This window comes from Catenisphaera adipataccumulans (assembly GCF_014202755.1).
GTDB classification, from domain to species: domain Bacteria; phylum Bacillota_I; class Bacilli_A; order Erysipelotrichales; family Erysipelotrichaceae; genus Catenisphaera; species Catenisphaera adipataccumulans.
Genome location: NZ_JACHHK010000001.1, coordinates 115343 through 170813 on the forward strand (window position 1 = coordinate 115343; position 55471 = coordinate 170813).

Annotated in this window: 70 protein-coding genes (2 of these 70 cut by a window edge); 22 read left to right on the forward strand and 48 right to left on the reverse strand. The window is 47.2% G+C overall.

Translation table 11 applies throughout. The features are described from left to right. The 3 genes in view from HNQ47_RS00590 to HNQ47_RS00600 are tightly spaced (at most 11 nt apart) and all read right to left on the reverse strand, a layout consistent with a single transcriptional unit that may run on beyond the window. Positions 1-25: the start of a DUF434 domain-containing protein gene (locus tag HNQ47_RS00590; protein WP_183326531.1), read on the reverse strand. 668 nt of this gene lie to the left of the window's left edge; only the first 25 of its 693 coding nucleotides appear in the window; the start codon lies at positions 23-25; its stop codon lies beyond the left edge, outside the window. Beyond that, on the reverse strand, positions 22-483 hold the full coding sequence (locus tag HNQ47_RS00595; protein WP_183326533.1) for an HD domain-containing protein: 462 nt from the start codon (positions 481-483) through the stop codon (positions 22-24). The genes HNQ47_RS00590 and HNQ47_RS00595 overlap by 4 nt, the downstream gene beginning before the upstream one ends. Before the next feature lie 11 nt (positions 484-494). Next, positions 495-968: a pyridoxamine 5'-phosphate oxidase family protein gene (locus HNQ47_RS00600; protein WP_183326535.1), complete on the reverse strand. Its 474-nt coding sequence runs from the start codon at positions 966-968 to the stop codon at positions 495-497. Positions 969-1178: 210 nt separating this feature from the next. Here HNQ47_RS00600 and HNQ47_RS10150 point away from each other — a divergent pair, with 210 nt between their 5' ends. Together HNQ47_RS10150 and HNQ47_RS00610 are read left to right on the forward strand one after the other, a co-directional pair. Further along, positions 1179-3092, forward strand: coding sequence for an acyl-CoA dehydrogenase family protein (locus HNQ47_RS10150; RefSeq protein WP_183326537.1), 1914 nt, complete (start codon positions 1179-1181; stop codon positions 3090-3092). 14 nt (positions 3093-3106) lie between these two features. Then, positions 3107-4321 carry an FprA family A-type flavoprotein gene (locus tag HNQ47_RS00610; RefSeq protein ID WP_183326539.1) on the forward strand — a complete coding sequence of 405 codons (1215 nt, stop codon included), beginning with the start codon at positions 3107-3109 and terminating at the stop codon, positions 4319-4321. A 28-nt stretch (positions 4322-4349) separates the two neighbouring features. Here HNQ47_RS00610 and HNQ47_RS00615 read toward each other — a convergent pair whose 3' ends face one another. From HNQ47_RS00615 to HNQ47_RS00650, 8 genes are all read right to left on the reverse strand, one after another. After that, complete coding sequence (locus HNQ47_RS00615; RefSeq protein WP_183326542.1) at positions 4350-5489, reverse strand: CaiB/BaiF CoA transferase family protein; 1140 nt, start codon at positions 5487-5489, stop codon at positions 4350-4352. An 11-nt stretch (positions 5490-5500) separates the two neighbouring features. Then, positions 5501-5683: a helix-turn-helix transcriptional regulator gene (locus HNQ47_RS00620; RefSeq protein ID WP_221247936.1), complete on the reverse strand. Its 183-nt coding sequence runs from the start codon at positions 5681-5683 to the stop codon at positions 5501-5503. An 11-nt stretch (positions 5684-5694) separates the two neighbouring features. After that, positions 5695-6222, reverse strand: a complete 528-nt coding sequence (locus HNQ47_RS00625; RefSeq protein WP_183326546.1) for a hypothetical protein — start codon at positions 6220-6222, stop codon at positions 5695-5697. A gap of 120 nt (positions 6223-6342) precedes the next feature. Further along, positions 6343-6843 carry a GNAT family N-acetyltransferase gene (locus HNQ47_RS00630; protein WP_183326547.1) on the reverse strand — a complete coding sequence of 167 codons (501 nt, stop codon included), beginning with the start codon at positions 6841-6843 and terminating at the stop codon, positions 6343-6345. Between the two features lie 16 nt (positions 6844-6859). Beyond that, positions 6860-8086, reverse strand: coding sequence for a cytosine deaminase (codA, locus tag HNQ47_RS00635; RefSeq protein ID WP_183326549.1), 1227 nt, complete (start codon positions 8084-8086; stop codon positions 6860-6862). Between the two features lie 3 nt (positions 8087-8089). Next, positions 8090-9337 (reverse strand): cytosine permease, encoded by a 1248-nt coding sequence (gene codB / locus HNQ47_RS00640; protein WP_183326551.1) that lies wholly within the window; start codon positions 9335-9337, stop codon positions 8090-8092. A gap of 113 nt (positions 9338-9450) precedes the next feature. Continuing rightward, positions 9451-10470, reverse strand: coding sequence for a 3'-5' exonuclease (locus HNQ47_RS00645; protein WP_183326553.1), 1020 nt, complete (start codon positions 10468-10470; stop codon positions 9451-9453). Next, the gene (locus tag HNQ47_RS00650; RefSeq protein WP_183326555.1) at positions 10467-10799 is read right to left on the reverse strand and encodes a winged helix-turn-helix transcriptional regulator; all 333 of its coding nucleotides are present in this window, start codon (positions 10797-10799) and stop codon (positions 10467-10469) included. Before HNQ47_RS00650 ends, HNQ47_RS00645 begins: the two co-directional genes overlap by 4 nt. On the opposite strand from HNQ47_RS00650, the gene trxA reads away from it, so the two are divergent. Continuing rightward, positions 10793-11218, forward strand: coding sequence for a thioredoxin (gene trxA / locus HNQ47_RS00655; RefSeq protein ID WP_281378137.1), 426 nt, complete (start codon positions 10793-10795; stop codon positions 11216-11218). The genes HNQ47_RS00650 and trxA overlap by 7 nt on opposite strands. Positions 11219-11248: 30 nt before the next feature. On the opposite strand, the gene HNQ47_RS00660 is transcribed toward trxA, so the two are convergent. The 11 genes from HNQ47_RS00660 to HNQ47_RS00710 all read right to left on the reverse strand — a co-directional run bounded on the left by HNQ47_RS00660 (position 11249) and on the right by HNQ47_RS00710 (position 19418). Further along, positions 11249-11530, reverse strand: coding sequence for a PTS sugar transporter subunit IIA (locus tag HNQ47_RS00660; protein ID WP_343052875.1), 282 nt, complete (start codon positions 11528-11530; stop codon positions 11249-11251). Between the two features lie 12 nt (positions 11531-11542). Further along, entirely contained in the window at positions 11543-13261 is a 1719-nt protein-coding gene (locus HNQ47_RS00665; RefSeq protein ID WP_183326561.1) for a BglG family transcription antiterminator, read from the reverse strand. Between the two features lie 38 nt (positions 13262-13299). Further along, the gene (locus HNQ47_RS00670) at positions 13300-13599 is read right to left on the reverse strand and encodes a PTS sugar transporter subunit IIB (RefSeq protein WP_183326563.1); all 300 of its coding nucleotides are present in this window, start codon (positions 13597-13599) and stop codon (positions 13300-13302) included. Positions 13600-13613: 14 nt separating this feature from the next. Then, positions 13614-14156 (reverse strand): 6-phospho-3-hexuloisomerase, encoded by a 543-nt coding sequence (gene hxlB / locus HNQ47_RS00675; protein ID WP_183326565.1) that lies wholly within the window; start codon positions 14154-14156, stop codon positions 13614-13616. Between the two features lie 9 nt (positions 14157-14165). Beyond that, on the reverse strand, positions 14166-14813 hold the full coding sequence (gene rpe / locus HNQ47_RS00680) for a ribulose-phosphate 3-epimerase (protein WP_183326567.1): 648 nt from the start codon (positions 14811-14813) through the stop codon (positions 14166-14168). 8 nt (positions 14814-14821) lie between these two features. Continuing rightward, a complete protein-coding gene (locus HNQ47_RS00685; RefSeq protein ID WP_183326569.1) occupies positions 14822-15265 on the reverse strand; it encodes a PTS sugar transporter subunit IIA in 444 nt (147 codons plus the stop codon). 9 nt (positions 15266-15274) lie between these two features. After that, positions 15275-16531: a PTS transporter subunit IIC gene (locus HNQ47_RS00690; RefSeq protein WP_183326571.1), complete on the reverse strand. Its 1257-nt coding sequence runs from the start codon at positions 16529-16531 to the stop codon at positions 15275-15277. Between the two features lie 18 nt (positions 16532-16549). After that, a complete protein-coding gene (locus HNQ47_RS00695; protein ID WP_183326573.1) occupies positions 16550-17302 on the reverse strand; it encodes an SDR family NAD(P)-dependent oxidoreductase in 753 nt (250 codons plus the stop codon). A 177-nt stretch (positions 17303-17479) separates the two neighbouring features. Continuing rightward, the gene (locus HNQ47_RS00700) at positions 17480-18622 is read right to left on the reverse strand and encodes an agmatine deiminase family protein (protein WP_221247913.1); all 1143 of its coding nucleotides are present in this window, start codon (positions 18620-18622) and stop codon (positions 17480-17482) included. Beyond that, positions 18619-19137, reverse strand: a complete 519-nt coding sequence (locus HNQ47_RS00705; protein ID WP_183326575.1) for an HD domain-containing protein — start codon at positions 19135-19137, stop codon at positions 18619-18621. Before HNQ47_RS00705 ends, HNQ47_RS00700 begins: the two co-directional genes overlap by 4 nt. 137 nt (positions 19138-19274) lie before the next feature. Next, entirely contained in the window at positions 19275-19418 is a 144-nt protein-coding gene (locus tag HNQ47_RS00710; protein WP_183326577.1) for a hypothetical protein, read from the reverse strand. 272 nt (positions 19419-19690) lie between these two features. On the opposite strand from HNQ47_RS00710, the gene HNQ47_RS10000 reads away from it, so the two are divergent. Continuing rightward, positions 19691-20218, forward strand: coding sequence for an MFS transporter (locus tag HNQ47_RS10000; protein WP_221247914.1), 528 nt, complete (start codon positions 19691-19693; stop codon positions 20216-20218). A gap of 81 nt (positions 20219-20299) precedes the next feature. Continuing rightward, complete coding sequence (locus HNQ47_RS10005; RefSeq protein ID WP_221247915.1) at positions 20300-20728, forward strand: MFS transporter; 429 nt, start codon at positions 20300-20302, stop codon at positions 20726-20728. On the opposite strand, the gene HNQ47_RS00720 is transcribed toward HNQ47_RS10005, so the two are convergent. Together HNQ47_RS00720 and HNQ47_RS00725 are read right to left on the reverse strand one after the other, a co-directional pair. Continuing rightward, positions 20725-22374, reverse strand: a complete 1650-nt coding sequence (locus HNQ47_RS00720; protein WP_183326579.1) for a DUF6020 family protein — start codon at positions 22372-22374, stop codon at positions 20725-20727. The two genes, HNQ47_RS10005 and HNQ47_RS00720, sit on opposite strands and share 4 nt — an antisense overlap. 283 nt (positions 22375-22657) lie before the next feature. After that, positions 22658-23068 (reverse strand): YkvA family protein, encoded by a 411-nt coding sequence (locus HNQ47_RS00725; RefSeq protein ID WP_183326581.1) that lies wholly within the window; start codon positions 23066-23068, stop codon positions 22658-22660. A 175-nt stretch (positions 23069-23243) separates the two neighbouring features. Between HNQ47_RS00725 and HNQ47_RS00730 the strand changes: the two genes are divergently transcribed. Beyond that, positions 23244-23954, forward strand: a complete 711-nt coding sequence (locus tag HNQ47_RS00730; RefSeq protein WP_183326583.1) for a cyclic nucleotide-binding domain-containing protein — start codon at positions 23244-23246, stop codon at positions 23952-23954. A gap of 13 nt (positions 23955-23967) precedes the next feature. Here the strand turns inward: HNQ47_RS00730 and HNQ47_RS00735 are convergent, their stop codons facing one another. From HNQ47_RS00735 to HNQ47_RS00750, 4 genes are all read right to left on the reverse strand, one after another. Further along, positions 23968-25206, reverse strand: coding sequence for a DUF438 domain-containing protein (locus HNQ47_RS00735; RefSeq protein ID WP_183326585.1), 1239 nt, complete (start codon positions 25204-25206; stop codon positions 23968-23970). A gap of 112 nt (positions 25207-25318) precedes the next feature. Beyond that, complete coding sequence (locus tag HNQ47_RS00740) at positions 25319-25903, reverse strand: sugar O-acetyltransferase (protein ID WP_183326587.1); 585 nt, start codon at positions 25901-25903, stop codon at positions 25319-25321. 77 nt (positions 25904-25980) lie between these two features. After that, the gene (locus tag HNQ47_RS00745) at positions 25981-26952 is read right to left on the reverse strand and encodes an AEC family transporter (RefSeq protein ID WP_183326589.1); all 972 of its coding nucleotides are present in this window, start codon (positions 26950-26952) and stop codon (positions 25981-25983) included. 17 nt (positions 26953-26969) lie between these two features. After that, positions 26970-28598, reverse strand: coding sequence for a malolactic enzyme (locus HNQ47_RS00750; protein ID WP_183326591.1), 1629 nt, complete (start codon positions 28596-28598; stop codon positions 26970-26972). A 159-nt stretch (positions 28599-28757) separates the two neighbouring features. Here HNQ47_RS00750 and HNQ47_RS00755 point away from each other — a divergent pair, with 159 nt between their 5' ends. Beyond that, positions 28758-29660: a LysR family transcriptional regulator gene (locus tag HNQ47_RS00755; RefSeq protein ID WP_221247916.1), complete on the forward strand. Its 903-nt coding sequence runs from the start codon at positions 28758-28760 to the stop codon at positions 29658-29660. Between the two features lie 40 nt (positions 29661-29700). On the opposite strand, the gene HNQ47_RS10115 is transcribed toward HNQ47_RS00755, so the two are convergent. The 11 genes from HNQ47_RS10115 to HNQ47_RS00805 form a co-directional block, all read right to left on the reverse strand. Further along, on the reverse strand, positions 29701-29835 hold the full coding sequence (locus HNQ47_RS10115) for a nitroreductase family protein (RefSeq protein WP_281378142.1): 135 nt from the start codon (positions 29833-29835) through the stop codon (positions 29701-29703). A gap of 3 nt (positions 29836-29838) precedes the next feature. Next, the gene (locus HNQ47_RS00760) at positions 29839-30198 is read right to left on the reverse strand and encodes a nitroreductase family protein (protein ID WP_221247917.1); all 360 of its coding nucleotides are present in this window, start codon (positions 30196-30198) and stop codon (positions 29839-29841) included. Positions 30199-30271: 73 nt separating this feature from the next. Next, on the reverse strand, positions 30272-30634 hold the full coding sequence (locus tag HNQ47_RS00765) for a winged helix-turn-helix transcriptional regulator (protein WP_183326593.1): 363 nt from the start codon (positions 30632-30634) through the stop codon (positions 30272-30274). Further along, positions 30631-31149, reverse strand: a complete 519-nt coding sequence (locus HNQ47_RS00770) for a nitroreductase family protein (RefSeq protein WP_221247918.1) — start codon at positions 31147-31149, stop codon at positions 30631-30633. Before HNQ47_RS00770 ends, HNQ47_RS00765 begins: the two co-directional genes overlap by 4 nt. After that, positions 31146-31709: a flavin reductase family protein gene (locus HNQ47_RS00775; RefSeq protein ID WP_183326595.1), complete on the reverse strand. Its 564-nt coding sequence runs from the start codon at positions 31707-31709 to the stop codon at positions 31146-31148. Before HNQ47_RS00775 ends, HNQ47_RS00770 begins: the two co-directional genes overlap by 4 nt. Before the next feature lie 15 nt (positions 31710-31724). Then, positions 31725-32399, reverse strand: coding sequence for a type 1 glutamine amidotransferase domain-containing protein (locus HNQ47_RS00780; protein ID WP_183326597.1), 675 nt, complete (start codon positions 32397-32399; stop codon positions 31725-31727). A gap of 496 nt (positions 32400-32895) precedes the next feature. Beyond that, positions 32896-33711, reverse strand: a complete 816-nt coding sequence (locus HNQ47_RS00785; protein WP_183326599.1) for a protein-ADP-ribose hydrolase — start codon at positions 33709-33711, stop codon at positions 32896-32898. Then, positions 33708-34529 carry an ABC transporter ATP-binding protein gene (locus HNQ47_RS00790; protein WP_221247919.1) on the reverse strand — a complete coding sequence of 274 codons (822 nt, stop codon included), beginning with the start codon at positions 34527-34529 and terminating at the stop codon, positions 33708-33710. Before HNQ47_RS00790 ends, HNQ47_RS00785 begins: the two co-directional genes overlap by 4 nt. 15 nt (positions 34530-34544) lie before the next feature. Continuing rightward, on the reverse strand, positions 34545-36083 hold the full coding sequence (locus HNQ47_RS00795) for an ABC transporter permease/substrate-binding protein (protein ID WP_183326603.1): 1539 nt from the start codon (positions 36081-36083) through the stop codon (positions 34545-34547). Positions 36084-36106: 23 nt separating this feature from the next. Further along, the gene (locus HNQ47_RS00800; RefSeq protein ID WP_183326606.1) at positions 36107-36721 is read right to left on the reverse strand and encodes a 4Fe-4S binding protein; all 615 of its coding nucleotides are present in this window, start codon (positions 36719-36721) and stop codon (positions 36107-36109) included. Positions 36722-36898: 177 nt separating this feature from the next. Further along, positions 36899-37576 carry an HXXEE domain-containing protein gene (locus tag HNQ47_RS00805; RefSeq protein WP_183326608.1) on the reverse strand — a complete coding sequence of 226 codons (678 nt, stop codon included), beginning with the start codon at positions 37574-37576 and terminating at the stop codon, positions 36899-36901. Positions 37577-37734: 158 nt separating this feature from the next. Here HNQ47_RS00805 and HNQ47_RS00810 point away from each other — a divergent pair, with 158 nt between their 5' ends. Then, the gene (locus tag HNQ47_RS00810; RefSeq protein ID WP_183326610.1) at positions 37735-38190 is read left to right on the forward strand and encodes a TetR/AcrR family transcriptional regulator; all 456 of its coding nucleotides are present in this window, start codon (positions 37735-37737) and stop codon (positions 38188-38190) included. A 249-nt stretch (positions 38191-38439) separates the two neighbouring features. Here the strand turns inward: HNQ47_RS00810 and HNQ47_RS00815 are convergent, their stop codons facing one another. The 5 genes from HNQ47_RS00815 to HNQ47_RS00835 all read right to left on the reverse strand — a co-directional run bounded on the left by HNQ47_RS00815 (position 38440) and on the right by HNQ47_RS00835 (position 41585). Next, positions 38440-38634, reverse strand: coding sequence for a helix-turn-helix domain-containing protein (locus HNQ47_RS00815; protein WP_183326612.1), 195 nt, complete (start codon positions 38632-38634; stop codon positions 38440-38442). A 10-nt stretch (positions 38635-38644) separates the two neighbouring features. Next, positions 38645-38953 carry a hypothetical protein gene (locus HNQ47_RS00820; RefSeq protein ID WP_183326614.1) on the reverse strand — a complete coding sequence of 103 codons (309 nt, stop codon included), beginning with the start codon at positions 38951-38953 and terminating at the stop codon, positions 38645-38647. A gap of 489 nt (positions 38954-39442) precedes the next feature. Beyond that, the gene (locus HNQ47_RS00825) at positions 39443-39880 is read right to left on the reverse strand and encodes an Rrf2 family transcriptional regulator (protein ID WP_183326616.1); all 438 of its coding nucleotides are present in this window, start codon (positions 39878-39880) and stop codon (positions 39443-39445) included. A gap of 33 nt (positions 39881-39913) precedes the next feature. Beyond that, positions 39914-40840 (reverse strand): SIR2 family NAD-dependent protein deacylase, encoded by a 927-nt coding sequence (locus tag HNQ47_RS00830; RefSeq protein ID WP_183326618.1) that lies wholly within the window; start codon positions 40838-40840, stop codon positions 39914-39916. 88 nt (positions 40841-40928) lie between these two features. After that, positions 40929-41585, reverse strand: a complete 657-nt coding sequence (locus tag HNQ47_RS00835) for a pyridoxamine 5'-phosphate oxidase family protein (RefSeq protein WP_183326620.1) — start codon at positions 41583-41585, stop codon at positions 40929-40931. A 296-nt stretch (positions 41586-41881) separates the two neighbouring features. On the opposite strand from HNQ47_RS00835, the gene HNQ47_RS00840 reads away from it, so the two are divergent. After that, positions 41882-42694: an arginase family protein gene (locus tag HNQ47_RS00840; protein WP_183326622.1), complete on the forward strand. Its 813-nt coding sequence runs from the start codon at positions 41882-41884 to the stop codon at positions 42692-42694. A gap of 403 nt (positions 42695-43097) precedes the next feature. On the opposite strand, the gene HNQ47_RS00845 is transcribed toward HNQ47_RS00840, so the two are convergent. The 4 genes from HNQ47_RS00845 to HNQ47_RS00860 all read right to left on the reverse strand — a co-directional run bounded on the left by HNQ47_RS00845 (position 43098) and on the right by HNQ47_RS00860 (position 45138). Beyond that, a complete protein-coding gene (locus tag HNQ47_RS00845; RefSeq protein ID WP_183326624.1) occupies positions 43098-43316 on the reverse strand; it encodes a hypothetical protein in 219 nt (72 codons plus the stop codon). After that, entirely contained in the window at positions 43270-43707 is a 438-nt protein-coding gene (locus HNQ47_RS00850; protein WP_183326626.1) for an alpha/beta fold hydrolase, read from the reverse strand. Before HNQ47_RS00850 ends, HNQ47_RS00845 begins: the two co-directional genes overlap by 47 nt. Before the next feature lie 250 nt (positions 43708-43957). Continuing rightward, positions 43958-44617: a nitroreductase family protein gene (locus tag HNQ47_RS00855; protein ID WP_183326628.1), complete on the reverse strand. Its 660-nt coding sequence runs from the start codon at positions 44615-44617 to the stop codon at positions 43958-43960. Between the two features lie 14 nt (positions 44618-44631). Continuing rightward, positions 44632-45138, reverse strand: a complete 507-nt coding sequence (locus tag HNQ47_RS00860) for an MBL fold metallo-hydrolase (protein WP_183326629.1) — start codon at positions 45136-45138, stop codon at positions 44632-44634. 1 nt (position 45139) lies between these two features. Here HNQ47_RS00860 and HNQ47_RS00865 point away from each other — a divergent pair, with 1 nt between their 5' ends. The 13 genes from HNQ47_RS00865 to HNQ47_RS00925 all read left to right on the forward strand — a co-directional run. Further along, the gene (locus tag HNQ47_RS00865; RefSeq protein WP_246345982.1) at positions 45140-46243 is read left to right on the forward strand and encodes a DUF2800 domain-containing protein; all 1104 of its coding nucleotides are present in this window, start codon (positions 45140-45142) and stop codon (positions 46241-46243) included. Continuing rightward, positions 46236-46808, forward strand: coding sequence for a DUF2815 family protein (locus HNQ47_RS00870; RefSeq protein WP_138337770.1), 573 nt, complete (start codon positions 46236-46238; stop codon positions 46806-46808). Before HNQ47_RS00865 ends, HNQ47_RS00870 begins: the two co-directional genes overlap by 8 nt. A gap of 33 nt (positions 46809-46841) precedes the next feature. After that, on the forward strand, positions 46842-47018 hold the full coding sequence (locus HNQ47_RS00875) for a hypothetical protein (protein ID WP_246345984.1): 177 nt from the start codon (positions 46842-46844) through the stop codon (positions 47016-47018). A gap of 64 nt (positions 47019-47082) precedes the next feature. Continuing rightward, positions 47083-49071, forward strand: coding sequence for a DNA polymerase (locus tag HNQ47_RS00880; RefSeq protein ID WP_183326631.1), 1989 nt, complete (start codon positions 47083-47085; stop codon positions 49069-49071). A gap of 86 nt (positions 49072-49157) precedes the next feature. Further along, complete coding sequence (locus tag HNQ47_RS00885; RefSeq protein WP_183326633.1) at positions 49158-49580, forward strand: DUF7768 domain-containing protein; 423 nt, start codon at positions 49158-49160, stop codon at positions 49578-49580. Between the two features lie 4 nt (positions 49581-49584). Continuing rightward, positions 49585-49914, forward strand: a complete 330-nt coding sequence (locus HNQ47_RS00890; RefSeq protein WP_183326635.1) for a hypothetical protein — start codon at positions 49585-49587, stop codon at positions 49912-49914. Continuing rightward, positions 49914-52187: a phage/plasmid primase, P4 family gene (locus HNQ47_RS00895; RefSeq protein WP_183326637.1), complete on the forward strand. Its 2274-nt coding sequence runs from the start codon at positions 49914-49916 to the stop codon at positions 52185-52187. Before HNQ47_RS00890 ends, HNQ47_RS00895 begins: the two co-directional genes overlap by 1 nt. Positions 52188-52328: 141 nt before the next feature. Next, positions 52329-52610: a VRR-NUC domain-containing protein gene (locus HNQ47_RS00900; protein ID WP_183326639.1), complete on the forward strand. Its 282-nt coding sequence runs from the start codon at positions 52329-52331 to the stop codon at positions 52608-52610. Then, positions 52591-53943 carry a DEAD/DEAH box helicase gene (locus HNQ47_RS00905; RefSeq protein ID WP_183326641.1) on the forward strand — a complete coding sequence of 451 codons (1353 nt, stop codon included), beginning with the start codon at positions 52591-52593 and terminating at the stop codon, positions 53941-53943. Before HNQ47_RS00900 ends, HNQ47_RS00905 begins: the two co-directional genes overlap by 20 nt. Continuing rightward, positions 53943-54167 (forward strand): hypothetical protein, encoded by a 225-nt coding sequence (locus tag HNQ47_RS00910; protein ID WP_183326643.1) that lies wholly within the window; start codon positions 53943-53945, stop codon positions 54165-54167. The genes HNQ47_RS00905 and HNQ47_RS00910 overlap by 1 nt, the downstream gene beginning before the upstream one ends. Continuing rightward, on the forward strand, positions 54164-54592 hold the full coding sequence (locus tag HNQ47_RS00915; RefSeq protein ID WP_009242859.1) for an RNA polymerase sigma factor sigma-70 region 4 domain-containing protein: 429 nt from the start codon (positions 54164-54166) through the stop codon (positions 54590-54592). The genes HNQ47_RS00910 and HNQ47_RS00915 overlap by 4 nt, the downstream gene beginning before the upstream one ends. A gap of 162 nt (positions 54593-54754) precedes the next feature. Next, positions 54755-55102, forward strand: a complete 348-nt coding sequence (locus HNQ47_RS00920; RefSeq protein ID WP_138337785.1) for an HNH endonuclease — start codon at positions 54755-54757, stop codon at positions 55100-55102. 101 nt (positions 55103-55203) lie between these two features. Further along, positions 55204-55471: the beginning of a P27 family phage terminase small subunit gene (locus HNQ47_RS00925; RefSeq protein WP_425486186.1), read on the forward strand. 329 nt of this gene lie beyond the right edge of the window; the window shows 268 of its 597 coding nt (coding positions 1-268); it begins with the start codon at positions 55204-55206; its stop codon lies off the right edge, out of view.

Below are 55471 nucleotides of genomic sequence, written 5' to 3' on the forward strand. Positions count from 1 at the left end.
CCGGTGCCGATCCGCGCCGGTTCATAAACCGAACTCTTGGCGCAGATGCTCATAGCGGGCTCGTTCCTTTTCTTTGATTGGTTTGTCCAGATCGTTCATCGTATGATGCATGACATCTGCATCTTTCAGCACTTCATCAAACGGTGCATCCGTGACCAATTTATCATCATGATGATAGATCGCGGAACAAATTTTATCTGTTTCTGCCGGCGTCGTCAGCTGCAGCTGTTCCAGGATCGTCCGGGCCAGCGCGGCTCCTTTGTGGGCATGATCTGTATAGGAACCGCTTTGATACGCATACAGATCATGAAGCATCGCGGCCATACAGGCAAGTTCGGTATCTTCGCCGCGTTTCTGCGAGATCAACGTTGCGGCTAAAGAGACACCATACAAATGGACAAAGGCTCCGTTACGTTTTGATTCATTCTCTATTTGATCCAGCTGGGCATCCACATATGTCCGCAGTTCTTTTAAACGTCCCATTTTTCCTCCTATTACGATTCATTGACCAATTTGCCGGTCATATGTTCAATTTCAATTTGAGTGATGCAGACAGTCGGTAAATATTTCTGAACTTCTTTATCAATATATTCCGGCTCTTCCGGAAAATATTTCAGTCCTAACTTGCGAAGTTTATCTTCCCGTACTGCATGGTCATGTACAACACTATAGCGGCCGAAGACCATTACGCTGCGCACATTCAATCCGCGTTTTTCCGGATCTGGCCGGCCTGGTTCGATGACCGTAAAGCACACTTTATCGTTTTTTGCGGCACTGTCCGCTTTCTGCCCCTGCGCGGCCCCATGAAAATAAATTTTGCCGTCATCGTATAAAAAATTGATCGGCACACCATACGGATAGCCGTTCTCCCCCACGAAGCAGAGCGTTCCGCGCCCTTGTTCCCGCAGCAGTTCTTCACATTCCGCATGGGAGATTTCTTGTTTAAATCTTCTCATTTTTCGAAACATATACATTTCTCCTGTTCAAAAATACTATAGCACACTTCCTGGGCATCTGAATTCCCTCCGCATTTCAAGTATGATACAGTAAACGTAACAAGGATGTCATAAATCCACTTACCATACTTTTAATATTTTTTCCGGGTTCATTTTCAGAATCACAATATCACGATCCGGATAAAAATATAATCATAAATAAGCAATAAAGGAGGAAAAAAAGTGCTATTTAAACCAACAGAAGCGCACGAACAACTACGTGCCGAGATCCGGGAATTTGCGGAAACGAACATTAAACCGTACGCATTCCAATGGGATCGCGAAAACTACTTCCCGCGCAAGGAAGTTGTCGAAGGCTTGGCAGCCCGCGGCTGGATGGGCATTCCGTATCCGAAAGAATACGGCGGCGCCGGTCTGGACGTTGTGAGCTATGCCATTGCGGTCGAAGAACTTTCCCGCGTAGACGGCGGTTCCGGCGTTATCCTTTCTGCCCACGTCTCACTGGGCAGCTGGCCGATCTTTGCGTTCGGTACCGAAGAACAGAAACAAAAATATCTCGTGCCATTGGCAAAAGGCGAAAAAATCGGCGCCTTTGGATTGACTGAACCCAATGCCGGATCCGATGCCGGCGGTACGGAAACCACTGCGGTCTTAGAAGGCGATCATTATGTATTGAACGGTGAGAAAATTTTCATCACCAACGGCGGCGAAGCCGATACTTATGTGATCTTCGCAGTGACAACACCGGGCATCGGCACCAAAGGAATCAGCGCATTCATCGTTGAGAAAGGCTGGGAAGGCTTTACCATCGGGGATCATTATGACAAGCTGGGCATCCGTTCTTCCGCAACGGCACAGCTGCTGTTTGATGATGTCATCGTACCGAAAGAAAACTTATTGGGGCAGGAAGGCCAGGGCTTCAAGATTGCCATGGCGACCTTGGACGGCGGCCGCATCGGCATCGCTTCCCAGGCGTTAGGCATCGCTCAGGGGGCCTATGAAAGCTGCAAAGAATATGCATTAGATCGTATTCAGTTCCATAAGCCGATTGCTTTCCAGCAGTCCATCAGTTTCAAGATCGCCGATATGGCGGCCCAGATCCGGGCGGCACGCATGCTTGTATACAGCGCGGCAGAAATGAAAGAAGCACATGAAAAATACGGCATGGAAGCAGCCATGGCCAAACAATTTGCCTCCGATACGGCCGTGAAGGTGACCGAAGAAGCCATCCAGATTTACGGCGGCAACGGCTATCTGAAAGGTATGGATGTTGAGCGGATGTACCGTGATGCGAAGATCACGCAGATTTATGAAGGAACCAATGAAATCATGCGCGTGGTCATTTCATCCTACTTACTGGGAAAACCGCCGAAACAGGAAAATACCAATTTATTAGCGGCATCCGGTCCGACCAATATCACCGGTCCGCGCAAGAAATTGATTTATAAAAAAGGCAGCGCTCAGGAAAAAGTTGATCAAGTCGTTGCCAACCTGAAAGCAGACGGCTATGACTTTACGGTCGGCATCCCGGCCGATACACCGATCACGCAGGCAGAGCGTGTGGTTTCTGCCGGCAAAGGCATCGGCCCGAAAGAAAATATGAAGCTCATCGAAGATCTGGCTGCTGCTGCCGGTGCCGCCATCGGTTCTTCGCGTCCAGTCGCTGAAACGCTCCAATATGTCACGATCGACCGTTATGTCGGCATGTCCGGACAGAAGTTCCGCGGCAACTTATACATTGCCTGCGGCATCTCCGGTGCCGTTCAGCACTTGAAAGGCATCATCGATGCCTCGACCATCGTGGCGATCAATAAGAACGCCAATGCGCCGATCTTCAAGAACTGCGATTATGGTATTGTCGGGGATGTGAACGAGATCCTGCCGTTATTGACAGCGGCTTTGGATACGGGTGAAAAGAAACCGGCACCGCCGATGGTCAAGATCAAGCGGCCGACGCCGAAAAAAGAAAAACCGCCGTATAAGATCATGGTCTGCGACGGCTGCGGTTATGAATACGATCCAACGATCGGTGATCCGATGAATGATATCGCACCGGGTACACCGTTTGATAAATTACCTGAAGACTGGACGTGCCCGATGTGCGCCGAGCCGAAAGATCATTTTACGGAATCATAAAAAAGGAGTAAATTATGCATATTGTCAGAAAAGTAACCGATGATTTATATTGGATCGGTGCCAACGACCACCGACTCACATTGTTTGAAAATATCCATCCGATCCCCGAAGGCGTCAGCTACAATGCTTACGTCCTGCTGGATGAACAGACGGTCCTGTTCGATACGGTGGACTGGGATGCCTGCCGTCAGATGATGGAAAATCTCGAATACGTACTGGACGGCCGGGACTTGGATGTCGTAGTCGTCAATCACTGGGAACCGGATCATGCCGCTTCTTTACAAGCTGTTCTGGCGCGCTATCCGAACGCGAAGATCGTGAGCACAGAAAAAGGCTTCATGATCTGCCGCCAATTCGGCTTCCGCACCGAAGGGCACGAAACTGTTGAAGTCAAAGAAGGCGACACGATGAGTTTCGGAACGCATACTGTTACGTTCCTGGAAGCGCCGATGGTCCATTGGCCGGAACCGATGGTGACCTTGGATCTGACCAACGGTGCCTTGTTCTCCGCGGATGCGTTTGGTTCCTTCAAGGCGCTGGACGGCAAATTGTTTAACGATGAGGTTAATTATGAAGAAGGCTGGATCGATTCCAACCGCCGGTATTTGGTCAACATCGTCGGAAAATACGGTCCGCATATCATGAAACTGCTCGGCAAAGCAGCACCGGTATTGGATCAGGTGAAGTTCATCTGTCCGCTGCATGGCTTGGTATGGCGAAACAATTTTGATTATCTGTTGGACAAATACCAGCACTGGGCAACCTATGAACCGGAAGAAAAAGGTGTTTTGATCGTCTATGCGTCCATGTACGGCAACACGGAACAAGTCGCACAGGCACTGGCTCTGGAACTGGTCGAGAAAGGCATGACCAATGTCCAGGTCCGTGATGTATCGAATACCCATGTTTCTTATTTGATCGCGGATGTCTTCCGCTATTCACATATTGTCTTTGCCTCCTGCACGTATAATCTGGGAATCTTCCCGCCGATGCACAACTTCCTGCTGGATATGAAAGCACTGAATGTACAGAACCGTACCTGTGCGATCGTAGAAAGCGGTTCCTGGGCAATCCGCTCCGGTGATCTGATTCATGATATTCTGGACAAAGAAATGAAACAGATGACGATCTTGAATGAGCGGCTCTCTGTGGCTTCGCATTTGCATGAAAGCGAAACCGAAGACCTGAGCATCCTGGCCGACAGTATCCTGGATTCCATGCGTGAATAATACAAAACGGGCTTGCGCCCGTTTTTTTTTAGATCATTTTTTCGATTTCCGCCTCAGTGTACCCAAGCGATCTCAATATTTTTTCTGTCTGTGTACCAGCCGGATACCCCGCATGACGATAAGCCGGCGGGCATTTTGATAAACGGATCGGGCAGCCCATCTGCCGGATCGTTTTGCCCGTTTCCGGGATCGGAACATTCGGCCACATGCCGCGGGCATTGGTCTGTTCATCCTGACTGGCTTCCCGCAGATCCAGCACCGGCTCCACGCAGGCATCCGCATCGCGGAAAATTTCGATCCATTCCGCCTGTGTCTTCTTTAGAAATTCTGTCTTCAGTCCAGCTTTGACGTTCTGGCGGTCCCATTCTGGATGGCCCATGGTCTCACACAATCGTTTGAAAAACTTCGGTTCCAGTGAACCGACGCTCATATAGCGTCCGTCCTTGGTTTCGTAAAAATCATAGAACGTGCCGCCGTTTAATGTCTGTGCTTCCCGTTCCGGTTGTGCGGCACCGGCCAGATAGCAGGCCCCGTCCATCGAGTTGAACGGGATCAAACCATCTGTCATCGATACATCCACTGCCTGCCCTTGCCCCGTGCGGTCGCGATAATGCACCGCGCTTAACAGACTGACCGCCAGATTCATGGCTCCCGATGCGACATCGCCGATCTGGAAATTATACAATGCTGGTCCGGAGGATTTGCGGCCGGAAGCGGAAGCGATGCCGGAGCGCGCCAAATAATTGATATCATGACCGGCACGATGTGCCAGCGGCCCTGTCTGCCCATAACCGGTCAAGGAACAATAAATTAATTTAGGATTGATTTTTTTTAGGTCCTCATAACCTAGATGCAGGCGGTCCATTACGCCCGGACGGAACTGTTCGACGACAATATCATATTCCTGAACCAGTTTTTCAACCGCTTCAACTGCTTTGGGTTCCTTTAAATTCAGCCACATCGTCTCTTTGTTTCGATTCAGCCATGCCCAGGTGGCAGTTGTTTTTGTACCTTCGATCTGCGGCGGCCAGTCTTCCACCAGATCTTTGCGGGTCCGCGAAGTAATTTTTAAGACCTGTGCACCCATATCCGCTAACATCAATGTGGCATACGGCCCTGGCAGGAGGGTCGTAAAGTCCAATATCTTCAAATCATCCAATGCGCCCATATTGTTCCTCCTTATTTCTCGGTCCAAAATAAATCATCCAGCGTGCGGTCCAGCGCTTTGCATATGGCGATGCAAAGCTTGATGGTCGGATTGTAATCGCCTTTTTCAATGGCATTGATCGTCTGGCGGGAAACCCCGACACGGGCAGCCAGCTCCTGCTGCGACCAGTCTTTCTCCGCCCGGGCAGCTTTCATTTTCAAATTTTTCACGCTTCTTCATCCTCGCGTTTTTGACTCAGCCATGCAGTGATCAAAACCGTGACGAACGGGATCAAAACGATGCCATTGGCCGTAGCGATAAAGGACAGCTGACCTTTGTAGAAGAAATCGCCGGTGCGGAAATGATCCATAAAGATCACCAAGTTAACCAATCCTATAATACCGATAAACCACATAAATCTTTTTGGATGGCCGTGCAGATGAAAATAGCTGCCGTGCAGGATCCGGTATCCGACCGAAACGGCAACGCCGATCATCGCTGTCAAAAATACCATCACTGCAGGCTGGATCGGTACGCTTATACATTCTACGATGATATCGATGAAGCACAACCATAACATCACACGAAAAGCTAAATGTTCCGCAGTCAAAGTGATCTGATCCTGTCGTTCGTCATAATCGTGGACCGGGATCCCTTGCCGACGACATCCTCGTTGTATCCAGGCATGAATCAGCAGACCGGCTACAATGCCGATGAGCATTCCTGTCAAGACACCCATCATTTCGTCATTCATCTTACTGTCCTCCTTCTTCACTTTCTTTATATCATGATCCTTCCTTAAATATCAATTATATTTTACATTTTGACTATTTATTTTGATATTTTCGCAAGAAAAAAGAGCAGGTTTCCCTGCTCATTGATGCCTCTGACGCCAATGTTCCGCAAATGGACACGTTGCAGTCCATTGACTGCCCTGTTCCTTAATATAGGCATCAGCCAGTTCGACCAGACGGGTGCCGATGCCGCGGCCTTTCAGCGATGCATCCGCAAACGTATGATCGATCACATACGTGCCGTCCGGCTGCTGAAAGAACGTGATTTCTGCCACGCACGTCCCATCGACCTCGGCATAGATGCGGTGCGGTTCAGTTTGAAAGTGAAGCGGTCTGCACAAGCCGACTGCTTCCGCGTCCAGTGTCACTGTACCGTCTTCCCGGATAAAGGCCGGAATGCCGATCTTTCCCGTACCGCGGATCTCGTCAAAGGCTGGGTCCTGATCGCGCAGATCGATAAATGCATGCATATAGCGGACATCTTCACCGATATCGATCATCTGATAACGGTCGCTGCCGCTGATCTGATGCAGAATGTCGGCACAGTCCGGGCAGCTTTTCATCCCATAAATTTTGATCATCCGTTCCTCCTGACAATCAATACAACGTGGTCTCGGCCGGCTTGGTTGATGCGATGGTCCTGCCGTTTCGTACGGAAAGCAGTACGGCTGCATCATTTTTCAATGCTTCATAGTAATTCGGCGCATCCATGATCACAAAGCTGGCCGGATTACCTGCCTTGATGCCGTAATCGGACAAATGCAGCGTCCTGGCAGCATTTGTGGTCACAAATTGATAGCCGTTCATCAAATCCGAATAACCCATCAAACCGCCGGCCAGCAGTCCTTCATAGACAACATCGCGCATGCTGCCGTTGCCTAGCGGATACCATGGATCAAATATATCGTCCTGACCGAAGGAGACATTGCATCCGGCTTCGCGCAGTTCCTTGACCCGGGTCAGACTGCGGCGCTTCGGATAAGTATCGGTCCGTCCGCCTAGATGAACATTGACCAGGGGATTGGCGACAAAGTTGATCTGTGACAGTTTTAACAGACGCATCAGGCGCAGTACATACGCGTTGTTATAGGAGTGCATCGCCGTCGTATGCGATGCCGTGACCTTGTCAGTCAGCCCCAGTTCATAAGCCCGGGCCGCTAATGTTTCCAAGCCGCGGCTGGCTTCATCATCGATCTCGTCACAATGTACATCGATCAGCAGATCGTGTTCCTTGGCCAAATGGCAGACAAAATTCAGTGATTCGACGCTGTATTCACGGGTAAATTCATAATGCGGGATGGCCCCGAGCGCATCGACGCCCATATCAGCGGCTTGACGCATTAATTCTTTGCCGTTGGGATAGGAGAGAATCCCTTCCTGCGGAAAAGCCACGATCTGGATCGTCATTTTATCTTTCAGCTCTTCGCGCAGTTCGATCATCGTCTTCAATGCGACCAGCGACGGATCCGTGATATCCACATGGGTACGAATGTACTGCACACCATGCGATGCGTACAGATCCACAGCCTTGCGCACACGCTGCCGGATATCCTCCGGGCTTAGTTTTTCTTTTCGTTTTGCCCAGCATTCGATGCCTTCAAACAAAGTGCCGCTTTCGTTCCAGACCGGATCACCAGCTGTCAGACAGGTATCCAGGTGTACATGGGATTCGATAAACGGCGGAAGCATCAGATGCCCGTTCGCATCGATGATTTCTTCGCCGGCTTTTAGCTCCAGGTGTTCTTCGATTGCCTGAAATTTTCCCGCTTCGATCCGTACATCAAAAGGGCCTTGATTTTCGATTACCGCATTTTGAATGAGCATACATTACCTCCGATTGAAAATGAAATAAAATACGATGGCTGTAAGCATCGCATTGATGCTTGCGATACCGAACGGTACAAAGTTGCCGACCAGCGCGCCAGCCAGAATGCCAAGCACCGCACCAAGATTCACCGTTTTCAAACCGCTTTCTTCCGCATAGCGATCCCGGTGCATAAAGTAATCCAAGATCAGGATGGCACCGATCGGCGGCAAGGTTGCGTTCAAAAAGCTCAGCCAGGATACGAAATTATTATACAGCCAAATGGCCGAAACCGTACCGATGGCACCGGCCACCAGGACCAGCGGACGTTTACGGATCTTGGTCAAATTGGACAGACCCAAGGCACCGGTATACAATGCGTTGTCGTTGGTCGTCCAGATGTTGGCACCCAGCACGATCAAAGCCGGCACGGTCAGTCCCTGTGCGATCATGACATAGAAGATATCATCTTTACCGGAGAATGCGCCGCCTACTGCACCGAAGGAAAACATCAACGTGTTGCCGATGAAAAATGCGATCACCGTGGTCACGACGGCAATTTTTTTGGTTTTCGCAAAGCGGCTGAAATTCGGCGTGGCCGTACCGCCGGAAATAAAGGAACCGATGACCAGTGAAACACCAGTCAATAAGTTCATCGAACCGGCAGATTTTGCAAAGATCGCGGTCAGACCGCCGCCCTGCGTCGTCGACAGGACCATCGAATAGATTCCCAGGACCGCGATCAGCGGCACAGAAATATACGAAATGATTTCCATGCCCTTGATGCCGAAATACGCGCTGGCCGTCATGCAGACGCCGGCGATCGCCACCAGGATCCAAGGAGAAATACCCAGCAGTTCCGCAGCCGGGATCGCAAACATCGCCGCACCGACACCGAACCAGCCGATCTGGGTCAAACCGATGAACAGCGACGGCAAATAGGACCCTTTCGTTCCAAAGGCATGCCGGCACAATAAATCAAAGCTCAGACCGGAATCCGCGCCGATGTAGCTGAGCAGACCGGTATAAACAGCTAAAAAGATACCGCCCAATACGACCGCCCAAATAAAGTCGGTCAAATTCAAACCGTTGCCTAATTTAGCACCTACCGACATCGAAGCGGAAAAGAATGTAAAACCAAGCATGATGAAGAACATCGCGAAGAAACCTTTTTTTGCCTTGGACGGAACTTTTTCAAACGTGTAGTCCGTATCCTCATGCGCAGGCTGCTTCACATCTTGTTCTGGATCATCCACACAAATCGTCGTCATTGTATCTCTCCTTCCGTGCAGGAATCCTGAAAAAAAGACGCTCTGTTCCCTGAACAGGCGTCTGACTTCATTGCCTAACACCAGAAAAAGAATAATCGAATAAGCTTTGCCTGTCAAGACATCAGACAAGAAATATTGTCTAAGTCCGCTTGCTTCAAAAACCGCCGTTCGTACGGTTCCATGGCCGAAGGCAAGGCCGCCGATGAATCCAGGTGCAGCTGCCAGATCAATTTTCTATATGCCATCAGTTCAGCCGGATCATGAAACAGCAGACGGACCATATCGGTGCCTTCAGATTTGGTGCAAGGTTCAGTTTCCTGTCCTGATATATATTGCGCCGGCACGATCACGTATGATTTCTTTTTCATGATCCGTATTTTGATGGGACGATAGCCGCTGATGATTTCGACATAATTGGATTTGGTCCGATACAGGCGGATCTTTTCCGGCGGGCAGCCGTGATCTAACAGAATTTGAACAATAACTGAGGCCGCAGCCGTTTCTTTCCGCGAATATTGCCGCTGTGTCAGATCGATGCGCCGTTGTTCGATATTTTCCTGATTCAAGGAAAGTAAGCGATCCAGGGTCCGGCCGCACGTTTCAGCATCCGCCGCCGCCCGGTGCGCCTGTGGATTGACGATCTGAAAATATTGAGCCAACGCTCCCTGACTGTAGCTGTATAAACCTTTGACCGTTCGGCGTGAGAGCTTCAATGTGTCAATATACTGCAGACAGCCGCTGTAATCGTACCGACTTAATGCCCGGCTTAAAAATCCCATATCAAAATTCGCATTGTGGGCACAAAGCAGAGTCCCGCCAGCCAAAGCATCGCCAAAAAAATCGATCAGCTGCTGGTAGGCTGCGGCAGGGGCCGTGCCGTATTTTCTAAGCATCTGCGTGGAAATATGATTCACTTGGTAAGCGCCGTACGGCACCGGTACGCCTTCATCGATCAAAGTTGTAAACGTATCTGTGACGCTGCCGTTTTCAAACTTCACGGCACCGACTTCAATGATCACATCGTTCTCCGGCGACAGTCCGGTCGTCTCGGTATCAAACGCAATGAAAGACTTCTGCAGACGTTCATACGTTTCGATGTTCAAAAAACGTTCATCGGTCAAGATCTCATTCATAGATTGGCTTCGCCCCATTCTTTTAATTCCATCAAGATCGGCACCATGCTTTCGGCTTTCGGGGTCAATGAATATTCGACCCTTACCGGCATTTCATCGTATTGTTTCCGCTGTACCAAACCGTCTTTGTTCATTTCTTTCAAGGATTGTGCCAGCATCGTATTGGTGATGCCGACAATGGTTTTCCGCAACTGGCCATAACGCATCGGTCCTTGGTTTTTCATCGCGCACAAAATAAGGATCTTCCATTTGCCGCCGATGATATCCAATACTTTCTTCAGGCCGCAGCCATCGCCGCCGACCGTTTCACAAATCACGTCTTTTGTCATATTCTCACTCCGTTTTTTCTGAGCAGATAAATATCATCTGCGTACTTGATAAGAAAATTATACCATGTATAATAAATTTATCAAGACAGGAGGTCATAGATATGGAATATACATTTACACAAGAAAACTTTTCAAAAGAAGTCCTTGGCAGCAAACAGCCGGTTTTGATCGATTTTTATGCGGACTGGTGCCCGCCTTGTAAAATGATGGGCCCGATCGTCCGCAAGCTGGCGGATAAGTACGACGGCAAGGTCAAGATCGGCAAGGTCAATTCAGACCAACAGCCGGAATTGGCCCGTCAGTTCGGTGTCATGAGCATTCCGAATTTTGTGTTCATCAAAGACGGCAAGCTCGTCGATCAGGTTGTCGGCGCAATGCCCCAGCATGTATTGGAACAGCGCATTCAAAACATTTTATAAAAGGAAAAGGCCGAATTTTCGGCCTTTTCTTTAGGAAGAGAATTTATAGCAGAGGGTTTCAAAGAGGGTCTGTTCATCCATCGCTAACAAGCGTAAACGCAGCGAAGGATCCTGACCGATCTTAACGATTTCATTAAACAATTCAATATACTCGTTCACGCCTCTGGAAGCGAAGCAGAACAAAAAATTAACACGGGTTTGATGATCAGAGAACACGATACCCGGATGATTCACCAGCAATCCCAGGCCATCTCGGATCACACCGCTTTGTTTCGATGCATGGGCCAGTGCCACACCTTGACCGAGAATAATATAGTCACCGTATTATTCTACGTTCGCAATGGCTTGTTCCGCAAATTCCGCGGTGATCATTTGTTTGTGGATCATTGGCTGCGCAGCTTTGCGGATCCCATCCTGCCAGGTGTGATCCTCGTCATCGATTTGTAAACAATCCCTCTCTAATAGTTGACCGATGGCGGATTTTTCTTTTTTCCCTGATTTTTTATAGGACTGGATCAATTCGTTGATTTGTTGGACCAGATCTGCAGGCAATTCATCCTGAAGACGGTCGACCACATTCTGCTTTTTCAGCAGCGGCTGTTTCTGCAGCGTAAATAACTGCGATTGAATGTGATTCATATCTTCCATATCCAAGACCGGGTGCACCTGGATCACCGGCACCGAAAGTTTCGGCAGCTGGACCGTGGAAATGATACAGTCAACACGGCTTTCATCCATATGATCCAACTCCTTGACCGGGAGGACTTGTATTACATTCAGGTCAAAATAATTGCGGATCTGGGCTTCGACATACCGTCCTGTCGCCATGCTTCCTGGGCAGACAACGATCACGGACGGAGCGCGGCTGCGGTTGCGGCTGCGCAGCAGAGAAACACAGATATGGATCATGATCGAATGCAGCATATTTTCCGTCATCGTATATCCTAAATATTTTTCCACGATCGGAATATGGGCCGACACCGCCTGCTCGATCATTTGATATTCCGGGATGTACTGCTGTACATCCGGAATATCCACGTCTAGATCGCCCCAGTTCCGAATGTTCTTGATGTGCATGAACAGAGAATCAATTAACTTAGGATCTTGACTGAGAGAAGTCTGCAGCTGCTGGTCGATCTTCGTCAGAAAATGGGTGATCACTTCATAAAGCTCGATTTGATCAAGACTGCGTACATAGGATTCGATCGCATGTTTCTTTCGAAAATTCCGGAATAATACCAACATCTGCATTTGTACAACGCAGTTGATTTTATAACCGACGTACATCATGATATTATCAATTTCATTCAGTGTGATGTTGATGTTGATGGATTCGACTTCCGATTTTGGCCGATTATATAAAACGTACAGACAGAGAACCAAATCATAGAGAGAATCATCGCCGAACATCAAGTTATTGATTTCCAAATAGTCCTGCACATGAGCCAGAATAACGGAAAATGGATATTCAATCTGCAAAGACTCCGCGATCATATTTTGATAAAATCCATTTTTGACAAATTGGAACTGAATTTCATGAAAATAACGGACCAACATATCCAATCGTGTCAGATCGCTGCACTGCACAAAAACACCTCGTCCGGGATCGCTGATCAGCTGCACATCTTCTGTATTCTGAAACACATCTTTTACTTTTTCGATGTCATTTAAGATCGTGATCCGGCTGACCATCAGATCATCGGCAAACGACTGCATCGTTATGATCCGTTTTTCCCATAGTAAATGGACGATGATATAAATTTGACGCTCTTCTTTCGAAAGCTTGTAATCGTAGACGCTCATTTGACTCAAATGGGCAGAAATCTTTTTTACATCAAAATCAGGTCCGTAATTTAACTTGCCTTCTGCATCAAAATATAAATCGGATATATGCAGTTTCCGCAGAAAATCGTTGACCTCGCTGATATCATTGCGAATGGTACGCTCCCCGATTTTATACTTCTTTTTAAATTGGATGATCGTCAGTTTCTGAGATGGATTTGCCAGTAAGCTTTGCAGGATCTCTTCTGACCTCTTTTTCAAATAACCACCTCCGCATAGAGGCGTTCGATATCGAACGCCTACTCATTCGCCAATTTTACAAGCAGATCTTTGACTTTTTTCTCGGTGCCGGCTCGATTTACATTGGAGATCAAGCCGAAGACGCTTAGATAAGGTTTATTCAAAGGTTTGCGGTAATTTGCGGTGGTGAAAACGACATCCACATCGTTCTGTTTGGTCGGAACTTCGGCAATGGTTCCTTTCACGATCCGGACGTTGACACCGGCATCTTTAGCAATTTCTTTGATTGCCTCCTGCGCGATCGTCGACGATGCGACGCCGCTGCCGCAGGCAACGAGCACTTTTACTTCTTTTGACATGTTTGGACTCCTTTCTATTCTATACTGGCATGTCTTTGTGCCATTTTCTTATTGGTATCGGCGCTTTTTTCGCTCATTTTTAATATAACAGCATCAAAGATCATCAGTAACATTTGTTCAAATAAACTGCCCAGCGGCTGGACGCTGACAGCTGATTCCGCGTATTTTGAAGCGGATTCGATCTGGATCAAGGGCTTGTGATTCCGGGATAACGAGGAAGGTTTATCGCCTGTGATGACCAAGACATCGACTCCTTGTTTGGCACCGTTGTCGGCTGCATTCACAACGCTCTGCGTCTCACCGGATGCACTGGCAACGATCAGCAGATCCCCTTTTCCGACGGATGGCGTCGTCGTTTCGCCGACCACATAAGCCGTCCGGCCGATCTGCATCAAACGCATAGCCAGTGCCTTCAACATCAGTCCGGACCGTCCGGTTCCATATACGAAGATACGGTCGTGGCTGTCCACCGCATCGATGAAGGCATCGATTTGTGCATCTGTGATTTTTTTCGATGCTTTTTTTAATTCCTGATTGATCGTTAATAATTCATTCATAAGGTTACCTCAGTTTAATTGTTCGTTCAGTGCTGCAATGTTTTGTGCAATATCACCGCGGAAAATGAAACCGCCGGATACGAAGACATTGGCGCCTGCCTTTTGGCAAAGGGCAATGTTCGTATTGTCGATGCCGCCGTCCACTTCGATCTGGATATCGCGCGCACCGCATAATTCTCTGGTCTGACGGATCTTATCCAGCATGCTTGGATGGAACGATTGGCCTGCTTCCCCTGGATTGATGGTCATCAGCAGGATCATATCGATCTGATCCAGAACATATTTCAGTGAGTTTTCATCGGTTGCCGGACTTAAGACCACACCGGCTTTTTTATTGTTCTTTTTGATGCGTTCTATACAGCTTGCCAGACGTGCCGTCGACTCCTGATGGACCGTCACCATATCGGCACCGGCATCCATGACGGCGTCCAGAATACGTTCCGGCTTTTCAACCATCAGATGAACATCCAGCTTCAGAGAGGTCATTTTCTTCAGCATGCGGATGTGATCCGGACCAAAAGCCATTTTCTCGACAAAATGTCCGTCCATAACATCCACGTGGAGCCACTGAATGTTGTTTTGTTCCAAAATTGTCAGTTGTTCTTTTAAATTTCCTAGATCTGCACCGAAAACCGACGGAGCAATAATGTTCTGCATGTTTTCACCTACCCTACATTTTCCTGCAGACATGCGATGATTTCTTCATCGCTTTGTTTGCGCAGCTGCTGCAGAATTTCGGTATTGTTTAAAAATGTCATCATGTTCTGCAGTGCTTTGATATGTTTATTCGGATCTTTGATGGCTAGATTAAAGATCATATCCGTATAAATTTCCTGTGTATCATCATCCATGCGGCGGAACGCGACTGGTTTTTCTAATTTTAAGTAGCAAATTGCGTTGGCTTTGATGCCTTCATCCTTCGCATGCGGGATCGCGGTCGGAATTTCCGTCGGCAGACCGGTCGGATATTCCTTTTCCCGTTCAATGCACAACTGCGCAAAATTCGGACTGGTGATGCCCGCTTGATACAGGGCATCACCACATAGCTGCAATGCTTCTTCTTTCGTATTTGCCTTGCCATGTAAAACAATGTATTTATTTTTTTCCATAACGTCCTCCTATCCGAGCAGTTTATGGAATAAGCAAACGATCAAGTTTCCTGGGTTCCATCCAAAGTGAGAAGCCGTTACCGTACCTGAGAACGATACGCCCGTTACCGACAGCATCTGTGTGGCTTCCGGTGCAAACATGTTCGCAAAGAACAAAGTGAAGAACATGATAATACTCATGCAGATCAATGTACGAACGACGTTTCCTTTACTTGCGACCACGCACATCGGTGATAAGTAGCATACTTCACCAAGAATGCCCAATGGGAAGAAACGCATGCCCGGCACTAAGAAGGATAACAGTACTGTGACCGGGATCATGATAGCGGTACATGTGATGCAGGCCGGATCGCCTAAACCTAAGGCAATATCCATACCGATATACAGTTCTGCATCATCGCCGACTTTCTCATGCATATAGTCGTTGGCAGCATTGCCTAATGGAGTCAGACCTTCCATCATGATCGATACCATGCGTGGGATCAAGACCATCGCGGCGGCAACGCCCATTGAAATTGTCAGCAGGCTGCCCAGATCCTGTTTGGTCAGCAGAGATAAGAACGCACCAACCAATAATCCGATGATCGCCGGATCTCCGAAGATGCCCAGCTTTTCTCCCAAACGGTCAATATTCGCATCCAAGTGGTTCAGTCCCGGAATATGATCGATGATCTTATTCAGTCCGACACTGAACGGATAAACATAGGCGACAAAGGAGAAGGTCGTACAGGTCGTTCCTTCCAGACCGAAGAATTCGCCCCATTTCGGTGCGACCCATTGTGCAAAGAACAATGTGACCACGCCGCAGACAATCGCTACGACAAATCCTAAGATCACGTTGCCGAACAAAGCGTAAGCCAATGCGCCCGGCACCAGGAAGTGCATAAAGTTCCAAATATCGACATTCAGTACTTTTGTGACTTTAAACTTCACCAGCAGCAAGTTGACAATGATCAAGGTCGGAATGACGAAGACCGCAAATGGTACGGTCCAGGCTGCCGCACCTAAGGCCGCGAAACCAATTTCCAGTACATCGTACCCTTTTCCCAGCGCAGAATAATAATCCATGACTGGCTGAACGGATTCAATCAGTAAATTGACCGCCAGGACCAGACCTTGGAAACCGATGCCGACCATCAAACCAGCTTTGATGGCCTTGCCCCACTTCATCCGGAAGAATTTACCGAGGATCGCGATGACAACCGGGAGCAGGACCGCTGCTCCTAGGTTGACAAATTCCTGAAAAAAATCTAATAAAGCATCCATTGGTTTTCTCCTTTATGCCTATGCGATGGTCCTTCCGCCGTCCATCAGGATCGTCTGACCATGGATATAAGAGTTTGCCGGATCGGCCAGGAATACAGCCAGATTCGCTACATCTTCACAGGTTCCGAAACGACGTACCGGAATTTTCTGCAGCACTGCATCCAACGATTCTTGTGTCGGATAATTGACACGCATCATATTGCCGGAGTCGATCAAACGTGGTGCGATCGCATTGACATTGACGCCTTTCGGTCCGAGTTCTTTTGCCAGACCGCGCATCAGTCCTTCACCGCCGGCTTTTGCGGCTGGATAGCTGACACCGCCGCCGGTACCGCTCAATGCCGAGCCAGAACTGATATAAACAATAGAACCATGATTGGTCAGAAAATCATTATAGAATGCCTTGACGGTCGTATAGAGTCCAGTCAAATTGATATCGATCACTTTCTGCCAGTCAGCCATTGAAATTTCGGATACTTTCGCACGCTGTGCAATACCGGCATCCAGGACCAGGATATCGACCCGTCCGAATGCTTTGAAGGTTTCCTCACGTACCTGAAGCATATGATCGTAGTTGGATACATCAGCCTGTACAAAAATGGAACGAGTGTATTTTTCACTGATTTCTTTTGCGCTTGCCTCACCATTTTCTTTGTTATAGTCGACAATTACAGTATTGGCACCTTCCTGTGCGAACTGTACGGCAATTTGTTTGCCGATGCCATGTGCGGCGCCCGTGATGACTGCTACTTTTCCATCGAACTTACTCATATTTCTTTTCTCCTTTTCCACTTATTTGGTTTTTTTGTGTTTTATAATTCATGAATTATTTACATTTTCATTATATTTTGTATGGTTTTTCCCTCAAGTTAAAACCCTTTCATAGCAATCGAAAAGAATTTACAAGAATTAAAAAAACTGCATCGATTTCGATGCAGTTTTAATGGGTCATTCGGCTTGGCTCAATGGCTGCTGCTGGGTCACGCAGTGGAGCATGCCGCCGTTTTTATACAGTGCTGTTACGTTAATTGGTACGATCGTATGATCCGGATATAAGTTCTGCATGATCGTCACAGCGGTTTGATCATTGGCATCGTCGTATACAGGCAGCAGCAGGACTTCTTTGCCCAGATAATAATTCAAGTACGAGCCTTTATAATCCAGTCCGGTCACGTTTTTGGATGTCAGCGGAACTTCCACGATCTTGTACCGTTCCCCGGATGCATTCGTCGCTTCCTGCAGTGTGTCATAGTCCGAAGCTTTGATGTTCTCATAAAGATCAAAGAAGTCCTCTTCCGGCACGGTCAAGATCGTCTGTGCATCATAGAAACGCGCAAAACCGTCAATGTGGGCATCCGTGATATCTTCATCCGTCACGCCTTCCAGCCAGATAAATTTTTTTGCGCCGAGATATTTCTTTAAATAACGCTCTGCCTTTGCTTGTGAACAATGCGGATTGCGGTTCTTACTGATGACTGCGCTTTTCGTTGCCAGTACAGTGCCGTCCGCGGCAATATCGACGGAACCGCCTTCCAGAACGAATTTCGAAACATCGATACGCGGAATACCGGTTGCTTTGGCGACGGTCTGCGGGATGCGGTCATCTTTTCGATAGGGCGTCTTCTTTCCCCATCCGTCAAAGCCAAAATCAACAATATGCAGCTGGCCTTGGGCATCATAGACAAACATCGGACCGGTATCCCGGGCCCAGACATCATCGGATTTTGCGATCACAAAATCAACCTGATTCCGATCTACACCTGCCTCATTCAGTTTTGAAACAATGTGTTTCTTCAGCTTTTGATCATAAGCGATGATATGTACATGTTCGCCTGGTGCCAGCGCCTTGACCATTTCGATCCAGATCGGTTCGATCGAGCGGGCATAGGCTTTTCCGTAGGTGTGGGCATGCGGCCAAATCAGCCAGGTGCCTTCATGTTTTTGATTTTCATCTGGAAATGTGTAGGTGGTTTCTTTCGCATTTGCCGTGAGGATCTGGTTCCCCATCAGATTGATACTCACCAGCAGGCACAAGACGATCTGCACCAGTTTACGACAGGCGCCTTCTTTCCGTCGGATCCGCTCGTTCATGCGGCGCTCCTTTCGCCGTATACATTTTCTAACAGCTGCCGGCCGGTTTTGGTTTGAAAGACGCGGTCCCGGAATGTTTTGATTGTTTCGTGTTCCAAATTGGATTCATCCGCATTGACCAGAAAATCTGCTTCCAGCAGGATCTGATAATCTTGTCCGTCCACGTTCTGAAAGCTGTGATGATGGCCGACCAGATAGACAATGCGCTCCAGCTGTTCGGCCGGCAGATCAAAATCTTCAAAGAACGTACGAGTCAACGGTTTTCCTTCCATTTCCTGATATCGGCCGTTGGTGCTGCCGTATTTTTCCCTGCACAGCGGACAGGCAATATCGTGCACGACCGCCGCCAGCTCCAGTGTTTCCTGCGTCCGCGCATCCAATCCTTCGGCAATGCCGATGGTATGCGCAAAGCCCCATACTTTCAAAAAATGATTGATATCATGGCGGCGGGCATCACTGGTTTGTTGATAAAATGCGTTCATTTTCATGATCGCTTCCGCAACGATTTTCTCCATTTTTTCACCCTCTTGTCGGCATCATTTTATCATATCCGGATCGCAAAGGAAAAAATGAGAGACCAAGCTGATCTGTTCGTTGTTCCACGTAATTCTGACAAGAATAAAAGGACGATGTTTATGACATCGTCCCTTTCCTAAAGGTTTCCTTTCAATGCGATGCCGATGGCAACGCCGATTCGATACATGAAAAATCCAGCGATACAAATGATCGAAATGGTAAGAAGCAAACGGGCCTCCGGCGATAAGTTGTTATAATAAGATCTTAATTTTTCAAGCATGATCGGAACCTCCTCAATCATACTGTACATCGGTGACCAAAAAGATTCTGCCATGCTATGTAAAATGGACGTTAAATTTTATAAACAATAAATTTATTGTATGATAATTGCCGTATGAAGAATGAAAAACATGATTCACAAAATAAGATCCTGCCGATCATCTTGTTCGGTCTGATTGCCTGTGTTTTATATGGATTAGCTGCCGGGATCGCAGTGATATTGGGATCCTTTTAAAGCCGCTGGCAGCGCATAGTGGTTAGTCTTATGACCAGGTGAGTTTCTGCATTGCTGTCATGGAACTGGTCTTCGGACTAACACAGCCGCTGTTTGGGATGCTGGCAGCCAATAAGACCAATCGTTACGTATTAAATCTAGGTGCTGTGCTTCTGCTGCTAAGTTTTACGGGGATGTTCATAGCTCGGTCCAAACTTAGTTTAGTGCTTTCACTGGGAATTCTATTCGGTTCCGGAGCTGGTGCCCTGGCCTTCGGATTGATCCTCACATCCGCCATTCATTTTGTCGGCAGGCAAAATGCGATGTTGATTTCAGGCATGTTGAATGCTTCGGCAGGCATGGTCGGTTTTATCTTATCGCCTGTTCTGGTTGCCTTATTTGTGCTGAGCATCCTGGCGATCGGACTGATCCCGATCGCGCGGATCGATATAAAAAAGACGAAAAAGCTGTTCAGCAGGAACCACGTCCTGAAACCGAAAGGACCGGTGCCGTCATTCGTCAGGCAGTCGAAAACCGTACTTATTGTCTGCCGATGGCTGGCTTTTTTACCTGCGGTTTTCACATGATCATCATTGAAACTCATTTATTTTCGCAATTTACCGCTAACGGTCTTTCCGACCAACGTGCCGGCTGGGCATTCTCGCTTTATGATTGCCACGATCTTCGGTGCCCTGCTTTCGGGCTATTTATCGGCACGGATCCGAAAAGGATTTCTTTTGTGGTTTTACTACGGTTTTCGGGCAGTCTGGATAACTGCATACATCTTTTTGATGCCGAAGACCTTTGCGGCGGCTGTCCTTTTTGCGATTGGGCTGGGCATGACCGGCGATGCGACGGTTTCACCGACATCTGGATTGGTCAACGATTCTTTCCCGCTGCGGCAGGTTGCCACATTGGTCGGCTTGTTGTTTACACTGCATCAGATCGGTGCTATCCTCAGTGTTTGGATCCGCGGCATCATCGTCACACAGACTGGCAGTTATACCTTGCTTGGGCTGATCGATATCGTACTCTGTCTGTTTGCATCCGCATGCAGTTTTCAAATTGAAAGAAAACAAATCAAGGATCCCAATTAAGCGGGATCCTTACGTTTTTTCTGGAAATAATGAAACATCGCTGCCAAGATATATAGAGAAAATACATTGGGCATGATGTATCGGAAATAGGCATTGACCGGTGAGGCAAGGCAAACCAAGAAGGTCACAAAAGCCGGCACCAGACAAAGTATTGCTTTGTATTTCTTTCGGCAAATGTAATACAGCACCATGAACCCGACGATCCAGGTATTAAATCCGATATTGATCAATAAACCAAACGGCAGGATCCACACAAAGGAGTTTCCGTACGCCCGTAAAACCGCCCGTAAATTTGCAAGAGAATTGTGCTGGTAATCAAAACCGAATTGATTGAGGATATATCGATCTCTGAAATACACATACGGACGATATTTCAGCGGCGAATAATAGCCATATGTATTAGCGATGGTGGCTTCAAAATACACCAATGGATGCTTGGTAAACTCGTATGCCCATGTCTTAAAATAATTTTTCAGATCCTGCGTCGTAGTATCTGGATTGTATTTGTTTTTGACAGGATCAGCTCTTTCTGGATTATATCTTTGCGCCAGATCACTCAGATCCAGCACACGGTCGATACTTTTACGTTCGTCGGCGCTCATTTCATCGCCATAGTACTTTGTGTAGCGGGCGGTTTGCTGAAACGGGATCGACAGCATTTCCCGCGGACTTCCTGGTGTGATATGAAAATACGGCAGGATCGCCTGGTTGTAGATCGTATAGAAAGAAACAATGCACACCAGCAGGAGCATCACTTGTTTTCTGTGGACCCGCGACAATAACAGAACAAAAAGCGTGATGGCCACCACATAGATCCCATTTTTTCTGGCCAGACAAACCAGGATCATCAGTCCGATCATCGAAAGTATTCTTTTCCAGTTCCACTGGATCTTTTGCGTGACCAGCCGAAAGACCATGATCTCAAACAGGATCACATAACAGGTATAAAATACATCTTTTACATCGGTCACCGCATAAAACGGAAAGACCGGAACGAAGCAATAACACAGCAGAGTCAGAAAGCGGAATCGGTAAGATGTGCCAATTTCTTTCATGAATTTGATCGTATAGGCAAGCGTCCCCATCAAGACGCTCGTTTGTACGATCGTATAGATGAACAGACCAATGTTCGTACTATGAAAAAGCAATAGACCAAGTTTGACACAGCTGCCGATAAAGACCGCATGCAAAACCGGATGATGACTGGTCAAAAGTTGATGCGGATCGATCAAATTTACATAACTGGAATATTTATTGGGAATCTGAAAAAACTGAACGATTTCATAAGTCGGATCCGGTGATACAATGCCAGGATAAAAGGCGATGATATAAATGAGCCAAGTTACAGATAAGGACACAATGGTCGTACGCATCGGATGTTCTTCCAACTGTGCCTTAAATTTCCGATACAAATGCCCATGCTGGCGGTGAAACCATTTCCATTCATGCGGCTGATCGACAGCATGAAGTAAACGGATCAGCAGGCGGTCAAATAAAAAAATCAGACACAGAAAACCAGCAGAAAACAGCACTGGATATTTCTGGATACTGCTGAAACTGTCGTCCACCAGAAAACTGATTCCTAGTATCGTGCATAAACTATATAAGATCGCAAATAGTAAAATAATCCGATTGTTTCTCTTCATATTCTATGTTCTCCAATCGAGGCTATCTTATCAATCACATATTAATTCCATATTAAATAAATAAAAAAAATCACTTAATAATTTGTTAATAATAAAGATCAATAAAAACCCATTCATCCAGATTGATGTTTTTATTACTTTCATAACTATTATTTTCAAATTATTGATAATTATTAAAAAGAATCGAAATAATCTTTTATATTATATATCAGTGAATTTTATCGTAATATAAAAAAACAGCACGAATGATCGCGCTGTTATTGTAAAAATAAATATCAAAACATTAAAACTGCATGAACTTCCGCCACTGTTTATAACGTTTCAAATCATCCGAAATGGACTTGAATACATAGGCAAAAGCTGCTGCATCATCCACAAAGCCTGCCGCCGGAATAAAGTCCGGGACCAAATCCAACGGGACCAACGCATAGATCAATACAGCCGTCAGTGCGACAATTGTTTCCTTCGGAATTTCACGATACGTACCGTCCGCATAGTCCTGCAGGCAATCAATGCCCAAAATGATCTGATCGGAAATCTTCCGCAAACCAGGTACATTGCCGACTTTATCCATCCAGTCTTTTATTTTCTCCAGAAAATTATTCAGTTTTCCTTCTTCGAGAATTTTCTCAGCCGCTGCCCGTTTTTCTGCTAACGATTCCTGCAGCTGTGTTTTGGAAAAAAATGTGTTCATACGAGGCATCCTTGTTTCCTCCCCGTTTCAATAAATCATTGATAAGCTGTTTTGTCAATAAAATCGTAAAAATCGGTGAATCTTTTTGATCAGCAGTACGATACACTATACAGTATTGATTGGTCGAAGGATTACTCTTTGCGATTTTACCTGTCATTCATGTTAATATAATGTTGTGAACACAACAAATATTCAAAATCATTGGTCCCCTGAAGAGCTGGCCGTCATGCAAAAATCAAAGCTATTTTCTAATATTTCTAAACCGGAACTGATCACTCTGCTGCCTTGCTTGAATGGTCAAAAAAAGACATATACCAAAGAGGAATATATTTATTGGGCCGGAGATACCATCACGAACGTCGGTCTGCTGCTCTCTGGCCGCGCACACATCGAACGATATGATTACTGGGGCAGCCGCCATATTGTTCATGCTTTGCAGCCTGGTGATTTATTTGGTGAAAGCTATGCCGCTTCTGCAGATTCAACGTTAAATGTCTGTGTACAGGCCGATGAGGATCTGACCGTATTGTTTCTGGAACTGCCGAAGATCCTGCATATGTGCCGCTCAGCCTGTCCGTTCCACGCCCGCTTGATCGATAATCTGGTCAGCTTGCTGGCAAACCGGAACGTGATGCTGAACGAGAAACTGACCTATATCACCCAGCACTCGCTGCAGGATAAGATCTTGGCTTATCTTTCCGCTGAATCGATCCGGCAGCACTCGGCGTATTTTGATATTCCATTTGACCGGCAGCAGCTGGCGGATTACTTAAATGCGGACCGCAGTGCATTATCCAGTGCATTGTCTAAATTAAAAGCCAAAGGGATCATCGACTTTCAGAAAAATCATTTTCACCTTTTGATCCCGGCACGCCGCGAAAGCTGATCGGTATTCCGCTTCACGCGATGTCCGTGATGTCTTCGACAACTTCCAGTACGCCAAGATATTCTTTTTGTTTCGATCGTACGGCCAGATAGCGCACCAGCGTTTTCCGGCCTTTTTTCGTGGTCACAAAAGAAATTGCATTTTCTTCGCCGGACTTTAGTTTTTGAATGACATTCTGGACGATCGGAATCACTTTCGGCGGGTGGCACTCATATACCTGGTGTCCCAAAGCCGACACCGCCCGCGGGAACAAGGAAGAGTCTTCTGAAAAATAACGGTTGGTATCGTTGGCATCGATAAAAGTCAGTTCAACAGGCAGCGTACGCAAAATGCCTTCCAGTTCTGCCAGAGAAAGCGTTCCGCCGGGAAGTTGGATCTCTGCCTGTTCGACAGAACCGTCCGCTCCTTCGATCGAGATCTGTTTCTTTTCTGGCTTTGCATCCTGCCACTGCGGGATTTCTTTGATCCACGCATAGCCAAAGCGCGGCAGATCTTGATCAATCATCTGCCATTCTTCTTCGGTAAAATATTTTTCCGCCAATGGATACAGGATCTTCTCCTCTTTGAAGATCATTTCCTGCATACGTGCACAAAGTCTGCGGATATCATCTTTTACATTCTGCGGCAGCTCCGGCTCGTCTGTTTGTTTTAACTGACGAATCAACGCATTCACAGACTGGCGCAGTTCCCCGTCTACATTCCACATCACATCAGCCGGTCCGGCAACGCCATGACGTTTCAGCGGCGGCAGGATCAATTCATCCTTCTTATCATAATGGACCGCCGCCGCTTTTAGATCGTTAAGAGAATTCAGGATTTGTTTGGTTTCCGCATTTTGTGTAAGCAGCTTCCGCATTTGATTCAAACGTTTTGTGAATTCTTCGTTTTCCATAGTCAAGATCTGCAGCGGATGGCCTTGGATTTCTGCGCTTTTGGCCGACGGCATGTCCTGCATTTTGCGTTTTGTTTTTATCGAGGCGGCGACAGATGCCTCTGCCTGCGCAATACACTCCTGCCGTGTGTTTCCATGGAAAAGAGCAGAATGCAGATCGCATAATTTCTGCACTTGCGATAAAGGCACACCGTTCTGCATCATTGTTTTTTCCGCATCCACAATTTCTTTTGCGTCAACGGATCCAAATGTTTCCCGAAAATCATTTTGAACACTTTCCCATGCTTCGCCGTTGTTCAGTCGTTCGATATAATTCATGAGCATTTCTGTTCGGTTGATTTCATTTTGATTTGTCTGCATCATATCCCTGCTTTCTATTTACAGAGATACTATAAAAGCGATTCGTTGTTTTGTATGTTGTGCAGACAACAAAAAAGCATCGAAATCAAAGATTCAATGCTTTTTATTCCGATCAGATCGGATATTTATTTTTATCAGCCGGCGTGATCGGCCGGATCACCCGGCACGGATCGCCTGCCGCTATCACATCTGCCGGAATGTCCTTTGTCACGACACTGCCGGCACCGATGATGGAATTATTTCCAATGGTGACGCCTGGTAAAACCGAAACATTGGTTCGGATCCATACATTGTCACCGATCTGGATCGGCTGTGATATTTCCAAACCATCGGCTCGCTGCTGTGCATCGATCGCATGTCCGGTCGTCGAAAAGACGCAATTCGGTGCGATACAGACATTATCGCCGAACGTAACTTTTGCGCCGTCTAAAATATTAACATTGTGATTGGCAAAAAAGTTCTGCCCGACCGAGATATTGCTGCCGTAGTCCGCATAAAATGGTGCAACCACTGTGATGGTCCCTTTGATTTCACCAAATATTTGATGCAGCAGTTCGTTTTGTTTATCCGTATCGGAAGGCCGGCAATGATTAAAATCGTAGCATAGGTCCTTGCACCGCATCCGGCGCCGTAATATTTCTTCATCGTTGTTGGCATTATATAAATAGCCTGCCTGAGCTTTTTCCCACTCTGTCATGTTATACACTTCCCTTTTCTCAATCTAACGGAAGGTACATAAGATGTCAATAGACCGATGTGCATAGATTAAGCCTGTCAAAGAGCTTGGATCACCATCATGATGATCGGCGCAACGACCGCAAATAAGATCGTACTCAGCGCTACAATACTTGTCGCGTAGTGAACGTCTCCCTTTCCTTCATTCGCCAGCACCGGCAGAACGGTCAGGGCCGGAACGGCCGACTGCATGATCAATGTGCTCTGCTCAGCAGACGGCATGTTATATCCTGTATGAATCACAATTTGGATCACCAGGATCATTGCCGCCGGTGCAATGACAAATTTTCCGATCAACGCAACAACTGTATCTTTATCAAACCGCAAGGATTTCAAGCCCGCATTGCATAACACAATGCCGATATAGATCAAAGCCAGCGGCGTGACCAAATTGCCGAGGTACTGCGTTGTGGTCGTGATCGGAGCCGGCACTTGTACGTTCAGGAGCACCAGAATGATCGCCAGCAGAAAGGCAATCAAAGGCGGTGACAGAATTTGTTTCCAAGCCCCTTTTCGGCTGCTCTTTTTCGTTGTTCTGTTTTCCTCGAGCGGATCGCCGGTAATCAGAAATGAGCCAAACGCCCACGTAGAAACCGTATTGATCACGTAATAAATCAGGAAATAGGTTTCGGCGGCCGCACCGAACAACGCAAGATTCAGCGGCATACCGATAAAAATCGTATTGGCGTTCGCGAACGTATTGATAAACGTTCCCCTTCTGCCGCGCTTGACTTTTATGATCTTCGCCAGAACGAATGCAGCCAGATAACTAATTAACACAGCCGTCCCGCCGATCAGCAGACCGTCGGCAAAAGAAGCCAGACGAGAAGCCGTCAAATGACTGATCACAGAAGTAAAAACGGAAGCCGGCAAAGCGATCTTCATGATCAATTTTGAAATATTTCCTGCAAAACTGTCATCAAACCAATGGCTGTTCTGAAGCAGGTAGCCAATCAATATGATCGCAAAGATCGGAAAAATGCTTTTGAGAACCTCAAGTAATATGTTCATTTTCTATGCTCCATTTCTTACTTATATTTTGGTTCCCATTTATATTTCTTCACACATTCATCCGGATCCGATACGTCATTTCGATTCAGTCCCTCTTTCTTTGCTTCTGCCGCAACAGCAGAGGCTACGGTTTCCGAGAAACGATCCAGCTGCGTGACTGGCGGAAGCACGGCTGCCCCTGGCTGTGCCGGATCCACGATGCCGCCGATCGAATGTGCCGCAACAGAAATCATACGATCCGTCAGCAGTTTGGCCCCGGAAGCTATGACACCCAACCCAAGTCCTGGATAAATCAAAGCATTATTTGCCTGACCGATTTCATAGGTCACGCCCTTATAAGTTACAGGCTGTGACGGAATACCGGTTGCCACCAATGCCCGGCCGTCGGTCCAGTGAATCAGATCTTCTGCTTTGGCCTCAGCTAACTCGGTCGGATTGCTGAGCGGGAAAATAATCGGGCGCTTGGTAAAGGAAGCCATTTCTTTCACGATTTCTTCCGTAAACGCACCGGATTGAGTCGAAGTGCCGACCAAAATCGTCGGATGAATCGCTTTCACTGCAGCGGCAAGCGTCGTAAGCTCGTCTGCATTATCAAATTCAGACCTTTTTCGGACAAACGGTTTCTGCTCCGGCGTAAGATCGGTCATGTCGTCAAATAACAAGCCTTGTCGATCCACCAAATAGAATTTCTTTTTTGCCTCCGCTTCGGAGAGTCCTTGATCCAACATTTCTTGATAAATGCGCTTGGCAATGCCGCATCCAGCTGTTCCGGCTCCGAAACACATATATGTTTGATCGGACAATTTTTCGCCGGAAATATTCAAACCGCCAAGAATACCGGCTAGTGAAATAATACCCGTTCCTTCAATATCATCATTAAAGACTGGATAGGTATCCACATACTTATTCAGAATATTGGCCGCATGTTCCCTGCCAAAATCTTCAAAGTGAAGATAGAGATGCGGAAACATGTTTTCAACCAGTTTTACGAACTGATCAACAAAATTATAATAGCGGTCATCGATAATTCGTTTTTGATGGAGCCCTAAATACAGCGGATCATTCAGAAGACTTTCCCGGTTGGTGCCGGCATCCAATACGACAGGCAGCACTCGTGCCGGATCCAGACCAGCTGCTGCAGTATAAACCATCAATTTGCCGACTGAGATGCTCACGCCATTTGTTCCCCAGTCACCAATACCGAGGATCGCTTCCGCATCCGTCACAACGATCAAATCAATATCGCGTCCTTCTGCCGCATTCCGGATCGATTGTTCCATTTGTTCCGGATGGTCAATGGAAAGATAAGCTGCATTTTGTGGTGTGATAAAAAACTCACTATATTCGCGGATGCTTTCTGCAATGCCTGGATCATAAACGATCGGCATAAATTCCGCAATGTGCTGCTTAAAGACATGAAAAAACAACGTTCGATTGCGGCTGAAAATATTCATCAAATAATGGCGCTTTTCCGTCACGTTGGGTTTGTTTTCGACATTTTTATACACTTGTTCCGCCTGCGTATCCAGAGACTGGACTGTCGGCGGCAGAATACCGACCAGACCATATTTTTCTCTTTCCTGCATCGTAAAAGCTGTCCCTTTATTTAAGAACGGATCATTTAATAAGTCATAACCTTTTTTCATACTGTACCTCCTTCAGTGAAAGCGCATCCAACATCCTGTTTTTTTTATTTTATGTAAAATAAAAATACTTTAGAAGTATCAAAATGACATATCAACCATGTTAAATCGACATATTACACAGCGAAATAAGGTATGCTATGATGAAATTAGAAATGTTGAATGAAAGGTATTTATATGATTACGTACGATTACTATCGAGTTTTCTATTATGCTGCGCTTTTCAAAAGCTTTTCCAAAGCTGCCGAAGTGCTCTACAGCAATCAGCCAAATGTTGCCCGGATCATCAAGCGGTTGGAAAGCGAATTGGGATGTCAATTGTTTATCCGTTCGAACCGCGGTGTCACTTTGACCCCGGAAGCCGAAGTGTTGTATAAACATGTCGCTGTTGCCTGTGAACAGCTGGCAGCCGGTGAAGAAGAAGTGTACGAAATGCAGGGACTGAAAACGGGTTTTGTCGCGATCGGGGCAAGTGAAACAGCGCTGCGATTATTCTTGCTTGAACGCATCGAAAAATTTCACGAACAATACCCTGGTGTGCATCTCAAGATCCGCAACAGTCAGACACCGGATACCATTCAGGCGCTAAAAAATGGTCAGGTCGAATGTGCCGTCATCACCGCCCCATTTAAGATCAGCAATGAATTCCATTCCGAACCAGTTTATCAGTTCCGTGAAATTTTGATTGCCGGCGCCAAACAGAAAGAGGCAGTGAAAAATATCAAAACACTGGAAGATCTTGCCGGGCTTTCTTTGATCTCACTGCCGAAAAACAGCAGCAGTTATGAATTTTATGTCCACTATTTCATGAAGCATGACGTAAAATATCATCCGGACATCGAGACGGAAACAGCTGATCAGGTCCTTTCCCTGGTTGAACGAAATTTCGGCCTAGGCTTCTTTCCGGCTGAAGCTGCCAAAGAATATATCGATGCTGGCAAAATCGTTGAAGTTCCGCTGGAAGTGCCGCCGATCATACGTGAGACCCGATTGGTCTACCATCCCGACCGTGTAAAAGGCCCCGCTGTGAAAAAAGCCATGGATTTCATCAGAAATCGAGCTTGATCATCCACTAAAAAGCCGAAGACTTTTCGTAGTCTTCGGCTTATTCTATGAAATGTACCCGATCTTCATCATAACGATCTTCCTGTGTTCTTCCTTCTGCCGGGTATCCAACCGGGAACAAAGAAAATGGCTCGACGGTTTCTGGAAGATCCAGTACCTTCCGAACATGATCCATACGCTATTTGATCGGTGCAATTCCAAGCCAAACGCCTCCAAGGCCTAGTTCATCCGTTTGCAGCCACATATTCTCCTGAGCAATCGACAGATCGATCTGCGCAAATTCCGGAAAACGCAGTCCCTGTTTCCGGTAAACCGGAACAATGACCGCTGGAGCACCAACGGCACAGCCGGCATAAGGGCTTGCCGCAGATAAAGCCTTGATTGTATCTTGATTGGTGACGACATAGAATTCCCAAGGCTGCTGATCGCCGGCACTTGGCGCCTGCATACCTGCCCGAAGGATTTCTAGAATTTTATCCTTCTCCACCGGACGGTCTTCATATTTTCGAATACTGACACGATGATAAATACTGCTCATAAAATCCCTGCCTTTCTCACATGAATACAATGGATCTTTTCAGCCGTGCAGGCAACAGAGTTTTTATAATGTATTAATCCATTTTGCCGCTTTGGTTGATGGCTTGATCTGCCGGCAGAATGTATTCAGAAAGATGTTCATTGCCCCAGTCACACATGATCTGCAGAACGGGTTCAAGTGTTCTGCCATATTCTGTTAAAGAATATTCGGTCTTTGGAGGAACCACTGGATAGACTTCTCGATGAATCAGTCCATCCTTTTCTAATTCTCTTAACTGCTGAGTCAGCATCTTCTGTGTGGCCTGCGGCATGATCCGCTGCAGTTCCGAGAAGCGCAGTGTCTGTCCGATCAAATGGTACAGGATGATCGGTTTATATTTCCCGCCGATCAAACTGAGCGTTGCTTCTACCGGACAGTGAAACTTCGTCTGTTTCATCGTTCTTTCACCACCTCATCCATCGCTCGATACTGGGTATGCTTCGGTGTCGGCACAGCCTGCGGATCTGCGTATCCCATCGGCATCAGCAGGACAACTTTTTCATTCTTCGGAATATCAAAAGCTTCGGCAGCTACATGGTTCGGGAATGCGTTGACCCAGCAGGAGGCGATGCCTAGGTCCCATGCCTCCAGCATCATATGTGCTGCCACGATACTGACATCTTCCTGGCCTGAAGCAATACCTGGTTCCAGTCTATTTTTCCACTGTTCATCTTCATTATATGTCATCAGAAGGACCACAGGTGCATTAAATGCACAAGGAGTGATCCGGCGGATGGTCTTGAGCGCTTCTTCGCTTTTCAAGATATAGATGCGGAATGGCTGACAATTCGCAGCTGTTGGTGCAACTTTGGCTGCCTGCAGAATTTTTTCCATCTTTTCGGGTTCGATGGCCTTATTCTGATATTTCCGGACCGAATATCTAGCTTCTGCCAAGGATAAAAAGCTTTTCACTTTTTATAGTCCTTTCCATAACTCCAACACTTCGCGATGACTTTTCCAGTTGATAAATATTGTGCACTCTGAAATTCAAATAAGACTGGACGGACTTTTTCATAATCGACCTTACCGCGTTCATTTAAATTTTCTTCCTGCACATACGTATGAACTGGTTTTAATATAAAATTGTGGAAAGCGCCCACCGTAACCATCTTTACAACTTGGCAAGTCATACAGACCGGTGCATTTTCGACCACCGGCGCTTTTTCCAGATCATCAAAGTGCCATGGAAATACATCGGATTTATCTGTATTTTCGGCTTTTACAATGCCGCACCAGTCAACGGCTTTCATCATCTCCGGATTGGTCAGACTGACAGAGACGACCCCGTTTTTTATGATAGCTGCATCATCTAGTTTATGGCTTTGATCCACACTGATAAGAAAATGGCCATGCTCCACGACACCAACATGGGCGATCGGCAGAAAATTGACTCTTCCATCTTCCAGCACGGTACCGACAAGTGTTGTCGGCATGGGATAGAGTCCCATGACCGAACCAATATCTTTCTGCATATTTTGTCTCTCCTCTTACTTCAGCGCGGCAGAAAGCATTTCTGCCACCTTATGAACCGACATCGGATTTTGTCCGGTGATCAAGCGTTGATCTTCGACCGCAAATTCTGTATACGGATCACCTTTGACGAAATCTGCGCCATCTTTGATCAATTCATTTTCCGGCGAAAGCGGCACCATTTGATCCGTTCCGTTCAGCTTTTCTTCCTCATTGGTAAAGCCGTTGACTTTCTTGCCTTGTACCAACGGTTTGCCGTCGGCATCTTTTAGATTGACCAGTCCGGCTTCACCATGGCAAACACTGGCAATATAGCCGCCGTTTGAATAAATCGTTTCTGCCAGATCGATCAGCTTTTCATTTTTAGGGAAATCCCACATCGCGCCATGACCGCCGCAGAAATAGATTGCCGCATATTCCTTCGGATCGATCTTTTCAAAAGGGATGGATCCTTTCATACCTTGAGAGAATTTTTCAGAGTCCACGATTTTTTGTATATTTTCACTGACATCCGCACTGGCTGGATCGATAGGGATCGGGCCGCCGTTCGTGCTCGCGAACACGACCTCAAAGCCGTTTTTGGTCAGAACATCATAAAAGGAAGCTGCTTCTTCGAGCCAGACACCTGTTTTTCTTTCTGGATGCTCCAAATAATGATCAACGTTCGTCAATGCCATTAATACTTTTTTCATGTAAAATACCTCACTTTCATTTCACGATCACAGGGGAATCTTCCTGTTGACACTTACAATTTACATAGTTCTGATTCAAAATGTAAGTACGCACTTATATGTGCCATAGTTCCCAAAAAGTAAGTATAAGGGTGAATTCATGGATCATTTTGTTCATCGATCATGTCCGATCATAATAAAAACAAGCAGGCGGATGCAATATCTGACTGCTTGTTTTTTTATGATGATTGATTTTCCGGATTCGATCAACTCTGCTTCTTCGAATCTGCATCGTATCATCCTCCCTTAAATGGACTCAACCGACCATCAGTTGAGTTCGGTCGACCAATAGTTTACTTGAAGTAGAGTCCTGCAAAACCCACTTTTCCGCTTCATTTCCATTCTAAGATTCATGGATCTCTCTAAATTCTCAAGCGACGACAGCCCAGCCTTCTTCAAAATGAAAAAAGACGTCGACCGGCCGATCAGCGTCTTTTCCTGTATTGATTTGATTTGCTTAGGCAGCCTGTGATTCCAGCAGCCGCTGATAGATTTTCAAATCACTGTCCTTGAACACATTGAAGATCACATTTTTCATACAGCTATCCGGATGGGTATCTAACCATTTCTTAACAGCAGCAATTGCTATTTCCGCCGCTTTATCCTGCGGAAACATAAATACACCGGTAGAGATGCAGCAGAAGGCAATATTCTTACAGCCGTTCTCGGCGGCAAGATCCAGACTTGCCCGATAACATTCTGCCAGCTGATCTTTATGTTCCTGTTTCAAAGATGAAGAAACAATCGGACCTACGACATGTACAATGTACTTGGACGGCAGATCATAGGCAGAAGAAATCATCGGTACGGCCGTCGGCTGTTCATAATCTTGTCCATACTGTTTCCGGCATTCCTTCATTTTCTGGTCCATCTCGTATCGAAGCTGACAGCCGGCATATGTTCCGACGATATTGTCCTCACAATTGTGAAGCGGCCGATAGCACCCGGTCATCTGGCTGTTGGCGGCATTGACGATCGCATCACACCTTAAGGTCGTAATATCGCCCTGCCAGAGATACAGCCTGGAATCGCTTTTCACTGGCTGCAGATCTTGAAGATCGGTGATGCCTTTTTCTTTCGTCCGACAGATAAGATATTCATCCTGAACCTGCAGAAACTCTTTCGAAGCCGGTGCCGGCATGCGCACGTTGAACAAGGCCCGCAGCAAGTCTTGTTGTCCTTGTTCATCCTCCGGGATGTGGATCTTTCCATATTCCGGCATTTCTTTTTGAAGTTCACGGATCAAGTATTTTCTTCTTTCTTCCTGGGTCATCGAATGCCTCCTTGAGTTTTGATGCCGGCAGCAGCCCCGCTGTATTCACACTGTTCGATGCGGTCCTCACTGAGCAGGCAGGTATGCCGCTGGCGGCGGACCAGTTTTTCGACAAATGAATTGGCTGGGTGCTGAAGAATTTGATTGGGTGTATCGTACTGTTGGATCTCGCCATGATCCATGATCAAAACTTTGGTCGCTAACTTCAGTGCTTCTTGAATGTCATGCGTCACAAAGAGAATTGTGATATGGGTTTCTTGATGAATGCGCAGGATCTCATCCTGCAAAGTTGACCGCGTGATTTCATCCACCGCACCGAACGGTTCATCCATCAGCAGGATTTCCGGTGATGCGGCCAGTGCTCTGGCGATGCCGACCCGCTGCTGCTGTCCGCCGGAAAGTTCACTTGGATAACGTTCTTTCATGGACGGATCCAGTCCCACGATCTTCATCCATTTATCCACTGCTTGTTCTGTCCGCTTTTTATCTTTTTTATTCAGTAAATTCGGTACATAAGCAATATTTTGCTCAACCGTCATATGCGGGAACAATACACTGCCTTGGATCGCATAACCGATGGAACGGCGCAGCTGGACCGGATCACAGTTTTTTATGTTGGTTCCTTCCACAAAAATATCACCGGCTGTTGGTTCAATCAAAGCGTTGATCATTTTCAGCGTGGTTGTTTTTCCGCAGCCGGAAGAACCGATGATGGTGATAAAATCTCCTTGATCAACAGAAAAGCTCAGATCTTCAATCACGGTATTATCCGCATATGCTTTTGTCACATGCTTAAATTCAATGATTTCTTGGTTCATCTTCATCCCTGCTTTCTATTCGATCAAGCCTTTTGTCTGCAGAAATTTTCTTGCGATATCCCGCGGTTCTTTTTCTTTGACTTCCACTTCGTAATTCATTTTGACCATATCCTCATTTTTAATTTTACCAGTCAATTTTTTGAACTCTGCTTTCAGTTCCGGATGTTTTTCCAACACCTCGGATCGGATCACATTGCCGCAAAGATAGGAAGGAAAGAAATCCTTGTCATCGCGCAGGACAACCGCATCCGCATCAGCCAGCTGGCCGTCCGTGGTGAAAACCACCATCACATCGATTTGTTTTTCAGCCAAAGCTTGATATTTCAGTCCGATATCCAGATCCATCGTCTTTCCGAACGTCATTCCATAGGTATCGCATAAAGCATCATAGCCATCTTCGCGTTCATAGAAATCGTACTCAGCGCCGAACGTCAGATCGGACGCATATTGTTTCAGGTCAGAATAGGTCTTGATCCCATATTGATCAGCTATCTCTTTCCGGACAACAAGACCGTAGGTATTCTCAAATCCATACATGCCGATCCACTGCATGCCTTTTTTCTTGTATGCCGCCTGCAGTTGGTCAAACTGTTTTTCGGTATATATATCAGTTTTTTTCAGCACCATGTTCCATGCCGTGCCGGTATATTCCGGGTATAGATCAAATTCGTCTTTTTCCATGGCTGGTTCTATATTGGATGTGCCGCCGCCGACACCTTGCGTCAATTTGACGTCCAGATCGGTATCCTGCTCGATCAGGATCTCCAGCATTTCACCAAGAATATATTGTTCCGTCATAGGCTTGGTCGCAATTTTGATGGTTTTATCGGCCGGATCGGGCATGAAAATCAATCCAACGATCAAGCTGACAATGACAAGAAGAATGGTGATGCCGGCAATCTTATTTTGACGTTTCGCTTTCTTGGAATGTTTCTGCATCCGCTTTTCAACGATCCCAAGAAGAAAATCTGCAAGCAATGCCAATGCCGCAGTCAATAAACTGCCAGCCAAGGTCATGGCGGAATTATTGGTAGTAATGCCGCGGTAGATCGCAACGCCCATGCCGCCGGCACCGATGAACGATGCAATTCCGGTCAGCGCAATCGTCATGGTCACCATGTTGCGGATACCGGACATGATCACCGGCATCGCTAATGGCAGCTTGATCTTCAGCAGGATCTGTTTTCGTGTGCTGCCCATTCCTTTTGCTGCCTCAATAATGGCAGGATCCACATTGGTCAGTCCCGTATGGACGGACCGTACCATCGGCAGCAGCGCATAAATTGTCAGTGCGATCACCGCTGTCGCATTGCCGACTCCTGAAAACGGGATCAGAAACCCCAACATGGAAATAGAAGGAATCGTATAAATGAAATTGATCACGCCCAATGTCCACTTGGCCGATTTCTGGTATTCACTGATCAATATGCCGACCAGATCGCCGAAGATAATGGCAATGCCGATCGCTAAAAACGAGATTTCCAGATGTTCGATCAAGAGATCCAGAAAGAAATCCCATTTCGTGATCAACAGATCAAAAACTGCATCTATCATAACTATGCTCCTATCCGGCAATCTTATTCTTCATTTCGGTTTATGATTGCCTGTACCGGGCAGTTCTCATAGCACAGACCGCAGTGCAGACAGCTGTCCTGCCGGATCACATACGGCATGCCGGCATCAATGGCTTGCTGAGGGCAATTCCGCTGGCATGTCCCGCATCCAATGCAGGCATCCGTGATTCGAAATCCCTTGGCTTGAACTTTACTTTCGCCGAAGCTGAAACTTTCCCGATGGATCGGACTCGTGCCTAAATCAAAGAATTCGACGGCACCGGATTCAATCGCAAATGGATCGAGAATATAGCGCGATTCGCCTGGATAAACGTCGTTCATCGAAGGATTCTCTTCAAAGATCCGATCGATCCATTTTTTCTGATCATCCAATTTTCTGACAGCTCCGGTCAGACGGATCATCTGCCAGTTCTTATTCAAGGCACTAATAGCCACATGAGGATTGCCGATCAACTGATGATAAAAATCCTTGCCTCGGCCGGTGCAGAACACCAGCCGGTCTTCTTCCACGATCATGACATCGATGATTCGGTTATGCGGCATTCCTTTTTCGTCCACGGTGGCAAACGAAACATCTTTGATTTCTCTGAGCATCTGTAAACAATCCTGAGCGTTCATGTATATTTCCTCCCTGTTGATTTGTATTTTATATTTGTAATATATTTTATTACATCTAATTTGTCAAGCTCTTATCAAACAAATTTACACAATAAAAAATGAGGATACCTTTCAGTATCCTCAAGTTTAAACAAGTAAACGACTCTGACTTTTATTAAACGCATTCCGCTCATCTGCTTATTCTTCGATGATCTTTCCATTTGGATCCGTATATTGCTCATACCATCCCGCATTATCAAAGACGTATGGGTTGTCTTTACTCTTCAAAAGTTTCTCCGGCATCTGTACAAATATCACGGTAAATGCGGCTAGAATGATCAGCCCTCCTACGGCATCTTTCCAGTGGAGCCCATTCTTTACAAACCATACGGTACCGGCAATGCCCAGCGGCAGCCAGCAGCACAATGCGGTCACAAGTCCCGGTGCATAGAAACCGGTATAGATTCCTTCCGCATACAGCGCGGTCATCGACTGGTATGCCAGCAGGAAATGAACTATAACTTCAAAATAGCTGAAAAGCGTGACCGCAAAGTGCATTTTTCTGCCATATTTATTTGTTTCTGTCAGAACAAACCAGACAACTGCTCCGCCGAAGTTGGTGATCATATCCGTTAACTCGCTCATTGGATATCGATCTCTTAGCATCGGGCTCGAACGAATATTGTAAATATAGTGGAATCCACCGGGGATCACCCACTCCTCCCATACATGGAAAGTCAGTACGATCACCACGAATGCCCCGAACTTGCGGATGCTGTCCCAATCCTTCCAGTGCACGATCAATTGTACGGTCAGCACAATGCTCATGATGATCATGAGATAGAGCCATCCCCATTCAACAAACCATAACCACATAGTCAACCTCCTGTTTTCTGCTGATCCATCTCTATTTCTTTGCAGAACAAATCCTAACACGATTATTTTTGTGCTACAATAGTTTCGAAAAAAGTGCTACATTGTCACCCAACCTTGTAGCGGAACCAGAGGGAAATCAACGGAAGAAGAGGTATTCTATGTACCATATTTCAAAAGATAAACGCGCAAAAAAATCAGCAGAACTTGTCTATCAAGGACTGCTGACTTGTCTGAAGCATAAAAATTTTGATCAGATCACAGTGACTGATCTTCAAAAGGCATCCAGTGTCGCACGCACGACGTTCTATCGAGCTTTTGATAATATATCCGATATTCTGTACTGGAAATGTGACCTCTGTTTTCAGGAAGTGCTTGGAAGCTTTAAAGAAGAACAGTTTGCCAATGAAATGGAATTGGTCCGCCAGTATTTTTCCTATTGGATGGGACACAAAGATATTCTGGAATTGTTGATGAAGATCAACCGCTACGACATGATTTATTCCTGCCACATGAATGCGGCGTTGACTGTGCAAAAAAAAATTCGGATCCCGCCCGGATATGCAAGGAATACACAGCAACTATTTTCTGGCCATCCGGACCGGATTTACAATTAGTATTCTGACTGCCTGGCTGCAGGGCGGCGAAAAAGAATCAATCGATGAAATCATTGAAATCGTAAACGAACAATTAGCACTTATGCCTTACGGAAAAACACATTCGTGATTCGATTTTTCGGCTGATCTTCATCCATTTGATTTGAATGATTTCTTTGGACACATGATTCCATTGAGCGTAAGGATAGGATCACTGACCAGTTGCTCGCATTGAAGATATTCTGACATCGTTGTTCCTTTTGATATCTTTTACTTCGATAAAAAGAATATCTCTTCCACATGTTTATGGAACAATCGTGCGATCTTCATCGCAAGTTCAAGGGTGGGATTGTATTTATCATTCTCAATAGCAACAATGGTCTGTCTGCTGACACCAACGGCATCGGCAAGATCTTCCTGCCGCATCCCCTGTTTCTTTCGCAGTTCCTTAATATTATTCTTCACAATTCTGCCTTCATCGATTAAAAAGGATACCTACCAATACAAGAACGATAGCGGCAGCCAGACTGAATACGATCAGAATGATCTCATTCGGTTCGCTCCCATAGTATTCATCATCACCGGATATCATCCTTCTTTTGATGTGGCGCTTTATCAATTCCGGAATAAAGACCGCTGCTGCCGTCAGAAAAACCGGCACCATGTCAAGCTTTGTTTCACCAGTGATCGCATGCCAGCAGCTGTAGAGGATCCAGACATCCAGTATTACAAGTATGATCCTGTATCCATAGGAGGCTGCTTTTAATTGAATATATTCATCCATTTTTTCATAAATTCTCCTTTCATAATGTCAAGTTCTCTTTACATTTTCGACATAATGGATGAAGAGAAAAATGTCAAGATATTTTTACATTTATGACGGCAATTCTTTAGAAGAATAAGAAATTTGTATACGAGAAATCATTTTATATAAGTTCAACACAGCATTGAGCGCATCAACAGAGCGTTTTTTGAACATCGTATACTTTTGATATCATAAAAACAGGAAGCTTAATTGCTGCTCGAAAATAGGGCTGATAACGAATGTGAAAGTCTGTCAGCAAATGCTGTGAATATATCAGCGAATGAAATACAAAAAATAGCGAATTGGGTAATTGCTATTACTGTTGCTGTTCTTTATTTGATGATTTCTGTAATAACACAAAAGCGGGTGATAACTTGAGTCGCGTGGCTGCATATTGTTTTCCCCGGATTTTACGGAATTTTTATAAAAACCATTACCACCGCATCTGCTTTCCCTTTTACTGCGGCATCATGCCGCTGTCTGTGCTGCCTCAATTTTATCATAGACTTCCTGCACGTTATGAGAAGCCAGTTCTATCTCAAACTCCTTCTGGATTTCAGCAAGTGACTGATCCAGCGCTTTATGGATATTCTTTCCTACCGGACACTGCGGATTCGGATTCTCATGGAACCGGAACAAATCTTCTTTGCTGTTTGTTTCGACCGCTTTATAGATATCAAAATAGGTAATCTTTGACAAAGGACGGTTGATCGTAATGCCGCCTGGTCCCCGTTTTACATCGATGATTCCTGCTTCCTGCAGCTGCAGCATGATATTCCGGACAATAACAGGATTGCTGCCAATACTTTCCGCAAGAAACGGACTTGTTATTTTCTGATCTTGTCCAAAAAACTTTGTCGCTGCAAGGATATGCACAGCAATCGTGAACTTCGTCGAAATCTGCATATTCTCACCTCTTCTCCTACGACTTAAAAAATTTCAATCAATCCATTCTTTTAGTTTCTTCAGAGTCGCACCGATATCATCATCAATACAAATCGATTTCTTCTCTATTTCTTTTGGAGCAAATGCTTCTCCAAGATTTAGACATGCATACGTAGCATGTGGCCATTCATATGTTCTTTTCCAGAAATTAAATTTTATGATGCCAGGCGTGTTTCCTCCCACGCCTATTTCAAGAAATACTGTTTTCATTCCTTGATGACTTTTTAGAAAGTCATGGTATCTGTTCTGGGCCTCATACCATCCGTCATCCTGTACAAACGTATCATCGCTGCGTAAATTCGTTGTCATCAGTTTTCCATCATCTGGACATACAGGAACAAGTGCGGAAGGCACTGTCATCTTGATCTTCGTATTCTGCGGCACAATTAATTCCCCATTATCCGCAATCTGAAAACCTTCTGAAAGAACCATTTTGCGAATCGTTTCGTAGTTATCATAGGTCTTTTTCTTTGACACACCGCTTGGAGAACTACTCTGAAATAAGCCATAATCCCCCTGCGTGTAGAAAAGACGTTTCTTATCGAACCCACTCTTTTGGAAACAATGATCTACATTCGTGGTTAAAACAAAATAATCTTTGTTTTTTACAAGATCCAGTAAATTTTGATAAACATCAGATGGAATTAGCGTATAACGATTGATCCAGATGTACCGGCACCAAAAGCCCCAGAACTCTTCCATAGAATTATAGGGATAGAAGCCCAAAGAATACATGTCGTGAAAACCATACTTTTCTTCGAAATCTTGGAAATACTTTTCAAAACGTTTTCCCGTATAAGTAAATCCTGCTGACGTTGATAATCCAGCACCAGCACCGATGATGACGGAATCAGCTTCTTGCAGAGCTTGATGTAATTTCCGAATCTCTTTCTCTTTATCGACTTTTTTCTTCAAAATCATACGGTACGCTCCTTTCCTGAATGAATTTTTTGATTTGGATCCTGAATCGGGCTGCCCAAAATAAGTGAATGAAACAAATTGAACATCTTTACCGCCTGATCACGGCCCCTGCCGGACAGTCTGTAAAACAATTGCCGCAGTGCAGGCAATGCGCTTGATCAATTTTGAATGGAACACTCTCATGCCGGATGCAGTTTTGAGGACACACTGTCAGACATTTCCCGCATCCAGTACAAGCCAATGAAATCAAATAAGGTACATGACTTTCTTCTTCTGTTTTTTCAAAGGCACCGACTGAAAATGATTCTCTTGTGATAGGTTTTGTTGAAAGATCAAAGAACTCACCGGTTCCGGCGGTCATCTTAAAAACCACCAATGCTTCCCGGGATTTTTCTGTTGGATATATCTCGGCCATATACGGATTCTTCTCAAAAATTTCTTTCAGCTTTCTTGTACCGATGCATTCAACCGAGCCGCGGATTGAAATGGATTTCTTCTGCATCGTCGCATGCATACGATCCATCCCCTCTCCGCCGGACATTCCCGTCAGCGCGATGAATGGATGAGTGATCAGCTGTTTATAAAAATCTTTTCCTTTCGCGGTAAGAAAGTACAATGTATGACCGTCTGTAAGCATGATATCAATGACTCGGGTTGCCGGACGATTCTGATCATCAAGCGTCGCACAGACCACGGAATGCATTTCATTCACCAAAATAGAAAGATATTGCTTCGTTTTATCCATTTTCTCACCTGACCTTTCAGAATCTAAGCATCTTTTCTAGGTGTAATATACAATATTACATTTTAGATGTCAACTAATTAATTACATCAATATTGATCAGATCGTTCCTGTTCCAAGCTGTATGCTCTTCTGGTCATTTCTAATCATTGTTTTCCGATTTCATCGTGATTTCTTTATTGACAACTCGATTCATTTTTGTAAATTAGTATTTGAATTATTCATCAAATTGTATCAATTCGGCAGTCAGAAAAATAGAAAACCACACTTTTTCTCTGCCGGCGGAAAGGAGCCTATATATGATTTTGATCAACGGTCAATGGCAAGGCGGCGGAAACAAAGATACCTTTCAAGCCGCACAAATCCTTAAAGATCATCTTTCTAGATCCAATCCAGTCGTCACAGCACCTGTCTGTACCAACGAAGATCTGATTGAAAAAGAACGGATCATTGGTCTGGATGAACTCACCCAACAAATCCAGGCTGCTTTGCAGATCCTGCAAAAAGAAAAACCGACGCATCTGATGACGGTCGGCGGCGGCTGTGATGCCGATACGGCATCTCTTGCTTATATGAATGCACTTTATCAAGGAGATCTGACCGTAATTTGGATGGATGCCCACGGGGATATCAACTCACCCAATGAATCAGACAGTCATCTCTATTACGGCATGCCGATCCGGGCTTTGTTGGGCGAATGTCCGCCGATCTCGGATCTGCTTCCTCTTCCGCTGCAGCCGGAACAATTGATCCTGTTCGGATGCAGAGATTTGGATCAAACAGAAAAAAATTATATTTCTGAAAATCAAATCACATTGATTCCGGTCTTAGAGGATCCCGGAGAATTGGAAAAACAGCTGACCGATCTTATTCAAACAAAAAAGAACCGGCACCTTTATATTCATCTGGATCTGGATGTCCTTGATCCGCATGAATTTCCACATACACCGCTGCCGGCGCCAGGGACCGGATTCTCAGCCGAAGCCATCCTTTCTGCTCTGCACAGTTTGAAACAACATAATGATCTTGTCGGAACCGGAGTTTTTGAATTCAAATACACCGGGAGCATTCCTGCCTTTCTGAAAAATGCGTTGGACATTTTGTGTGTATAATATCAGTTGTGAGATCCTCCAACATATTTCGCAGCGTTTTACAGAAAATATCCGTGTCTTCATACTGCGGGTAGTGACCGCATCCGTCGATGAATTTTATCTGTTTTGCCGGTGCGGCAATGGAATCGTAATACGACTGTGTGCATTCTGCAGGTGTTGTCCAATCCTGTGAGCCAGAAATAAATCCGACCGGAACTTGATACTTCATTCCGTATTTCCGCACATCAATATTCATCGCATGATCCAATAATTTCTGGTTCAAGGCGATGAATGATTTTGTATCCTTTGCGGCCATGAACATCCAGCGTAAATCATCCACACCAAACCAAGGAGATCGGATCGTCAGCCAAGATGAATGATTCCCTTCTTTTTCTGATTGATGATAAGGATTTGTTTGATTTCTTCATTCTAATAAAGACGTAGTTGTTCGATCACGAAGATATTTCTTGTAGGCACGCTGCATCGCAGATGGATCATCCCCGGCAGCTTCTGCCTTTTGAAGCGCATCTTGATAGCTGCAAGTCTCGCCTTCTTCCGCCGAGACCACCTGCCCGACACCGATATAAGCCAATACTTTATCCGGGTGCTTCAGCATGTAGCAGCTGGCCGATATCTGTTCCATACGAATGGCCTAAGATGATAACTTTTTTCTTGTTAAAACGTCTGCACAGATAATCGACCAGTTCATCCAGATCTTTTTGTGTCTGTTTAAATGAAACTGTCTCGTTATGCGGATCCTGATCCTTGTTTTTGAAATAGGTACGGCCGCAGCCGCGCTGTTCCCAGTTGACAAATGTGTAAGAATCTGTCAGCTGTTGTTCGAAGACATAGGTCGTGTAGGCATCCGGTCCTGCCGGCCCGCCATGGAGCCAAATGATGATCGGATTGTTCTTATCCTGACCGCGAATTAAAAGATATTGTCTCTGTCCCCCTAATTTCACATACGTTCCTTCATCAATCCCGCCGGCAGCCGTGATATGATCCGTGCGGTAGGTACGGCCGCGCCGAAACAACGATCAAACTAGAAACAATCAAAAAGCACGCAAAGCATTGAATGATCCGTTTCAAGATTTTCCGGATCGAAATTTTAATGTTTGTGTTTTCTTTCAAGATGGATCCTCCGATGGTCAACAGTACATCCTAAAACATCCGCTTATTTCATACAAGGTATTCAGTGAAACTATTTCAGAATACATTTTTATTATATTTTATGATATTGAAACAAATCAATACAAAGCCTCGGACTTCTCCGAGGCTTGTATGTTATGCCCAAATGTTTTGATCTTTTCCAGAGCCCAACTCAAAATGGTATTTTACGATACCCAGATCTGTTTTCGTATAGAAACCCAGTCCGGCTTTGACGCTGACTTTTTCCCCATTTCTTTTGAACGTAAATTTCTGCTGGTTGATGGCCGTCGGTGCCAGTAAAGCAGCTTCCAAACCGTTCTTATACCACTCTGGATCGCCGGATTGGTAGTCACTGACCTGGGACAGTGTCTTCACTTTATGCGCCGTTCCCTGCGTCTGGCCATACCCCAGCGCAATGACCATATACCGTTTTTCGCCCGGAGCGATCGTGCCGTGTGATTTACCTTTCTTATACGTCATTGCCACCCAGCAAGAATTCATGCCCAGCGTCTGTGCCAGCAGCACCAGATGTTCGCCGTAATAGCCGATTGCTTCTTCTTTTCCTTTGGGACCGATCAGCGCAAAATAGTTGCGGCAGCCTTGAAAATCTCCATAGGAAGGCTTGCCGGCTTCAAATGCATCCGGTTCATTGGTGATCAGCTGAATATGCAGACTGCTTTCCTCGTTGACTCGATCAGTCTCTTTCTGCAGCACTGAGACAGCGTCTGCAGCCAATGGTTGATTCGTAAATTTTCTGACAGAATGTCTTTGTTTCATTGCTTCTATGAAATCCATTGTGATGTCCTCCTTTAGAATTCAAATGTCGGTTTGGTATTTTCTGGATCATGGGTCATCAAAATAGCCTCACAATGCGGATCCAGCGCAAGAGCACGCAATTTTTTTAGTGACTGTTTGGTTTCTTTCCGATTCCATTCTACACCTGGCAGAACTTGTCTCTGCCATGAAGGTCTGCCGTACCCGGCATCCCCAGCAATGATCAGATAACGATCCTTTGAACCGACCCGGATCGCTGTCATGCCGGCAGAGTGCCCGTGCATCGGAAATGCGATGATCGTGCCGTCTTGAAACAGATCAAACGGTTCATCGGCAAAGGTCTCGATGTTCACATCGCGCCACAGCCTTCGAAGATATCGGGGATTGTGTTTATTTGCGGCTTGCCATTCGGCAGCGCTGCATAGAATATGTCCGGCCTCTTTGACTTCACCGATCCCGCCGGCATGATCGATGTCCATGTGTGTCAGCAGACAATAATCCAAATCGGCAGTCTTGTATCCGTGGGCGGCCAGCTGATCCACGATGCCCTCGCCTTTTGGCAGAAGGCCAGGCGAGGCGAGGCTCTGCGAAACCTATGAGGACAAAGGATCAGACTACGCTGCAGAAGGCACCGATGCACATGCGCTTGGCGAGTACAAACTCAAGACCGCACTCGGTATGCCTGTCGACGATCCGACCGACAGCCTCAAGTGGTATTCCGAGGAGATGGAGGACTGCACCAGCGGCTATGCCGAATATGTGCTGGAACAGGTCGAAGCCGCCAAGGAAACCTGCACCGACCCGGTAGTTCTTATCGAGCAGCGTGTGGACTTCTCCCGCTGGGTAGAACAAGGCTTCGGAACCGCCGACTGCATCATCATTGCGGACGGTACGCTCCGAGTGATCGACTACAAGCACGGCTTAGGCGTCTTGGTCTCTGCAGAGGAGAATCCGCAGATGCAGTGTTACGCTCTCGGCGCTTTGGAGCTTTTCGATGACATTTACGACATCGAACAGGTTTCCATGACTATTTACCAACCGAGGCGTCAGAACGTCAGCACCTACGAAATCAGCAAGGACGACTTGTACCGCTGGGCGGATGAAGTCTTAAAGCCCACCGCAGATTTGGCTTTTGCCGGTGACGGGAACTTCCTGTGCGGTGAATGGTGCGGCTTCTGCAAGGCTAAGAATGAGTGCCGCGCCAGAGCCGAGGCAAATCTTAAGCTCGCGCAGCATGATTTCAAACTCCCGCCACTGCTTACGGATACCGAGATCGAGGTTATCCTCGGCAAGGTAGATGAGCTGGTTAGCTGGGCTTCCGATATCAAGGAATACGCCCTGCAGCAAGCTCTCTCCGGTAAGGAATGGACTGGCTTTAAGCTCGTCGAAGGACGCAGCAACCGCAGATACAGCAACGAGGCCGCCGTCATTGATGCGGTCGAGAAAGCAGGCTTTGACCCGTATGAGAAAAAGCTGCTCGGCATCACCGCCATGCAGAAGCTCCTCGGCAAGTCCCGCTTTGATGAACTCCTAACGGCTTACATTGAAAAGCCGCAGGGCAAACCCACACTTGTGCCGGATAGCGACAAGCGCCCGGCCATGAATACAGCAAAAAATGATTTTATGGAGGAAAACGACAATGAGTAAGAATGTAAAAATCAGCAATCCCATGAAGGTTATCACCGGTGTCGACACACGCTGGAGCTACGCAAACGTCTGGGAGCCGAAGTCCATCAACGGCGGCACTCCCAAGTACAGCGTGAGCCTCATCATCCCTAAGTCCGACACCAAGACCATCGCCAAGATTCAGGCTGCTATCGAGGCTGCCTACAAGGAGGGCGAGGCCAAGCTCAAGGGCAACGGCAAGTCCGTACCGGCGCTCTCTGTTTTGAAGACTCCTCTGCGTGACGGCGATGCAGAGCGTCCGGACGACGAGGCCTACAAGAATGCCTACTTCGTCAACGCCAATGCAACCTCTGCACCCGGCATCGTGGACGCAGACCTGAATCCGATTCTCACCCGCTCCGAAGTGTACAGCGGTGTGTATGGCAGAGCCAGCATCACGTTTTATGCTTTCAACTCTTCCGGCAACAAGGGAATCGCCTGCGGGCTCAACAACCTGCAGAAGATCCGCGACGGTGAGCCTCTCGGCGGCAAGGCAAGCGCTGAGTCCGACTTTGCCACTGACGACGATGAAGATTTTCTCAACTAAGGAAAGGAGCGCAAAACAATGGAAAGCACAGTTATGATTTCATCCCTTCTCTGCAACATTCTGATCGGGTGCTTCTGCATCGTAGTCCTGTCTTGGGCAGTGGTCGCCATCCAGACGGTGATCAACGACTTCAAGCGTGAGAAACGTGAGGAGAAAAAGGCCGCGCAGGACGACGAATACCATATCAAGCGTATGGAATCCCTGAAATAATCCAGTACCGGCAGGCGGCTTAGGAGCAATCTTAAGCCGCTTGTTTGAATTGAGGTGAAAATCTATGCAAACACTCAGTATTGATATCGAAACCTACAGCGACGTAAACCTGTCAAAGTGCGGCGTATATAAATATGCCGAGTCACCGGACTTTGAGATACTGTTATTCGGCTACAGCTCCGACGGCTCCGAGGTGACGGTCATCGACCTTGCACAGGGAGAACGCCTGCCGCATGAAATCATAGAAGCCCTGACTGATGATTCTGTCATCAAATGGGCTTTCAATGCAAATTTTGAACGGGTGTGCTTATCCCGATATCTCCGTGATCTTGGAGTAAGCCTTGACCCCTTCCATGAAAACCACCCTCTCTCGACCGAATGCGCACGTTTCTTAAACCCGGAAAGCTGGCGCTGCTCTATGGTCTGGGCGGCCACAATGGGACTACCGCTTTCTCTGGAAGGCGTCGGTGCCGTCCTCGGTCTTGAAAAACAGAAACTCACGGAGGGAAAAGACCTGATCAAATACTTCTCCGTGCCCTGCGCTCCGACGAAAGCAAACAGCGGTCGCACGAGGAACCACCCTTTCCATGCGCCGGACAAGTGGGACGCCTTCAAAAAATATAACATCCGCGATGTAGAAACCGAGATCGGCATCAAGGATCGTCTTGCCAAATTTCCTGTGCCGGAGGAGGTCTGGGATGAATACCATATCGATCAGGAAATCAACGACAGAGGTGTCCGGCTCGACATGGATCTGGTAAAGGAAGCCATCGAAATGGACACCCGCTCCCGGTCAGAACTGACTGCCGCTATGAAAGATATGACAGCACTTGATAATCCAAACTCCGTCCAGCAAATGAAACAGTGGCTCTCTGATAACGGACTCGAAACTGACAGCCTTGGAAAGAAAGTCGTGGCAGAACTAATCAAAACCGCTCCTCCAGAACTTCAGACCGTTCTGGAGCTCCGACAGCAGCTTGCCAAATCCTCCGTTAAGAAATATCAGACGATGGAGCGTGCGGTCTGTGATGACGGTAGAGCTCGCGGCATGTTCGCATTTTACGGAGCCAATCGTACCGGACGCTGGGCAGGCAGGCTTATACAATTACAAAACCTCCCGCAAAATCATCTCCCGGATCTGGCTGACGCACGCGCTCTTGTAAAATCCGGTGACTTTGATGCCGTGAAGCTCTTATATGAGGATGTCCCGGACACCCTCTCTCAACTAATCCGGACAGCGTTCATCCCGAAAGACGGTACGCAGTTTTATGTTTCCGACTTCAGCGCCATCGAAGCAAGAGTCATCGCGTGGTATGCCGGTGAGACGTGGCGTCAAAAGGTCTTTGAAACAGGTGGTGACATCTACTGCGCCAGTGCCAGTCAGATGTTCCATGTTCCGGTTGAGAAGCATGGCATTAACGGCCATCTGCGTCAAAAGGGCAAAATTGCGGAACTCGCGCTCGGCTACGGCGGCTCGGTCGGTGCCTTAAAGGCAATGGGCGCTATAGAGATGGGACTTTCCGAAGATGAGCTTCCTCCGCTGGTGGATGCATGGCGGCAGACAAATCCAAACATCGTAAAATTCTGGTGGGATGTCGACCGCGCTGTCATGGAGGCTGTGAAGTATAAACACACAACCAGCAGCTACGGGCTTACCTTCTCCTGCCGCTCCGGGATGCTCTTTATTACGCTGCCCTCCGGACGGAACCTCGCCTATGTGAAGCCAAAGGTCGGTACGAATAAATTCGGAGGCGAGTGTATCACCTATGAAGGCATCGGCAGCACGAAAAAATGGGAACGGCTCGACTCATACGGGCCGAAATTCGTGGAAAACATCGTGCAGGCAACCTCTCGCGACATCCTCTGCTATGCCATGAAGACGCTGCGCTGCTGTTCCATTGTCATGCATATCCACGACGAACTGGTCATCGAAGCAGACCCTCGCATGTCCCTTGACGTTCTCTGTGAACAGATGGGCAGGACTCCGCCGTGGGCAAAAGGCCTGAAGCTCCGCGCCGACGGTTACACCACGCCCTTCTACAAAAAAGATTAAAAATCGTTCGCTCAAATCAGGCGTTCATCTCCAGTGGAAATTGGAGGTGGACGCCTTTAAGTCTGCCCGGAAAGGAGGACTCCCCAGTGAGCAACGATTATCGCAACAGCGAAGGCTATCCTGACCCAACCGCAGGTGAAGCACTCTCCCGGATTGCTGCAAATGAAAAGCAGTCCCTTCGTGCTTTCCGGCCTATCGTCTACATCTGCTCTCCGTTTTCCGGAGACGTGGAGACAAATGTAGCTAATGCCAGACGCTACAGCCGCTTTGCCGTGGACAAGGGATATATCCCTATCGCACCGCATTTGCTATTTCCGCAGTTCCTTGATGATAACAATCCGGATGAACGTGAGCTTGGTCTTTTCTTCGGAAATGCCCTCATGAGCAAGTGCGCTGAGGTCTGGGTATTCGGTAGCCGCATCTCATCCGGTATGGAAGCAGAAATCAAACGCGCCAAGTGGAAGGGCTATCACTTGCGCTATTTCACAGAAGAATGTCAGGAGGTTTAACGCTATGTATGAAATTAAAGAAAATCGCAGAGAGCTTTTCGATGGCACGGAGATCACCACCTACACCCGTGATGTGGTAAGTGCCAATATTCTGCAGGTCGAAGCCGGGACAACCGGCTACAAAGGTGGCGACACCGGCCACGGCGGACGCACTTATTTCCGCATTTCCGATGAAGCCAGCACAGATATCCATGTCACGCCTTTAATGGACAGATTCGGCTGCAACGGTTTTGAAGTTACCCTTGGCGGCGACTGCGAACTGGAAACCATGATCCGCGCCCTAAAATTTATCACGAAGGTGCTGGAGGAAGAATCGGAGGAGGTGTACGACTGATGTTTACCCTGTATAGCGCCGATTTTATCGGCAATCCCGGAAACTGCTCCTATCCGCATAAGACCGTTGTCATGGACGCGGACAGCATGAGAGACGCAGTCGGTCACGACTATGTGTGTGCGGAGTACAAAAACCACTACCGCAACAGCGACAACTTTCTCTCCGCTGACTGCCTCCCCGTTGACTGTGATAACGACCATTCAGAAGATCCGAAAGACTGGATCACACCGGCAGACGTGCTGGAGGCATTTCCGGGAGTAAGCCTCGCCATCCATTACAGCCGTTTTAATCAGCGCGAGAAAAACGGCAAACCGGCAAGGCCAAAGTTCCATGTGCTCTTTCCCATCGACCGGGTGACAGATGCCGCCCTCTATAGCGATATGAAGAAGCTGGTCAATTCCATATTTCCGTATTTTGATACGAAGGCTCTGGATGCTGCTCGCTTCTTCTTCGGAACACAGGAGCCGAATGTGGAGCTCTATCCCGGTCGCATGAACCTCACGGAATTTTTGAATGACGACGAGTTCGATGCAGACCTGCCCGGCGGGCATGAAAAAGACGTCGTGATACCGGAAGGAAGCCGTAACGCTACCATGTCCCGTTTTGCCGGTATCGTCATAAAGAAATACGGCGATACAGAAAAAGCCTACCAGAGCTTTCTTGAAAAGGCCGCAACATGTGTGCCACCTCTGGATAACAGCGAGCTTAATACAATCTGGCACAGTGCCCAGCGTTTTTATTCCAAGATCAGCCGAGAGGACGGATATGTCCCTCCGGAAGTTTATAACGACGAGAACAGCTATAAGCCGGAGGACTTTTCCGACGTCGGGCAGGCAGAGGTGCTCTCGAAGTATTTTGCAAACGAGCTGCGTTACTCACCGGCCACCCACTTTATCCGATACAGCGATCACTACTGGCAGGAAACAGAACCCGGCGCACAGGCCGTCGCTCATGAACTCACCCGCAGGCAGCTCGCAGAAGCCAGTCGAAATTTGATGGAGGCTCTGCAGAAGCTCAAAAATTGCGGAGCACAGGAAATCCTTGATAACACATCCAAGGCCAAGGCTGAACAGCTGATGAGCGACGAACAGATGGAGGCCTATCAGGAGTTCCTTGCCGCCAAGGCCTACCAGAGCTTTGCCGTCCGTAGACGCGACTCCAAAAACATTACATCTACCCTCAAAGAGACGCACCCGATGCTGGAAATCTCGCCGAGAGACTTGGACGCAGACTGCTTCCTGCTCTGCACACCGGAGGCGACCTACGACCTTCGTAAAGGTATCGCCGGAGCCCGCGAGCACTCTGCTGATGACTTTATTACAAAAATCACGTCCGTGTCACCCGGCAGTAAAGGAGCGCAGCTCTGGCAGGATAATCTGGATCTGATTTTTCAGAAGGATCAGCAGCTTATCGACTATGTGCAAATGATCTGCGGCCTTGCTGCAATCGGGAAGGTTTTTGTGGAGGCACTCATCATTGCATACGGCGATGGCCGGAACGGCAAATCCACCTTCTGGAATGCCATCTCCCGCGTGCTTGGACTCTACAGCGGAAATATATCCGCAGATACCCTGACCGTCGGCTGCCGCAGGAACATCAAGCCGGAAATGGCTGAGGTCAAAGGCAAGCGCCTGCTGATTGCTGCGGAAATGCAGGAAGGTGCAAGGCTCAACGACTCTACCGTCAAGCAGCTCTGCTCTACGGATGATGTGTTTGCGGAGAAAAAGTATAAAGACCCGTTTTCCTTCAAGCCCTGCCATACGCTGGTGCTGTATACGAACCACCTGCCTCGCGTCTCCGCTTCCGATGACGGTATCTGGCGCAGGCTTATCGTTATCCCATTTAATGCCAAGATCGAGGGCAAGGCCGACATCAAGAATTACGGCGAGTACCTGTATGAAAATGCCGGTGAAAGCATTCTGGCATGGATCATCGAAGGTGCCAAAAAAGTCATCGCGCTGGACTACCAGATTCCGGTACCGGACTGCGTGACAAAGGCCATCGATGAATATCGCAGCCAGAACGACTGGTTCGGGCATTTTCTGGACGAGAAGTGCGATGTGGATGAGTCCTTTAAGGAAAGCTCCTCGGCGCTCTATCAGGCATACCGCAACTACCCGCTGGACTGCAATGAGTATGTGCGCAGCACGGCAGATTTTTACTTTGCGCTGGAGAAAGCCGGATTCGAGCGGCTGACACTGAATCGGAAGCGCTATTTCAAGGGCTTAAAGATTCATGAGGACAGCGGTGCAGAGGAAGATTTTCTGCAGTGATCCGGGACTATGACAAGGTGTATCAAGGTCTTATATAAAAACTCTCTTAGGCCTAAAAAAATAGCTCTAAGAAAAAGTTTGGTAAATACCATTGATACACCTTGCACATCCCCTGAAATTAACGCCTGACGGAGGTTTGCAATGATAGAAAAACAGATAGAAAACAAGTTAACTATGGCGGTGAAAAAGAACGGCGGCATTGCCCTTAAGCTGGTGTGTCCCTCTTTCGCAGGAATGCCCGACCGACTGATCTTACTCCCTGACGGCCATATCGGTTTCGCAGAGCTGAAGGCACCCGGCAAAAAGCCACGCCCTCTCCAGCTCTCACGCCACAGGCTGCTGCGGGAGCTTGGCTACCGGGTATACGTCATTGACGATCCGGAACAGATTGGAGGGATGATCGATGAACTTCAATCCACATGATTATCAGGCTTATGCCATCCGCTACATCGAAAAGCATCCCGTGGCTGCAGTCCTTTTAGATATGGGACTTGGCAAGACGATCATCAGTCTGACAGCAGTATATGACCTGTTGTTTGACAGCTTCGAAGTGCATCGCGTTTTAGTGGTGGCTCCCTTAAGAGTCGCCCGCGATACATGGCCAGCAGAAATCCAGAAATGGGAGCACCTAAGAGGTCTAACCTATGCGGTCGCAGTCGGGACACCGAAGGAGCGAAAAGCCGCCCTCATGCATGGAGCAGATATTACGATCATCAACCGTGAGAACCTGCAGTGGCTCATTGACGAGTCCGGCTTTCCCTTTGACTTCGATATGGTGATTATTGATGAGCTGTCGTCCTTCAAAAATCATAAATCCAAGCGTTTCAAGTCTCTGATGAAGGTACGGCCACGGATTCACCGGATTATCGGCCTGACCGGCACTCCTTCCTCCAACGGACTCATGGATCTGTGGGCGGAGTTTAAAGTGCTGGATATGGGCGAGCGCCTCGGACGCTTTATCACGCAGTACCGGACAAATTACTTCATGCCGGACAAGAGAAACGGCGAGATCATCTACTCCTATAAACCGCTGCCCTATGCGGAGGACGCCATCTATCGGAGGATCTCGGATATCACGATTTCCATGAAATCTACCGACCATCTGAAGATGCCGGAGCTGGTTTCAACGGAATATGAAGTGCAGCTTTCCGACTCTGAGCGCAGCCGTTATGAAGATTTGAAACAAGAGCTCATATTGCAGCTCCCCGACGGCGAGGTGACTGCTGCCAATGCCGCATCGCTTACAGGCAAGCTCTCACAGCTCGCAAATGGTGCCATATATGCCGATACCGGTGAGGTCATCGAGTTCCACGACCGGAAGCTGGACGCTTTGGAGGATATTATCGAGGCCGCCAATGAAAAACCGCTTCTTGTGGCCTACTGGTTCCGGCATGACCTTAGCCGCATCAAGAACCGCTTCAATGTCCGGGAGATCAAGACCAGCCGAGATATTGCTGACTGGAATGCGGGAAAGATTCCTGTAGCAGTCATCCATCCGGCCTCTGCCGGTCACGGTTTGAACCTTCAGGCAGGAGGCTCCACCCTTGTATGGTTCGGTCTCACATGGTCGCTGGAATTATATCAGCAGACCAACGCCCGTCTCTGGCGGCAAGGTCAAGAATCCGGCACTGTGGTGATCCAGCACATTATTTCCAAGGGCACCATCGACGAAAGGATCGTAAAGGCGCTATCTAAGAAAGAGATGACGCAGACCGCACTGATTGACGCGGTCAAGGCTGATCTTGAGGTGGTGTGATGACCGATCCTTATGAAAATCTCGCCAATGCCATCGTGCTGCAGGCAGTGAAGGATTACCGGGACGCCCTGAAGCGCCTGAAAAAGAAACCCGGTAATCAAGCCGCTATGTCGGATGCAATGGAATGTGAACTGTTCTTCCGCTCCGGCTGGTACAAAGCACTGACGAGTGTAGACGGCGAGTATCTCATACAAAAACTACGAGAGGAGGCGAAGTCCTTATGACAGTAAAAGAATATCTCCATCAGGCCTACCGCCTTGATCAGAGAATCAAGTCCGACACGATGGAAGCGCAAAACCTACGTGAGATGGCGGGAAGTGTGTCGGCTATCCAATATGATAAAGACCGCGTGCAGACTTCCCGAAATACGGAAGCACCCTTTGTCCGAACGCTTGAGAAGCTGTGGACTCTGGAAAAGAAAATCGCCGGTGAGCTGGAAATGCTATCAGACCTTAAGAAACAGATACGGGAGGTCATTGAGGCAGTCCCTGATACCGACGAGCGCATGGTACTCAAGTATCGGTACATCCATAACTATACATGGGAGCAGATCGGAATGGAGCTCTGTGCAGATGCCCGCACCATTCGTCGCTGGCACGGCAAGGCGCTCCTTCATGTAACACTTCCGGATGATCCGATTATCATTTGAAATGCGCCCGAAATGTCCTGCTTTGTCCTGAGATGTCCACCCGCCCTTTATGATAGTATATAATCAGCGAAAAGAATAAAGAAACAGCTGCACGCGCAGCACACGAGCCTTGCGGGAACACCCTGCAGGGCTTTCTTTATGCCCTGAAAGGAGGCACGGCTTATGCCAAGAAAACCACAACGACCGTGCCGCTATCCCGGCTGCCCACATCTTACGGACGGCGTTTATTGTGAGGAGCACGCCAAGATCATGGAACAGCACTACGAGAAGTTCCAGCGCGGCTACTCTCCCGGCAAGCGCTACGGCAGAGCATGGAAACGAATCCGTGACCGCTACGTTCATAAGCACCCGCTTTGTGAGCAGTGCTTAAAGGAAGGACGCTACGTCGCGGTCGAGGAAGTCCACCACATCGTGCCGCTTGCTGAGGGAGGATCGAATGACGAGTCCAACCTTATGAGTCTTTGTCGTTCGTGTCACGAGAAGATTCACCGCGAGCGCGGCGACCGGTAGGGCGGTCAAAATCTCTACGACCCTTTTCCCCGGAAAACGGCGCGGGGTCTTTTACGCAAAAATTGCAATTCAAACAGGGTATTAAACCCTGCACCACAGAAATGGAAGTGATCGACATGGCGAAAGACGGAACCTATCGCGGCGGGCGGCGTGTCAAAGCTGGCTCCAAGCCGGACGCCCTCGCCGACAAAATTATGAAAGGCGCACCTGCAAAGCGTATGGAGCTGCCGGACTTCACTGACGACATGACCGACTTCGATGTTGACGACATCGGTGACGGCGTGGAGCTGGAAGGCATGGATATGCCAAGCCCGGATGATTACCTCTCTGCTCTTCAGAAGGACGGTAAGCCCCTCGGTGCAGATGAAA

Bases quoted from the DNA above. Each gene is read 5' to 3' on its own strand.
- HNQ47_RS00595 (WP_183326533.1), bottom strand. From the start codon at position 483: ATGGGACGTTTAAAAGAACTGCGGACATATGTGGATGCCCAGCTGGAT.
- HNQ47_RS00600 (WP_183326535.1), bottom strand. From the start codon at position 968: ATGTTTCGAAAAATGAGAAGATTTAAACAAGAAATCTCCCATGCGGAA.
- HNQ47_RS00610 (WP_183326539.1), top strand. From the start codon at position 3,107: ATGCATATTGTCAGAAAAGTAACCGATGATTTATATTGGATCGGTGCC.
- HNQ47_RS00615 (WP_183326542.1), bottom strand. From the start codon at position 5,489: ATGGGCGCATTGGATGATTTGAAGATATTGGACTTTACGACCCTCCTG.
- HNQ47_RS00620 (WP_221247936.1), bottom strand. From the start codon at position 5,683: ATGAAAGCTGCCCGGGCGGAGAAAGACTGGTCGCAGCAGGAGCTGGCT.
- HNQ47_RS00625 (WP_183326546.1), bottom strand. From the start codon at position 6,222: ATGAATGACGAAATGATGGGTGTCTTGACAGGAATGCTCATCGGCATT.
- HNQ47_RS00630 (WP_183326547.1), bottom strand. From the start codon at position 6,843: ATGATCAAAATTTATGGGATGAAAAGCTGCCCGGACTGTGCCGACATT.
- codA (WP_183326549.1), bottom strand. From the start codon at position 8,086: ATGCTCATTCAAAATGCGGTAATCGAAAATCAAGGCCCTTTTGATGTA.
- codB (WP_183326551.1), bottom strand. From the start codon at position 9,337: ATGACGACGATTTGTGTGGATGATCCAGAACAAGATGTGAAGCAGCCT.
- HNQ47_RS00645 (WP_183326553.1), bottom strand. From the start codon at position 10,470: ATGAATGAGATCTTGACCGATGAACGTTTTTTGAACATCGAAACGTAT.
- HNQ47_RS00650 (WP_183326555.1), bottom strand. From the start codon at position 10,799: ATGACAAAAGACGTGATTTGTGAAACGGTCGGCGGCGATGGCTGCGGC.
- HNQ47_RS00670 (WP_183326563.1), bottom strand. From the start codon at position 13,599: ATGTCAAAAGAAGTAAAAGTGCTCGTTGCCTGCGGCAGCGGCGTCGCA.
- hxlB (WP_183326565.1), bottom strand. From the start codon at position 14,156: ATGAATGAATTATTAACGATCAATCAGGAATTAAAAAAAGCATCGAAA.
- rpe (WP_183326567.1), bottom strand. From the start codon at position 14,813: ATGCAGAACATTATTGCTCCGTCGGTTTTCGGTGCAGATCTAGGAAAT.
- HNQ47_RS00685 (WP_183326569.1), bottom strand. From the start codon at position 15,265: ATGGAAAAAAATAAATACATTGTTTTACATGGCAAGGCAAATACGAAA.
- HNQ47_RS00690 (WP_183326571.1), bottom strand. From the start codon at position 16,531: ATGGATGCTTTATTAGATTTTTTTCAGGAATTTGTCAACCTAGGAGCA.
- HNQ47_RS00695 (WP_183326573.1), bottom strand. From the start codon at position 17,302: ATGAGTAAGTTCGATGGAAAAGTAGCAGTCATCACGGGCGCCGCACAT.
- HNQ47_RS00700 (WP_221247913.1), bottom strand. From the start codon at position 18,622: ATGAACGAGCGGATCCGACGGAAAGAAGGCGCCTGTCGTAAACTGGTG.
- HNQ47_RS00705 (WP_183326575.1), bottom strand. From the start codon at position 19,137: ATGGAGAAAATCGTTGCGGAAGCGATCATGAAAATGAACGCATTTTAT.
- HNQ47_RS00710 (WP_183326577.1), bottom strand. From the start codon at position 19,418: ATGCTTGAAAAATTAAGATCTTATTATAACAACTTATCGCCGGAGGCC.
- HNQ47_RS10005 (WP_221247915.1), top strand. From the start codon at position 20,300: ATGATTGCCACGATCTTCGGTGCCCTGCTTTCGGGCTATTTATCGGCA.
- HNQ47_RS00720 (WP_183326579.1), bottom strand. From the start codon at position 22,374: ATGAAGAGAAACAATCGGATTATTTTACTATTTGCGATCTTATATAGT.
- HNQ47_RS00725 (WP_183326581.1), bottom strand. From the start codon at position 23,068: ATGAACACATTTTTTTCCAAAACACAGCTGCAGGAATCGTTAGCAGAA.
- HNQ47_RS00735 (WP_183326585.1), bottom strand. From the start codon at position 25,206: ATGCAGACAAATCAAAATGAAATCAACCGAACAGAAATGCTCATGAAT.
- HNQ47_RS00740 (WP_183326587.1), bottom strand. From the start codon at position 25,903: ATGACAGAGTGGGAAAAAGCTCAGGCAGGCTATTTATATAATGCCAAC.
- HNQ47_RS00745 (WP_183326589.1), bottom strand. From the start codon at position 26,952: ATGAACATATTACTTGAGGTTCTCAAAAGCATTTTTCCGATCTTTGCG.
- HNQ47_RS00750 (WP_183326591.1), bottom strand. From the start codon at position 28,598: ATGAAAAAAGGTTATGACTTATTAAATGATCCGTTCTTAAATAAAGGG.
- HNQ47_RS00755 (WP_221247916.1), top strand. From the start codon at position 28,758: ATGAAAGGTATTTATATGATTACGTACGATTACTATCGAGTTTTCTAT.
- HNQ47_RS10115 (WP_281378142.1), bottom strand. From the start codon at position 29,835: ATGGATCATGTTCGGAAGGTACTGGATCTTCCAGAAACCGTCGAGCCA.
- HNQ47_RS00760 (WP_221247917.1), bottom strand. From the start codon at position 30,198: ATGAGCAGTATTTATCATCGTGTCAGTATTCGAAAATATGAAGACCGT.
- HNQ47_RS00765 (WP_183326593.1), bottom strand. From the start codon at position 30,634: ATGAAACAGACGAAGTTTCACTGTCCGGTAGAAGCAACGCTCAGTTTG.
- HNQ47_RS00775 (WP_183326595.1), bottom strand. From the start codon at position 31,709: ATGCAGAAAGATATTGGTTCGGTCATGGGACTCTATCCCATGCCGACA.
- HNQ47_RS00780 (WP_183326597.1), bottom strand. From the start codon at position 32,399: ATGAAAAAAGTATTAATGGCATTGACGAACGTTGATCATTATTTGGAG.
- HNQ47_RS00785 (WP_183326599.1), bottom strand. From the start codon at position 33,711: ATGACCCAGGAAGAAAGAAGAAAATACTTGATCCGTGAACTTCAAAAA.
- HNQ47_RS00790 (WP_221247919.1), bottom strand. From the start codon at position 34,529: ATGAACCAAGAAATCATTGAATTTAAGCATGTGACAAAAGCATATGCG.
- HNQ47_RS00795 (WP_183326603.1), bottom strand. From the start codon at position 36,083: ATGATAGATGCAGTTTTTGATCTGTTGATCACGAAATGGGATTTCTTT.
- HNQ47_RS00800 (WP_183326606.1), bottom strand. From the start codon at position 36,721: ATGAACGCTCAGGATTGTTTACAGATGCTCAGAGAAATCAAAGATGTT.
- HNQ47_RS00805 (WP_183326608.1), bottom strand. From the start codon at position 37,576: ATGTGGTTATGGTTTGTTGAATGGGGATGGCTCTATCTCATGATCATC.
- HNQ47_RS00810 (WP_183326610.1), top strand. From the start codon at position 37,735: ATGTACCATATTTCAAAAGATAAACGCGCAAAAAAATCAGCAGAACTT.
- HNQ47_RS00820 (WP_183326614.1), bottom strand. From the start codon at position 38,953: ATGGATGAATATATTCAATTAAAAGCAGCCTCCTATGGATACAGGATC.
- HNQ47_RS00825 (WP_183326616.1), bottom strand. From the start codon at position 39,880: ATGCAGATTTCGACGAAGTTCACGATTGCTGTGCATATCCTTGCAGCG.
- HNQ47_RS00830 (WP_183326618.1), bottom strand. From the start codon at position 40,840: ATGATTTTGAAGAAAAAAGTCGATAAAGAGAAAGAGATTCGGAAATTA.
- HNQ47_RS00835 (WP_183326620.1), bottom strand. From the start codon at position 41,585: ATGGATAAAACGAAGCAATATCTTTCTATTTTGGTGAATGAAATGCAT.
- HNQ47_RS00840 (WP_183326622.1), top strand. From the start codon at position 41,882: ATGATTTTGATCAACGGTCAATGGCAAGGCGGCGGAAACAAAGATACC.
- HNQ47_RS00845 (WP_183326624.1), bottom strand. From the start codon at position 43,316: ATGGAACAGATATCGGCCAGCTGCTACATGCTGAAGCACCCGGATAAA.
- HNQ47_RS00855 (WP_183326628.1), bottom strand. From the start codon at position 44,617: ATGGATTTCATAGAAGCAATGAAACAAAGACATTCTGTCAGAAAATTT.
- HNQ47_RS00865 (WP_246345982.1), top strand. From the start codon at position 45,140: ATGCCCTCGCCTTTTGGCAGAAGGCCAGGCGAGGCGAGGCTCTGCGAA.
- HNQ47_RS00870 (WP_138337770.1), top strand. From the start codon at position 46,236: ATGAGTAAGAATGTAAAAATCAGCAATCCCATGAAGGTTATCACCGGT.
- HNQ47_RS00875 (WP_246345984.1), top strand. From the start codon at position 46,842: ATGATTTCATCCCTTCTCTGCAACATTCTGATCGGGTGCTTCTGCATC.
- HNQ47_RS00880 (WP_183326631.1), top strand. From the start codon at position 47,083: ATGCAAACACTCAGTATTGATATCGAAACCTACAGCGACGTAAACCTG.
- HNQ47_RS00890 (WP_183326635.1), top strand. From the start codon at position 49,585: ATGTATGAAATTAAAGAAAATCGCAGAGAGCTTTTCGATGGCACGGAG.
- HNQ47_RS00895 (WP_183326637.1), top strand. From the start codon at position 49,914: ATGTTTACCCTGTATAGCGCCGATTTTATCGGCAATCCCGGAAACTGC.
- HNQ47_RS00900 (WP_183326639.1), top strand. From the start codon at position 52,329: ATGATAGAAAAACAGATAGAAAACAAGTTAACTATGGCGGTGAAAAAG.
- HNQ47_RS00905 (WP_183326641.1), top strand. From the start codon at position 52,591: ATGAACTTCAATCCACATGATTATCAGGCTTATGCCATCCGCTACATC.
- HNQ47_RS00910 (WP_183326643.1), top strand. From the start codon at position 53,943: ATGACCGATCCTTATGAAAATCTCGCCAATGCCATCGTGCTGCAGGCA.
- HNQ47_RS00915 (WP_009242859.1), top strand. From the start codon at position 54,164: ATGACAGTAAAAGAATATCTCCATCAGGCCTACCGCCTTGATCAGAGA.
- HNQ47_RS00920 (WP_138337785.1), top strand. From the start codon at position 54,755: ATGCCAAGAAAACCACAACGACCGTGCCGCTATCCCGGCTGCCCACAT.